This is a genomic window from Cytophaga aurantiaca DSM 3654 (assembly GCF_000379725.1).
In the GTDB taxonomy this organism is placed as follows: domain Bacteria; phylum Bacteroidota; class Bacteroidia; order Cytophagales; family Cytophagaceae; genus Cytophaga; species Cytophaga aurantiaca.
Genome location: NZ_KB903622.1, coordinates 57,672 through 115,342, shown reverse-complemented (window position 1 = coordinate 115,342; position 57,671 = coordinate 57,672). Strand labels below are relative to the sequence as shown.

50 protein-coding genes (2 of these 50 cut by a window edge) are annotated in these 57,671 nt (G+C 37.6%); 31 read left to right on the top strand and 19 right to left on the bottom strand.

The window, feature by feature from the left end; genetic code table 11:
- The 6 genes from htpG to A3EE_RS0103210 form a co-directional block, all read left to right on the top strand.
- On the top strand, positions 1-855 hold the end of the coding sequence (gene htpG, locus A3EE_RS0103235) for a molecular chaperone HtpG (RefSeq protein ID WP_018341995.1). 960 nt of this gene lie to the left of the window's left edge; the window shows 855 of its 1,815 coding nt (coding positions 961-1,815); its start codon lies beyond the left edge, outside the window; it ends in the stop codon at positions 853-855.
- Between the two features lie 302 nt (positions 856-1,157).
- Positions 1,158-2,096: a toxin-antitoxin system YwqK family antitoxin gene (locus A3EE_RS0103230; RefSeq protein WP_018341994.1), complete on the top strand. Its 939-nt coding sequence runs from the start codon at positions 1,158-1,160 to the stop codon at positions 2,094-2,096.
- Between the two features lie 129 nt (positions 2,097-2,225).
- Complete coding sequence (gene pgi, locus A3EE_RS0103225; protein WP_018341993.1) at positions 2,226-3,866, top strand: glucose-6-phosphate isomerase; 1,641 nt, start codon at positions 2,226-2,228, stop codon at positions 3,864-3,866.
- 75 nt (positions 3,867-3,941) lie between these two features.
- Positions 3,942-4,937 carry a hypothetical protein gene (locus A3EE_RS0103220; RefSeq protein WP_018341992.1) on the top strand — a complete coding sequence of 332 codons (996 nt, stop codon included), beginning with the start codon at positions 3,942-3,944 and terminating at the stop codon, positions 4,935-4,937.
- A 10-nt stretch (positions 4,938-4,947) separates the two neighbouring features.
- The gene (locus A3EE_RS0103215; protein WP_018341991.1) at positions 4,948-6,126 is read left to right on the top strand and encodes a glycoside hydrolase family 3 protein; all 1,179 of its coding nucleotides are present in this window, start codon (positions 4,948-4,950) and stop codon (positions 6,124-6,126) included.
- Positions 6,127-6,245: 119 nt separating this feature from the next.
- Positions 6,246-7,271, top strand: a complete 1,026-nt coding sequence (locus A3EE_RS0103210; protein ID WP_018341990.1) for a sterol desaturase family protein — start codon at positions 6,246-6,248, stop codon at positions 7,269-7,271.
- Between the two features lie 283 nt (positions 7,272-7,554).
- Here the strand turns inward: A3EE_RS0103210 and A3EE_RS0103205 are convergent, their stop codons facing one another.
- From A3EE_RS0103205 to A3EE_RS0103195, 3 genes are all read right to left on the bottom strand, one after another.
- Positions 7,555-8,775, bottom strand: a complete 1,221-nt coding sequence (locus A3EE_RS0103205) for a hypothetical protein (RefSeq protein WP_018341989.1) — start codon at positions 8,773-8,775, stop codon at positions 7,555-7,557.
- Between the two features lie 158 nt (positions 8,776-8,933).
- On the bottom strand, positions 8,934-9,377 hold the full coding sequence (locus A3EE_RS0103200) for a QcrA and Rieske domain-containing protein (RefSeq protein WP_018341988.1): 444 nt from the start codon (positions 9,375-9,377) through the stop codon (positions 8,934-8,936).
- An 11-nt stretch (positions 9,378-9,388) separates the two neighbouring features.
- The gene (locus A3EE_RS0103195) at positions 9,389-10,639 is read right to left on the bottom strand and encodes a di-heme oxidoredictase family protein (protein WP_245553796.1); all 1,251 of its coding nucleotides are present in this window, start codon (positions 10,637-10,639) and stop codon (positions 9,389-9,391) included.
- A 96-nt stretch (positions 10,640-10,735) separates the two neighbouring features.
- Here A3EE_RS0103195 and A3EE_RS0103190 point away from each other — a divergent pair, with 96 nt between their 5' ends.
- Together A3EE_RS0103190 and A3EE_RS0103185 are read left to right on the top strand one after the other, a co-directional pair.
- A complete protein-coding gene (locus A3EE_RS0103190; RefSeq protein WP_018341986.1) occupies positions 10,736-11,389 on the top strand; it encodes a metal-dependent transcriptional regulator in 654 nt (217 codons plus the stop codon).
- Positions 11,390-11,533: 144 nt separating this feature from the next.
- Complete coding sequence (locus A3EE_RS0103185) at positions 11,534-12,031, top strand: pyridoxamine 5'-phosphate oxidase family protein (RefSeq protein ID WP_018341985.1); 498 nt, start codon at positions 11,534-11,536, stop codon at positions 12,029-12,031.
- Positions 12,032-12,126: 95 nt separating this feature from the next.
- Here A3EE_RS0103185 and A3EE_RS0103180 read toward each other — a convergent pair whose 3' ends face one another.
- The 3 genes from A3EE_RS0103180 to A3EE_RS0103170 form a co-directional block, all read right to left on the bottom strand.
- Positions 12,127-13,140, bottom strand: a complete 1,014-nt coding sequence (locus A3EE_RS0103180; protein ID WP_018341984.1) for a PDDEXK nuclease domain-containing protein — start codon at positions 13,138-13,140, stop codon at positions 12,127-12,129.
- A gap of 179 nt (positions 13,141-13,319) precedes the next feature.
- On the bottom strand, positions 13,320-14,303 hold the full coding sequence (locus A3EE_RS0103175) for a type I phosphomannose isomerase catalytic subunit (RefSeq protein WP_018341983.1): 984 nt from the start codon (positions 14,301-14,303) through the stop codon (positions 13,320-13,322).
- A gap of 101 nt (positions 14,304-14,404) precedes the next feature.
- Positions 14,405-14,743, bottom strand: coding sequence for a YraN family protein (locus tag A3EE_RS0103170; RefSeq protein ID WP_018341982.1), 339 nt, complete (start codon positions 14,741-14,743; stop codon positions 14,405-14,407).
- A gap of 35 nt (positions 14,744-14,778) precedes the next feature.
- Here A3EE_RS0103170 and lipB point away from each other — a divergent pair, with 35 nt between their 5' ends.
- From lipB to A3EE_RS0103140, 6 genes are all read left to right on the top strand, one after another.
- Positions 14,779-15,519 carry a lipoyl(octanoyl) transferase LipB gene (lipB, locus tag A3EE_RS0103165; protein WP_018341981.1) on the top strand — a complete coding sequence of 247 codons (741 nt, stop codon included), beginning with the start codon at positions 14,779-14,781 and terminating at the stop codon, positions 15,517-15,519.
- Between the two features lie 44 nt (positions 15,520-15,563).
- Positions 15,564-15,962, top strand: a complete 399-nt coding sequence (locus A3EE_RS0103160; RefSeq protein ID WP_018341980.1) for a hypothetical protein — start codon at positions 15,564-15,566, stop codon at positions 15,960-15,962.
- A 143-nt stretch (positions 15,963-16,105) separates the two neighbouring features.
- Positions 16,106-17,935, top strand: a complete 1,830-nt coding sequence (locus tag A3EE_RS0103155; protein WP_018341979.1) for an ABC transporter ATP-binding protein — start codon at positions 16,106-16,108, stop codon at positions 17,933-17,935.
- Positions 17,936-17,943: 8 nt separating this feature from the next.
- Complete coding sequence (gene rnr, locus A3EE_RS0103150; protein WP_018341978.1) at positions 17,944-20,235, top strand: ribonuclease R; 2,292 nt, start codon at positions 17,944-17,946, stop codon at positions 20,233-20,235.
- Between the two features lie 77 nt (positions 20,236-20,312).
- Complete coding sequence (locus tag A3EE_RS0103145; protein WP_018341977.1) at positions 20,313-21,290, top strand: polyprenyl synthetase family protein; 978 nt, start codon at positions 20,313-20,315, stop codon at positions 21,288-21,290.
- Between the two features lie 30 nt (positions 21,291-21,320).
- A complete protein-coding gene (locus A3EE_RS0103140) occupies positions 21,321-21,935 on the top strand; it encodes a rhomboid family intramembrane serine protease (RefSeq protein WP_018341976.1) in 615 nt (204 codons plus the stop codon).
- Between the two features lie 39 nt (positions 21,936-21,974).
- On the opposite strand, the gene A3EE_RS0103135 is transcribed toward A3EE_RS0103140, so the two are convergent.
- Entirely contained in the window at positions 21,975-23,657 is a 1,683-nt protein-coding gene (locus tag A3EE_RS0103135) for a T9SS type B sorting domain-containing protein (RefSeq protein ID WP_051081596.1), read from the bottom strand.
- A 140-nt stretch (positions 23,658-23,797) separates the two neighbouring features.
- Here A3EE_RS0103135 and A3EE_RS0103130 point away from each other — a divergent pair, with 140 nt between their 5' ends.
- Entirely contained in the window at positions 23,798-24,670 is an 873-nt protein-coding gene (locus A3EE_RS0103130; RefSeq protein ID WP_018341974.1) for a diacylglycerol/lipid kinase family protein, read from the top strand.
- Entirely contained in the window at positions 24,667-25,605 is a 939-nt protein-coding gene (locus A3EE_RS0103125) for a phosphatidate phosphatase App1 family protein (protein WP_018341973.1), read from the top strand. The genes A3EE_RS0103130 and A3EE_RS0103125 overlap by 4 nt, the downstream gene beginning before the upstream one ends.
- A 59-nt stretch (positions 25,606-25,664) precedes the next feature.
- Here the strand turns inward: A3EE_RS0103125 and A3EE_RS0103120 are convergent, their stop codons facing one another.
- From A3EE_RS0103120 to rplU, 5 genes are all read right to left on the bottom strand, one after another.
- Positions 25,665-28,544: a GEVED domain-containing protein gene (locus A3EE_RS0103120; RefSeq protein ID WP_018341972.1), complete on the bottom strand. Its 2,880-nt coding sequence runs from the start codon at positions 28,542-28,544 to the stop codon at positions 25,665-25,667.
- 118 nt (positions 28,545-28,662) lie between these two features.
- Positions 28,663-30,285 carry a right-handed parallel beta-helix repeat-containing protein gene (locus A3EE_RS0103115; protein ID WP_018341971.1) on the bottom strand — a complete coding sequence of 541 codons (1,623 nt, stop codon included), beginning with the start codon at positions 30,283-30,285 and terminating at the stop codon, positions 28,663-28,665.
- A gap of 100 nt (positions 30,286-30,385) precedes the next feature.
- Positions 30,386-30,787 carry a hypothetical protein gene (locus A3EE_RS0103110; RefSeq protein ID WP_018341970.1) on the bottom strand — a complete coding sequence of 134 codons (402 nt, stop codon included), beginning with the start codon at positions 30,785-30,787 and terminating at the stop codon, positions 30,386-30,388.
- 317 nt (positions 30,788-31,104) lie between these two features.
- Positions 31,105-31,374 (bottom strand): 50S ribosomal protein L27, encoded by a 270-nt coding sequence (gene rpmA, locus A3EE_RS0103100; RefSeq protein WP_018341968.1) that lies wholly within the window; start codon positions 31,372-31,374, stop codon positions 31,105-31,107.
- A 25-nt stretch (positions 31,375-31,399) separates the two neighbouring features.
- Positions 31,400-31,708: a 50S ribosomal protein L21 gene (gene rplU / locus A3EE_RS0103095; protein WP_018341967.1), complete on the bottom strand. Its 309-nt coding sequence runs from the start codon at positions 31,706-31,708 to the stop codon at positions 31,400-31,402.
- A gap of 512 nt (positions 31,709-32,220) precedes the next feature.
- On the opposite strand from rplU, the gene A3EE_RS0103090 reads away from it, so the two are divergent.
- From A3EE_RS0103090 to A3EE_RS0103070, 5 genes are all read left to right on the top strand, one after another.
- Positions 32,221-33,195: a ribonucleoside-diphosphate reductase small subunit gene (locus A3EE_RS0103090; RefSeq protein ID WP_018341966.1), complete on the top strand. Its 975-nt coding sequence runs from the start codon at positions 32,221-32,223 to the stop codon at positions 33,193-33,195.
- A gap of 60 nt (positions 33,196-33,255) precedes the next feature.
- A complete protein-coding gene (locus tag A3EE_RS0103085) occupies positions 33,256-35,634 on the top strand; it encodes a ribonucleoside-diphosphate reductase subunit alpha (RefSeq protein WP_018341965.1) in 2,379 nt (792 codons plus the stop codon).
- Positions 35,635-35,758: 124 nt separating this feature from the next.
- Positions 35,759-36,553, top strand: coding sequence for a DUF2971 domain-containing protein (locus A3EE_RS0103080; RefSeq protein WP_018341964.1), 795 nt, complete (start codon positions 35,759-35,761; stop codon positions 36,551-36,553).
- 55 nt (positions 36,554-36,608) lie between these two features.
- Positions 36,609-37,298 (top strand): hypothetical protein, encoded by a 690-nt coding sequence (locus A3EE_RS0103075; RefSeq protein ID WP_018341963.1) that lies wholly within the window; start codon positions 36,609-36,611, stop codon positions 37,296-37,298.
- A gap of 1,274 nt (positions 37,299-38,572) precedes the next feature.
- Entirely contained in the window at positions 38,573-39,187 is a 615-nt protein-coding gene (locus tag A3EE_RS0103070; RefSeq protein WP_018341962.1) for a YdeI/OmpD-associated family protein, read from the top strand.
- Between the two features lie 183 nt (positions 39,188-39,370).
- On the opposite strand, the gene A3EE_RS0103065 is transcribed toward A3EE_RS0103070, so the two are convergent.
- Positions 39,371-40,669 carry a DASH family cryptochrome gene (locus A3EE_RS0103065; RefSeq protein WP_018341961.1) on the bottom strand — a complete coding sequence of 433 codons (1,299 nt, stop codon included), beginning with the start codon at positions 40,667-40,669 and terminating at the stop codon, positions 39,371-39,373.
- A gap of 864 nt (positions 40,670-41,533) precedes the next feature.
- Here A3EE_RS0103065 and A3EE_RS0103060 point away from each other — a divergent pair.
- From A3EE_RS0103060 to A3EE_RS0103030, 7 genes are all read left to right on the top strand, one after another.
- Positions 41,534-42,013 (top strand): hypothetical protein, encoded by a 480-nt coding sequence (locus A3EE_RS0103060; RefSeq protein ID WP_018341960.1) that lies wholly within the window; start codon positions 41,534-41,536, stop codon positions 42,011-42,013.
- Between the two features lie 56 nt (positions 42,014-42,069).
- Positions 42,070-42,315, top strand: a complete 246-nt coding sequence (locus A3EE_RS0103055) for a hypothetical protein (protein ID WP_018341959.1) — start codon at positions 42,070-42,072, stop codon at positions 42,313-42,315.
- Positions 42,316-42,546: 231 nt separating this feature from the next.
- The gene (locus A3EE_RS0103050) at positions 42,547-43,584 is read left to right on the top strand and encodes a hypothetical protein (RefSeq protein ID WP_018341958.1); all 1,038 of its coding nucleotides are present in this window, start codon (positions 42,547-42,549) and stop codon (positions 43,582-43,584) included.
- A 192-nt stretch (positions 43,585-43,776) separates the two neighbouring features.
- Positions 43,777-44,262: an energy transducer TonB gene (locus A3EE_RS19950; protein ID WP_018341957.1), complete on the top strand. Its 486-nt coding sequence runs from the start codon at positions 43,777-43,779 to the stop codon at positions 44,260-44,262.
- A gap of 29 nt (positions 44,263-44,291) precedes the next feature.
- The gene (locus tag A3EE_RS0103040) at positions 44,292-44,837 is read left to right on the top strand and encodes a hypothetical protein (RefSeq protein WP_018341956.1); all 546 of its coding nucleotides are present in this window, start codon (positions 44,292-44,294) and stop codon (positions 44,835-44,837) included.
- Between the two features lie 20 nt (positions 44,838-44,857).
- Entirely contained in the window at positions 44,858-45,064 is a 207-nt protein-coding gene (locus A3EE_RS22050) for a hypothetical protein (RefSeq protein WP_018341955.1), read from the top strand.
- A gap of 22 nt (positions 45,065-45,086) precedes the next feature.
- A complete protein-coding gene (locus tag A3EE_RS0103030) occupies positions 45,087-49,253 on the top strand; it encodes a DUF7619 domain-containing protein (RefSeq protein WP_018341954.1) in 4,167 nt (1,388 codons plus the stop codon).
- 186 nt (positions 49,254-49,439) lie between these two features.
- Here A3EE_RS0103030 and A3EE_RS21035 read toward each other — a convergent pair whose 3' ends face one another.
- The 3 genes from A3EE_RS21035 to A3EE_RS21155 all read right to left on the bottom strand — a co-directional run bounded on the left by A3EE_RS21035 (position 49,440) and on the right by A3EE_RS21155 (position 51,638).
- Entirely contained in the window at positions 49,440-49,826 is a 387-nt protein-coding gene (locus tag A3EE_RS21035; protein WP_018341953.1) for a transposase, read from the bottom strand.
- 20 nt (positions 49,827-49,846) lie between these two features.
- A complete protein-coding gene (locus A3EE_RS21755; RefSeq protein WP_157446861.1) occupies positions 49,847-49,993 on the bottom strand; it encodes a hypothetical protein in 147 nt (48 codons plus the stop codon).
- Positions 49,994-50,285: 292 nt separating this feature from the next.
- Positions 50,286-51,638 (bottom strand): sensor histidine kinase, encoded by a 1,353-nt coding sequence (locus tag A3EE_RS21155; RefSeq protein WP_018341952.1) that lies wholly within the window; start codon positions 51,636-51,638, stop codon positions 50,286-50,288.
- Positions 51,639-51,900: 262 nt separating this feature from the next.
- Here A3EE_RS21155 and A3EE_RS0103015 point away from each other — a divergent pair, with 262 nt between their 5' ends.
- Entirely contained in the window at positions 51,901-52,605 is a 705-nt protein-coding gene (locus A3EE_RS0103015) for an SRPBCC family protein (RefSeq protein WP_157446860.1), read from the top strand.
- Between the two features lie 16 nt (positions 52,606-52,621).
- The gene (locus A3EE_RS21750) at positions 52,622-52,786 is read left to right on the top strand and encodes a hypothetical protein (protein ID WP_157446859.1); all 165 of its coding nucleotides are present in this window, start codon (positions 52,622-52,624) and stop codon (positions 52,784-52,786) included.
- 113 nt (positions 52,787-52,899) lie between these two features.
- On the opposite strand, the gene A3EE_RS0103005 is transcribed toward A3EE_RS21750, so the two are convergent.
- Positions 52,900-54,069, bottom strand: a complete 1,170-nt coding sequence (locus tag A3EE_RS0103005; RefSeq protein ID WP_018341949.1) for a T9SS type A sorting domain-containing protein — start codon at positions 54,067-54,069, stop codon at positions 52,900-52,902.
- A 92-nt stretch (positions 54,070-54,161) separates the two neighbouring features.
- Entirely contained in the window at positions 54,162-54,740 is a 579-nt protein-coding gene (locus A3EE_RS0103000) for an NUDIX domain-containing protein (protein ID WP_018341948.1), read from the bottom strand.
- Between the two features lie 101 nt (positions 54,741-54,841).
- Between A3EE_RS0103000 and A3EE_RS0102995 the strand changes: the two genes are divergently transcribed.
- The gene (locus A3EE_RS0102995) at positions 54,842-55,273 is read left to right on the top strand and encodes an RDD family protein (RefSeq protein WP_157446858.1); all 432 of its coding nucleotides are present in this window, start codon (positions 54,842-54,844) and stop codon (positions 55,271-55,273) included.
- Between the two features lie 169 nt (positions 55,274-55,442).
- Here the strand turns inward: A3EE_RS0102995 and A3EE_RS0102990 are convergent, their stop codons facing one another.
- On the bottom strand, positions 55,443-57,671 hold the 3' portion of the coding sequence (locus tag A3EE_RS0102990; RefSeq protein WP_018341946.1) for a T9SS type A sorting domain-containing protein. The gene runs 1,053 nt beyond the window's last position; 2,229 of the gene's 3,282 nt are visible here — the last part of the coding sequence; its start codon lies off the right edge, out of view — the gene reads right to left on this strand; its stop codon occupies positions 55,443-55,445.

The window sequence follows — 57,671 nt, the reverse complement described above, 5'->3', positions numbered from 1 at the left end:
GCAGACGGAAATGTTAAAAAGATCAACAGCCACATCACGAAAAAAGTAGCGGATAAACTGAACGAATTGTTTAACAACGACCGTGCTGGCTTTGAAGCAAAATGGGATGATATCGGCATGTTTGTGAAATATGGTATGATCAGCGAAGAGAAGTTTTACGATAAAGCGAAAAACTTCTGTCTCTTGAAAAATACAGACAACGCATTGTCTACAATCGAAGAATACGAACAAAAGATCAAACCTGTACAAACAGATAAGAACAACAAACTTGTTTATCTATACAGCAACAATGCTGTGGCGCAGGACATCTTCATTCAGGCAGCGAAGAAAAAACAATATGATGTATTGTTGTTTGATTCTGTAATCGATTCACATTTTTTAGGTCAGTTAGAAGGCAAATTAGAGAACGTACAATTCAAACGTATTGACTCTGAAAGTGTAGATAAACTGATTGAAAAAGACGAGCCGAAATTAAGTCTGCTAACCAAAGAGCAGGAAACACAAGCAGAAGAGCTTTTCAAAAAAGTAATCAATAATGGCAAAGTGATCATCAAGCTTGAACATCTTGCAGTAGATGACATGCCTGTTACGATTGTGATTTCAGAATTCATGCGTCGTATGAAAGACATGGCTGCAACATCCGGACAATCTATGTTTGGAGGCTTTGAACTGACGCACGAAGTGGTAGTAAATACTAACCATCCGCTGATCGCAAAAGCAATCGCAAGTCCGGAAGCAGAAGGCGAACAATTGATCAAACAAACATATCAATTAGGATTGCTTTCTCAAGGTCTGTTACAAGGTGCGGAATTGAGCGCGTTTATTGAACGCAATGTGAATGCGTTGGCGAAATAAAACCAACTTAAAAAATAAATAGAAGCCCGGGTAGATTTATACCTGGGCTTTTTGTTGGCATCCGTCACATAAATGTGACGGCCCAGATAGCTATCGGGAAAGCGCGGCAATTCTATGAATTAAGAAAGGCTCAGCTTTCATTGCCGTTGGCTTTAGTCAACGGAATAAGTCAATGTTTTTCCTTAATCCTCAAATCCTGATTCAGATAAATTGCCTAGCTTTTACTTTCTGACCACTGTTCACTGACAACTTCTTTCCAATTCTTAACACAATAATTGATACTTTTAGTAGTTTTGTAATCAATGAAACACCTTTTTAGCAGCCTTTTATTTCTTTTTTCAGCAATTGTATTGCCGATGTGTTCTTTTGCCCAAACGGATAAAAAAGACACCACTTTGCTTCTATCGGGCAAGAAGCCTAGATATTATGTTGTTGAAACGGACACCGTGCCCGAGCTGATCTTCAAACCGGACACGATTCCCACACGTAAAAAAAGAAAACCACCTAAGCCTAAAAAGAAAGTTTTTTACAACCTGAAATGTAAAAAAGGATTTGTACGTACCATTTCCGGAACTAGCGGTAATGTGACGTTGGAGAGGTTCTATTATTTAAAAGAATGGAAAGATCCGAATCCCTACATTCCGGATCTTTATGTATGGGATCTGACCAAAAACCAGATCATAAAAGTATCCCGGATCGAGGCAGATAAAAAAGCCAACTACCGCGTGCTTCATGGTCCGTATGTAAAAGAATACAACGGTGTCATTATTGAAACAGGTGCATTTTACATAGGTACAAAACACGCACGCTGGGAGTCATTCGATAAAAATTACATCTTAGTCGGCAAAACAAAATTCTACAAAGGCTGGCCTAAAGAAGCCAAAATCACCTACTTCGATGCGGAACGCAGAAAAGTAAAAGAAGTAATGCCTTATGAATATGGAAAGCTGCAAGGGGATTATTACCTGTTTGGAGATAAAGGCGATGTGCTCTTAAAGGGCAGATATCAGAATGGTGTAAAAGTGGGTGTATGGATCGATTACTTTCCCAATTCCATCAACCGCAAACGGGAAACAAAATATCCTGACGATCCAGACGACACTACAACACAGCCTCTTATCTTAAAAGAATGGAACGAGAAAGGAAAACTCATCATTATTGACGGCAAAGAAATTCCCGCAGGATCCAAACAGGCAGATCAGGAAGATGCGATCAAAAAACGTTTGAAACGTAAACGCTAACTGAATCCGAAAGCTTGATTATAGAAAGAAACGTATGAATAAATCCTGAACCCGGACTTTATTCATACGTTTCTTTTTTTTGTATATTTGAACAACGAAACTCCTTTTAAAATACCCTAAATAACTCATATGACCCCAACATCTGAATTCACATCCTGGAAGAAATTAAACGAACATTATTCAAAAACTTCCGGTTTGCACATGCGTGATCTATTTGCTGCAGACAAAGATCGTTTTTCGAAATACTCTGTTCAGTTCAAGGATATTTTAGTTGATTACTCAAAAAATAGAATTACAGATGAGACTATGTCTTTATTGATTGCTTTGGCTGAAGAAGCTGGATTGAAACAAGCAATCGATGATATGTTCTCGGGTAAAAAAATAAATAATACTGAAAAACGTTCGGTATTACATGTTGCATTGCGCAACCGTTCCAATACACCGATCTTATCGGATGGCAAAGATGTGATGCCGGAAGTGAATGCTGTGTTGGAAAAGATGAAGGGCTTCTGTGAAAAAGTACGTAGTGGTGCATGGAAAGGCTACACAGGAAAATCCATTACCGATGTTGTAAACATTGGTATCGGCGGGTCAGACTTAGGTCCGGTGATGGTTACCGAAGCATTGAAGCCTTACGGTTCATCCACATTGAATGTACACTTCGTTTCAAATGTTGACGGTACACACATTGTAGAAGTCACGAAGAAATTAAATCCGGAAACGACGTTATTTATTATTGCTTCTAAAACGTTTACTACACAGGAAACCATTACCAATGCAGAGTCTGCAAAAGCATGGTTCTTAAAAACAGCGAAAGACGAAACAGCAGTTGCAAAACATTTCGTAGCACTTTCTACAAATGCAAAATCAGTAGCAGCATTTGGTATTGATACAAACAACATGTTTGAATTCTGGGACTGGGTTGGCGGCCGTTATTCTTTATGGTCTGCAATTGGTTTGTCTATTGCTTTATACATCGGTTATGATAACTACATTGAGTTGTTAAGCGGTGCACATGCAATGGATAACCATTTTAAAGAAACACCTTTCTCTAAAAACATTCCGGTTATCCTTGCCTTACTTGGTGTATGGTATAACAATTTCTATAAAGCAGAATCGCAAGCGATCCTTCCATACGATCAGTACATGCATCGCTTTGCTGCGTATTTCCAGCAGGGAGATATGGAAAGCAACGGCAAGCGTGTAACGAAAGATGGTACAGCAGTGACGTATTCTACCGGACCAATTATCTGGGGAGAACCTGGCACAAATGGTCAGCACGCATTCTACCAATTGATTCACCAGGGAACAAAATTGATTCCATGTGATTTCTTAGCGCCTGTTGTGAGTCAGAATCCAATTGGCGATCACCACCCGAAATTACTTGCTAACTTCTTCGCACAGACTGAAGCGTTGATGAAAGGCAAGACGGGTGCAGAAGCAAAAGCCGAGTTAGAGAAAGCAGGTTTATCTGCTGAAGATGTAGCGGCTTTAGTTAACCATAAAATATTTGAAGGAAACAGACCAACCAATTCTATTTTCTTTAAAAAATCAACACCGTTCACATTAGGCGCATTGGTTGCGATGTATGAGCATAAGATCTACACACAAAGCGTGATCTGGCAGATCAATGCCTTCGATCAATGGGGTGTTGAATTGGGTAAGCAATTAGCAAACGCAATTCTTCCTGAATTAAAAGATAACGATGAAGTAACAAACCACGATAGTTCTACAAATGGTTTGATCAACTTCTACAAAAAGAATAAATAATTATAAAGATAAAACGTACAGGTTCTTCCACCGAGCTTGTACGTTTTTTTTCTTAAATATCTTTTTACTCCCGCCATGAAGCAGCTTGTTTTATTTCTTATACTCACATTTGTATTAGCAAGCTGTACTGATAAAGATGGAGTTACTGGCTCTACTGATTCTACAGACTCTGCAAGTATTGCAAACCCTATTGATTCAACTTCACCCACATCTACTTTGATAGATGATGATTCCGGAGATCCTTATATCTATTCTGACATAATAAATAAAGCTGGTTCAATCACATTGACAACACAGCCAACTCAGGTTTACTTTGACTCCTTATTACAAATTCCATTGGACCAACTTTCCATCGAAGAACATATAAGAATAGAAAGTTATTGTGGTACAACAACCAAAAACAATTGGATTGAACCTGTTTACAAAATTTCGTATCAATCACAAGAAGGAACTAAATCTGGATACGTATCTCAATCCTACATTGCCTGCAGAGTTGACACACTTAAAAGCCAACAGCTCGTTACGCTAACGTTGAGTTATAATAAATTAAAAGAAAAGTTTATCGGAAAAATTTGTCTCTTAAATAGAGGCTGGAATATTATAGGAACTTCTTATGTTGAATTGGATATTCTTACAGAAGGAGATGCTCCTTATTCGTATTCATATTATTTTTCTTTTGAAGAAATTGAATCTACGGGCTTAGATGGCATCACAGAAAGCTTTTCGATACACACCGGCTTTGATGCCTGCGGTTATCCAAGTTTTGACTACATGTTTTTATGGAATGGACAAAAACTAATTGCTTTTCCGGAAACATATGCAATTGCTGAAGCAGGACAATTTCATCAATATAGTTATTGGATTTTCCCTGCTGATTCATTAGGAAAAAAAGGAAGTATATTAAAAATTATTGAAGGCGATCAATACGAAGATGCGCCTGGGGATACCCAGATAATAAACAAAGATTCTACCGTCATCGAATATAAATGGAACAAGAATTCATTTTTATCCGCAACAGGAGATACGATACTAAAAAAATCACGCACATATTCTGTTGAGGCAGATTATTAAAATACATTATATGTACATAAAATCATTTATAACACTCTTAGTACTTTCTATCTCTTTATCATTCGTTGGTTGCACCAAACAACCATCAAGCAACGCTTCACAGCCAGCAGATAAAACAGAAGAAGCCACTGTAAAACAAACGGAAGCAAAACGTCCAATCTACGAAAACGTTTCGCTGGATGAAAAGATCGGACAGATGATCATGATCGGTATCAACGATCGTAAAAGTTTAGCAGCTGACGATTCGCTTATTGCAGAGATCAAAAGCGGTAAGATGGGTGGCATTATTCTTTTTGAAAAAAATATTTCGAATACAGAATCTGCTGCAACGCTCAAAAAACTTATTGCTGATATGCAGCGCTACGCGTCTACCCCGCTCTTCATGAGTATCGACGAAGAAGGTGGTAAAGTACATCGCTTAAAAGAAAAATATGGATTTGTATCCATGCCTTCTGCTGGATATTTAGGTAACCTGAACAACCTCGATTCTACAAGATACTACACAACACGTTTGGCTGCTGAGTTAAAAGAATTGGGTTTCAATTTAAACTACGCTCCTTGTTTAGATCTTGCAACCAATCCAAACAATCCCATCATTGCAAAAGTGGGAAGAAGTTATTCTGCAGATCCTGCAATCGTTGCAATCCATGCAGGTGCAAGCATTAATGCACACCACACACAAGGTGTTAAAACCATTGTAAAACATTTTCCGGGTCACGGCAGCTCTTCGTCCGATTCGCATTTGGGAATTGTAGATGTGACCAATCAGTGGAACGTCATTGAACTCTTACCTTACAAATCACTGATCGACTCCGGTTATATCGATGCCGTAATGACGGCACACATCATCAACGAACATTTGGATGCATCCAAACTTCCGGGTACACTTTCAAAAGTAATGGTAACAGATATTTTGAGAACGATGCTCGGTTATAAAGGTGTTGTATTTTCAGATGACATGCAGATGTATGCCATCAGTAAAAATTACGGACTGGAAAATGCCATCAAATTATCCATTCTTGCCGGTGTAGATGTATTGGTTTTTGGAAACAACGTTTCTGTTAGCGATCGGATCAAAGCTTCTGAAATTCATGCTATCATAAAAAAATTAGTTTTATCTGGTGAAATTCCCGAAAGTCGCATTAATGAGGCTTATGCACGCATTATGCAATTGAAAAATAAAAAATAGAGTAAAGATCATCTTGAAATAATCCCATACGGATAAAATCATGAAAGTCCTCGATAATTATCATAGACTTTTTACCTCATTTTTAGTAAATTGCAATAAATTAAAAACGTATAAATACCATGTTTCAATCAATTGTAGATACCATCCGTCAACTTCAAGGAGAGTATAGATTTGATGACCCTATTGCAGCTTATGGGGTTATAGCTTTTGTATTACTTATTGGTGTTGAGATTGTACTCAGCTTAAAATACGATCCGGAACTATATCAGTGGAAAGATTTTGGAGCCAGCGTATCTATGGGTGCAGGTTCTGTAATTGTAGCAATTTTTGCAAAGATTCTTTCGTTTGCCATGTTTATTGGTGTATATAAATTATTTAATACACCAGTTAATCCTGGCGAGGCATATAATTTCTTCACACCAAACAGTGTAAATATTTTCGGCTGGGCTTCCTTTGGAATGGCTTGGTACATATTCCTTATCTGCCAGGTTTGTGATGACTTTAACTACTATTGGTATCACCGCTTAAGCCACACAATCAGATGCCTATGGGCTGCGCATATTGTACACCACTCTTCTGATAACTTCAACTTAGGTTCAGGTATCCGTAACGGATGGGTAACATTAATCTACAAACCAATCTTCTGGTTGTGGTTGCCTGCAATCGGTTTCAGTCCGGTTATGGTTATGATCTGTCTTTCTATTCAATCGTTGTGGCAGTTTCAATTACACACGAAGTTTATGCCTTACTTAGGTTTCTTCGAAAAATTCATGAATACACACAAACAACATCAGGTACACCACGCTCAGAACATCGAGTATATGGATAAAAACCACGGTGGTTATTTAAATATCTTCGATAAAATTTTCGGAACGCACGAAATTCTGGATGACGAAGGAATTGAAATTAAATTCGGTGTTGTACACCCGCCTAAATCATACAATCCACTTATTATTTTAGGACACGAATACAGAGATATCTGGAATGATGTAAAAAGTACTTCAAACTGGGGGCATAAATTTATGTACATCTTCGGCCCTCCGGGCTGGATGCCGGGCGACTTCTCTCAAACTGCGAAAGCATTGCAAAGAGAAATCAAAAAACAAAAAGAAGCACAGAGAGCGCAACAACAATCGGCTGCATAATCATAGTAAAAAAACTCCCGCTCAATAACGGGAGTTTTTTTATTCCTAAGAATAAGATACGAAACCTATGAGGTTTTCTCCCCACCAGCTCTACTCATCCGAATCTCCAACTCTCTTCGTTACAAAACCTCATAGGTTTGGAATAACCACACTCTACGGATTTAGCATGAAATAGAGTCTTTGACTCGTATAATTATTTTATCTGACTTTAAGGTCGAGTCGAAGACTCTTGGTTATTAAACATCCGTAGAGCGCTTCGCTAACTCTACGGATAGAGCCGTTTTTAAAAATACGTCGAAAACCCAAACTGAAACGCTGCTGTTTTTGAAGGCGGATTATTTAAGAGATCACTTGTCCACGAGTATCTGTAATTGGCACGTAGAACAGTCTGAGGAAAAGGCCGGAAGCTGATCGCCGGAACAACTGCATACATATGATCTCCGATGTCCCCTCCTGTTTCATTAAACGTCCCAACATTATAATCTGCGTATTCAAGTCGCACACAGGCATTCAATACAGCCTTTTCAAAACCAAGCATGGTACGCCTTAACACCGGTTGCACAATATCAATAAAACCGCCCCGCTGCTTCTCTCCATATTGCTGTGAATACGTAGAAGGCACATCCACAAAAGCCCACACCCATTCACCGCGTATAGCAGTCTTTATGGGCAATGTTGTTTTAAAATCGATTGCCAGAAGATCCACTCTTCGTCTGGAATCCAATACCAAACCGTCTTCTTCAAATTTATTGTACACTCCTCCCATCCAGGAAATACCGATCTCTCCAAGCACTCTATGTCCAAGTGCTGTTTTCAATGTAGTTAAGGGAACACCATTAAAACTTTCTTCAAAGCGATCCGGATTCAATTTTGTCGCGGGCAAATTTGTACGATTTAAATTGTTATCAATGATGCGATCATCGAAACCATTGGACAGATAAGCTTCATAGGCAAAAGCCCATTTGTTCTTCGAATATTTCCCCCATAATCCAAAACCAACATTGCTCCAGGTAGAAGGAATGATTGTAGTTGACGCAATCGGACGGTCAATGAATTCCCACTTCGGACCATCGTGATTCTGATTGAATGAACCGATGGGATTCATAATAATTCCACCTCGCAAATTAAACATGGGATGAAATTCAAAATCAACGGCTGCAAATTCAATGTTGATTTCTTTTGTTCCATCTTCAAATTCGATCTCTGATAAAAAACGAACACGCTTACCGATTGCAGAAGATAAGAACAACGTCATTCTTCTCATCTGAAAAGACAAGCCTTCTGAAACGCCATCCGTTACTGCATAATTTGTGTTTGCTTCAATGTAGCCCCCCACAGCCACCGGAGATTTTCCGACAGAAAGAAACGGACGGTTATACGTAGCGTCTACATTCAATTGTATGGAAGTATCTTGTACGGCAACGCGTTTGAACAAAGAAGAATCTACCTGTGCGTAAGTTGTAAATTGAATGATGCAGGCAAGCAGCAGAATTATTTTTTTCATTGATTTAAATTAAAATCTGAAAAGAGGGATGAATTTATTTTACAGTCTCGACTTTATTAATCAAGTGATCAGACGAACAAAAAAGTCGTCAGACCACAGTTGTTTACAACATTCTTGGACCACAAAAAAGTGGTCTGACGAATTGTTTATTTTATATTTTATGACAATTGAATTTTAATGATGCCGTCTTCAACCAGCGTTTTAAATTTTCTCAAATTGCTTTGTGCCGGGCCTTGTACCACATGACCAAACTTATCAAATTCGCTGCCATGCGCCGGACAAGATAGTTGTTCACCATGGGCAGACAATTCAGCTCCCTGATGCGTACACTCCATCCACACTGCTGAGTACTCCTGTGCATTTACTTTGTATAAATAAATCGGAAAGTTTAATTTTTCAGAGCGCACCAATACATATCTGCGATCTACAGCAAGACCATTTTTGTCTACCGTGAATTCTGTTTCCCGTACAGTTAAATAATTGCCCGAAATTTCACTGCTTGCAAAATACTGACTGGTCGCACAACTTTGCAGCAGTGCCGCAATACCAACGCCTCCAGCGCAGATCATTCCACAACTTTTTATAAAATCTTTTCTATCCATAATTCTGATCGTTATAAGCTTTCAAGAAATTTGATTAGTTTCAGTTTATCTGTTTGAGAAAGATTCACAAACAGATTTTTTGCAGCGAGTGCTTCGCCTCCATGCAATTCAATGGCTTGCTGTATCGATGTAGCTCTTCCATCGTGCATCAGAAAGTATGAACCGCCCTGCGAATTCATTGACAAGCCCAGCCCCCATAATGGCGGTGTGCGCCACTCGGGTGTTAAGGCAGTACCTTCAGTATATCCATCATCCAGACCCGAACCCATGTCATGCAGCAGCAGATCGGTGTATGGATAAAATGTTTTATTTGACAGTGCAGCGATCGTTGATTGCTGAGTTGTCCATTCAGGAATATGACAGCTTCCACAATTGATGTCCAGAAATAATTGTTTACCTGCGATCACCTCTGCATCCGATGAATTGCGTTGTACAGGTGCCTTCAATGTTCTCAGATAAAAAACTACGTTATCAATCGTTGACAACTGTACTTCCGGTCCGGGAAAGGGATCAAAATACGGATTGCTCAAGCCATTCATTACAGGCTCGTTCGGCAGGTAATCAGAAGTAATGCCCATGTCCTGATTGTATGCATTTACCGTCTGATGCAACAGGTCAATTGCTGCCGCCTTTTTGCCAAAACGGCCGATAAATTTTCCATTGTGAGGTTGATGATGCGCCAACGGAGCGAAAAAATCAGGAGCAGTTACATAATTCACCCTACCTGAAATACCATCTGCATTTGCATCTTCTACATCTACATTTGCCAGGATCTGCGAATCCGTCAGTGCTTCAAGAAAACCTAAACCTGTATTTGCAGGAGGCATAAATTTTGAAAAGCTGGCTCCTGCCGGTAACTGTTCCGGAGTAAAACCAGGCAAAGCCCTGTTTTGTAATTGAGGTGCGCCAAGATGTAAATAAGTATTGCCAAGTGTATCAGATTGTCCAAAGCGCGTCAGTGTGGTAAATGGATGTCCTTTCCCATCTCCCGCATGACAGCTTCCGCAGGAAGAAGTTACAAAGTATGGCCCGAGCCCATTGCCTGAAAAAAACAGCTCTCCGTTAAAAGCTGCATCTCCAGCCAAGAACTGGCGTTTTTCAAGTTCAGAAAGTCCTTCTATAGGACCATCTAACAACTGATCTTCGTCAGGAGACTTAGGAGCTATATGTTCTGTCAATTTGCTACATGCCGCTGCAATAAAACAGAGTGTAACAACAAACAAAACAATCTTATTTTTGGTCATACTATTTTTGGTGGTCATACTATTTTTGGTCTGTAATTTCGGAATCAAATTTACGTCCATTTATTTGGTATAACAAATTAAATATTTAGCTTAACCTAAAATTATTAAGGTAAAATGAGTTCACATATAGAAGAAAACTATCTAAAAGCTATTTACAAGCAGACTGAACGCAATAAAGACGGGGCTTACACCAATGATATTGCCAATGAACTGAATGTAAAGGCTGCTACCGTAACAGAAGCATTCAAAAAACTGGGGGATAAAGGATTAATCTTTTATGAAAAATATAAAGCAGTTACGTTAACCGACCAAGGCAGAGCGGTTGCCGTTAAAACCATCCGTAAACACCGTCTTTGGGAAGTTTTCCTGGTTGAAAAGCTCGGCTTTAAATGGGATGAAATACACCCGATGGCCGAGGAACTTGAGCATGTTAATTTTGAAGAGTTGACCGAACGCCTGGCAAAATTTTTAGGTAATCCCGAGTTTGATCCACACGGCGATCCGATCCCGGATAAAAACGGAAAGTTTGCGCAAAACAAATCGGTTAAACTTACTGCCATCAACATAGGAAAAACGGTAGCAATGACGGGCATTGAGAACCATACACCTTCGTTCTTACAACACCTAGATAAATTAGGACTTAAGTTGGGCGCAGAGATTACGATCAAAGATGTGGTTGAATTTGACCAATCGATTTTGGTATCTGTAAATAATAAAAAGGAATTTTATTTAAGTCAGGAGATTGCGAATAATATATTGTGTAAATAAAAATTTTAGAAACTTCTGCTTTACCCCTAAATCCCCTAAAGGGGACTTAGGATACGTTCACAACATGCAACAATTAATAAAAATCATGTAAAGATTTTCAAGTTTACAAATTGAATATTTGTATGAACATTAATTCATACAACTATGAAAGAAGAACTAAACCAAGACGTAAGCAAATTAGTAGAGCTTGTTAAAGATGTAAAAACATGCATGCTGATTACGATCGAAAAATATACAGAAAACTTATCGGGCAGACCGATGGGTATATCTCATGTTGAAGAAGACGGAACCATGTGGTTTTTTACAAAAATGTCTTCTCCTAAAGTAGATGAGATCGAACAAAACGCACAGATATCTTTAGCAATTATAAGCGAAAGTAAAAACGTTTATTTGATGATCAATGGCAATGCACGTTTGTCTTATGATTATTCGAAAATGAAAGAGTTCTGGAGTCCAATCATGAAGGCTTGGTTCCCGATGGGCATTGACGACCCGGAATTGATTCTGATAAAAGTAATTCCTACCGAAGCGAGCTATTGGGACAGCAGTTCAAACAAAATGGTTGTAGCATTTAATATGGTAAAAGCACTTGTTACCGGAAAAGAATACAACGAAGGAAAACACGGAAAAATAAATCTTTAAATTTCATCTGATATAAATAAAAAAAGTCCAGTGCTAATTCCTATAAGAATAGTTACTGGACTTTTTTATTTACAGAAAAGTAATCTTTGAGGTTGCTATTCTTGATTTTTATCTTCTTCAAAGTTTGCCAACTCTTTTTTCATTTCTTCTAGCAGCTGTTTCTCTGTTGGTAAGTATAAATTATATTGACTCGCGATAATATTCTTATTGTTTTCGGGAAGAGAAAACTTGACTACACCATCGTTTTTAGTGGCACAAAGTAAGATTCCAATTGTGGAATTTTCATTATCGTTTTTCTCTATACGATCGTAATAGTTAACATACATTTGCAACTGACCTATATCTTGATGATTTAGTTTTTCAGTTTTTATTTCAATGATTACAAAACATTGCAATAAACGGTTATAAAAAACTAAATCTACAAAGAAATCATCTCCTTCAATATGAATACGCTTTTGCCTTGCAATAAATGCAAAACCATTTCCTAACTCTAATAGAAAATCTTGCAAGTGGGTAATAATTGCGCTTTCTAAATCTCTTTCGTAATAAGAAGCTTCTTGTTTTAAATCCAAAAACTCTAAAAACATCGGGTCTTTTATAATCTGTCTTGCATCCGACGGCATTTTTTCCTTTCTCGCCACAGCCAAAACATCTTCTCTATCACTACTCATCAAAAGTCGCTCGTACAAACTACTATTAATTTGACGCTCTAACTGTCTTGACGTCCAATTATTCTTTACGGTTTCAGCAACATAAAAATCTCTTTTATCTTGATTATCAACAGAAAGCAATAGTTTATATTGAGTCCAGCTCAATTGCGTCCGCAGTGCGGACGCAATTGGGTAAATACGGTAAAACTGTCGATATCGCTCTAGTTGTCTTATCGAAAAACCACTTCCATATTCGGGTTGCAATTGATCCGCCAGGAATTTAATTAAATATGTCCCATAATCCGCACGGTCTTTCCCTTGTTGTTCTTCTTCAAAGATACGTTTGCCAATTGTCCAATACATTATTGTCCGCTCGTTATCAACTGCTTTAATGGCTTTGTCTCGAGCATTGGTAATAATTGCTTTTATATCTGGGATTAAGGAGTGGTTTTGAAGCATAATAAATTAAGGTAATGTTTTAGCTGAGATAAAATATATTAGTAAAAAATATTAACTAAAAGATTCTAAAATATGTGTACTGAAACACAAAAAAAGGTTGTAAGATTATTATCCTTATTCTACAAACGAAAAATACATACCAATTCCACCTGAAAAAGGTTTCTTTTAAAAATTCTCATTTACGGAATATAAACCTCCAGTATCTTCACTTCACCCAACGGTGAAAACAAAACCTCTTTCACAGACGCAGGCACCAACACCACATCACCAAAGGTCAGCAGATCGGATTTGTTTTGTTCGGTTGTCATCATCACATCTCCTTCAACGATCACAAAAATGCGGAACATGTCTGTTTCAGAATAATCCAGTTCAATTTCATCTGTTAATACAAATAAATCTGTTGTGAAATATTTTGAGTCAACTAAGTTTACAGGAATATTTTCTTCGGCTTCGTACTTTGTTTTATAGTCTTCCACATGACTGAAGTCAATTGCATCCAAGGCTAGCTCTGTATGCAGTTCACGTTTATTGCCTTTCGCGTCTTTGCGATCAAAATCATAGATGCGATACGTAATATCCGATGTCTGCTGAATTTCAGCCAATAAAATTCCTCTACCTATATAATGAATTCTTCCTGCCGGCAAATAAAATACGTCTCCTGCAGCTACCGTTTCATAATGTAGTAAGTCTAATATTTTACCTTTATTTAAATAATCAAGATACTCATCTTTGTTCGTCTGCTTATTAAAACCAACATTCAAACGTGCCGCTTCATCTGCCGCTAAGATGTACCACATCTCTGTTTTACCTGCACAGTTGTGGCGCTCATTTGCAAGAGTATCATCCGGATGTACCTGAATACTCAGATCTGCATTCGCATCAATAAATTTTATTAAAAGAGGAAACTCGTTTCCAAAACGTTCAAGGTTTTTCTTGCCCATCAGTTCCGCACCATGGGTCTTAACAAGTGCGTTTAGGTCCTGGCCCGCAAACACTCCATTATCAATTACAGAAGGCTCTTCCGCAACTGCTGATAATTCCCAGGTCTCTCCACAGTTTGGCAACGGATCGTAATCTTTTCCCAAAACAGTTTTGATCTTAGAACCTCCCCAGATCTTATCTTTAAAAATCGTTTTAAAACGTAATGGATATAGTGTACTCATTTTAATCTCAAAATATGACACGCAAGATAGAGAAACAATATCTAAACCCAAACCCTGAATTAAATTCAATTTGTATCATTTCAATGTCTTAAAATTCGTGCCTATGTAACATCTTCAATATGCATAGGTGTTTCATTTCCGGTAATGGCAATCACATCAAAACGAATACGTCCATGCCAATTGTGTTGCAAAACATATGCTTCAGCCGTCTGCATGATCTTATTCATTTTCTTTTCGGTTACAAAATTTTCAGGGAAACCAAACTTGTTGTGCTTCCTGTATTTAACCTCGATAAAACACAAGCAATCTGCTGCTTGCGCAACGATATCAATTTCGCCTTTCCCTGCTCTGTAATTCCGCTGGAAAATTTTATACCCTTTCTGTTCCAGATACATGCAAGCCTTGTCTTCCCCTGCAATACCTTTCTGTATATGCTCCATAAAAATCGTATATTTGCTGTATTGATTGAATTCGAATGTATAAACATACAAACAAAAGCGTATTAATTGAAGACTTAGGTTTAGTTGATTACCAGCAAACATGGGATTATCAAACAAAACTGTTTAATTCAATTATTGAAAAAAAACTGGTGCTGCGTGATCTTCCTGAAGAAGATCAACAGGCTCCTGCCGGTTATTTGCTTTTGTGTGAACATCCGCATGTCTATACCTTAGGCAAAAGCGGCAAACGGGAGAATTTACTGATCAATGAATCTCAGCTGCGGGATGCACATGCTACCTATCATGAGATCAATAGAGGCGGTGATATAACCTATCATGGTCCGGGTCAATTGGTAGGTTACCCGATATTTGATCTGGACAGCTACTTTACAGACATTCATAAATACCTGCGTTTTCTGGAAGAGGCAATTATACGTACGCTGGCCGATCTTGGAATTACAGCGGGACGGATCGATGGACTTACCGGTGTTTGGATTGAAACTGAAAATCCGGTTAAGGCCCGAAAAATATGTGCCATGGGTGTAAAAGCAAGCAGATGGGTAACCATGCACGGTTTTGCGCTCAATGTACAACCCGATCTGAGTTATTTTAAAAACATCATCCCTTGCGGCATTGACGACAAGGCGGTTACGTCTATTTCGGAAGAATTGGGTGCAGATGTTTCCATGGATAAGGTGAAGAACATTTTAATCAATCATATCGTAGATCTGTTTGAAATAACAATAGATCGTTCAAGTAAAATTAATGTGATGTGATACCGTATAGCTGCGGTATTAAGTATAAAGTCTAGTAATATTAAATGAAAAAAGATATTCCTTTCCCTAGCGTAGAAGGCGTATATATTGCCGTTGCTCAGGAAATTAATGATGCCGTATCCTGGAATGTGTACATCATTAACAGCAATGAATTCCCAATCGATAATGTTTTTGTACGCTCACGGGGGTACGGTATCAAAGACGGTTTTCCGCAGGAAACCTCTGTTTTGCGTCACGTCTTCCCGGTTGTTGAAGCAAATAATTTCACAAAGATCGAACTGATCGACCCATCCGTTTTCCATTTGAATAATGAATACTGGATCAGTTACTTTATCGGCAAGCAGATCTATGATAAGAAATTCATCTTTGTACCCGAAACCATAATTGAACAAAACTTAGTCGCGATTCCTCAATTAGGGCTTAAAGGCATACTTCATAGGTAAATACCATTATGGCATTATTCGATTATTTTATTGAAACCTTTTAATATAATTTTCGTTTAAAGAAGCATACACAAATTCAATAATTTGCATTGTGCTTATTTTGGAATAAATTACAATAAAATCGTTTTTGAAGAGAAGCAACAATGCAGGACGAGGTTGATAAAACAGAACAGGATTTCCTACTTAAAGTAAGCAATCTCAGCACGCACTTCCGTACCGAAAGAGGAATTGTGAAAGCTGTTGACGATGTGAGCTTTACGCTTAAACGTGGCGAAACCATCGGTATTGTTGGTGAATCCGGTTCAGGAAAATCCGTTACAGCCCTGTCTCTTATGCAGCTCATTCCCAATCCTCCTGGGAAAATAGCAAACGGAACAATCGAATTTAACCATCCTGAAAAAGGTATTATTGACCTCATTACTCTTGATAAAAAAGAGATGCAGGACGAACGCGGGAATTCTATTTCCATGATCTTTCAGGAACCAATGACTTCCCTAAACCCGGTTTTTACGTGTGGAAATCAGGTAATGGAAGCGATACAACTTCATCAAAAAGTTTCCAGCCAGGAAGCAAAGAAAAGGACCATTGAGCTTTTTGAAAAAGTAGAATTACCAAGACCGGAGGCGATATTCAATTCCTATCCCCATCAGATCTCCGGCGGACAAAAGCAACGGGTTATGATTGCGATGGCAATGTCCTGCAATCCATCTATCCTAATTGCCGATGAACCAACTACTGCCCTTGACGTTACGGTGCAGGCCCGCATCCTCGAATTGATGCAGCAACTTCGCGACGAAAACAATATGGGAATCCTCTTCATCACCCATGATCTGGGCGTTGTAGCAGAGATTGCAGATAAAGTGATCGTTATGTATCAGGGTAAAATTGTTGAACAGGGAACCGTATTTGAGATCTTCTCAAACCCTAAACACCCCTATACAAAAGGCCTTCTGGCTTGCCGTCCGAAATTGGATATCCGTTTGAAAGTTTTGCCGATCGTTTCCGATTTCATGGAAGTGAATGCGCAAGGGAAGTTTCTTGAAAAAGAGCGTAAATTCTCTTCTATTGGGGAAGCCATCTTATTCAATTACGTTTCAGACGAAGATTTGGCAGACCGCAATACAGCACTGGGAAAATTAGAACCTATTTTAAAGATCAAAAATCTTAAAACATGGTTCCCGATAAAAAAAGGCTTGTTCAATAAAACCATAGATCATGTTAAGGCTGTTGATGATGTGAGCTTTGATGTATATCCGGGTGAAACCATCGGTCTGGTAGGCGAATCCGGCTGCGGCAAAACAACCTTAGGAAGAAGTATCCTTCGTTTGATCGATCCAACAAGTGGTTCTATTGAATTTGAAGGCATTGACATTCTTGCATTAAAATCAAAACAATTACGCGAATTGCGTAAAGACATACAGATCATCTTTCAGGATCCGTATTCATCGTTAAACCCAAGAATGACCATTGGTGAAGCCATTATTGAACCAATGCGCGTAAACAACATTCTGGACACAGATTATGCACGAAGAAAACGTGCGATTGAATTACTTGAACGTGTAAATTTAAGCAGCAAACAATTCAATCGTTATCCGCACGAATTTTCAGGCGGTCAGCGCCAGCGTATTTGTATAGCAAGGGCTTTGGCTCTAAATCCGAAATTCATCATTTGCGATGAATCCGTATCTGCACTTGATGTATCCGTTCAGGCACAGGTGTTAAATTTATTGAACGAATTAAAAGAAGAATTCAATTTTACTTATATCTTTATATCACATGATTTATCGGTCGTAAAATTTATGTCAGACCGCATCATTGTAATGAATAAAGGTAAAATTGAAGAAATGGGTTACGCAGAAGACATCTACAAAAACCCTCAAACCGAATATACCAAACGACTTATTCATTCAATACCAAAAGGGAACCTCGAAGACATTATTCGAGCCCAATCCAAACGAAAGAAAAAAGTCTAATCTTTTTCATGAGAAAAAATACAACAGAACAAAGCGATACTAAAGGCGGAGAAAGCCTTAAATCAAAAATTATCAAATTTTTTAATAACAGCAGAAAGAATCCTTTCAGCTATAAAGAGTTAATCAAAAAACTTCACCTCGTTCGCGACAAAGACAAGAAAGCTCTTAAAGACTTGCTTGAAGAACTTGTGCTTGAAAGCGCAATTGCGAAAGATAAATCAGGCTTATATAGCTATGCCGGCAGTAGCGGCGGAGAAAATCTAATAACAGGTCGTTTGGATTTTGTAAATCCACGCTTCGGTTATGTGATTCCGATTACAGAAGGTGGTGAAAAAGCAGAACATGATATCTGGATCAGTGGCAATAAGATAGGCGGCGCCTTAGATGGAGACATTGTACGCGTAGCTTTATACAAGCGCAGCGGCGGCGGCAACAAAGGCACGAAGAGTGCAGAAGGCGAAATCGTCGAAGTTGTAGAACGCAAACGTACTTCTTTTGTTGGACGTATTGAAGTATCCGCACGACATGCATTCGTTATACCCGATGGCCGCAAAATGCACGTTGACATTTTTGTACCGAAAGAATTTATCAATGGTGCAAAGACAGGTGAAAAAGTTTTAGTTGACATTACAAACTGGCCAACACGCGAGGAAAAAAGTCCAACGGGTAAAGTAACCGAAGTGCTTGGTATGGCTGGTGAAAATGAAACGGAGATGCATGCGATCCTTGCAGAGTTTGGACTTCCATATGAATTTCCGGAGACGGTATTAAAAGCTGCGGAAGCAATCAAAGCAGAAACATCCGAAGCAGAAATTAAAAAGCGCAGAGACATGCGCGATACATTAACATTCACAATTGACCCCGAAGATGCTAAAGATTTTGATGATGCATTATCATTTAAATATTTAGACAATGGCAATTGGGAAATAGGTATACACATTGCAGATGTATCACACTACATTGAACCGGGCGACATCTTAGATAAAGAGGCGTATCGCCGTGCAACATCTGTCTACCTTGTAGACCGCTGTGTACCGATGCTACCGGAGCGTCTTTCAAATGAATTGTGTTCGCTAAGACCAAACGAAGATAAATTAACCTTCTCTGCTATTTTTGAAATTGATGCAGATTCTAAGATCCATACAGAATGGTTTGGAAGAACCATCATTCATTCAAACCGCAGATTCTCTTACGAACAGGCGCAGGAAGTATTAGAAACACTGCAAGGCGACTTGCCAAAAGAATTGACTATACTGAATACGCTTGCGAAAAAAATGCGCGACCAACGCTTCAAAGAAGGTGCTATCAGTTTTGAAACCGTTGAAGTAAAATTCAGACTAGACTCAACAGGAAAACCGTTGGAAGTTGTTCCGAAGGTTCGTAAAGATGCACACAAACTGATCGAAGAATTCATGCTGCTTGCAAACAAACGTGTAGCAGAGTTTGTTTTCAATCTAAAAAAAGGTGGAAAAGAATCCAATACCATGGTGTACCGTACCCACGATGCACCGAATCCTGAAAAACTTGCAGCCTTATCAACGTTTGCAAAACGTTTCGGTCACAAAGTTGAACTGGACGATGAACATACGATTGCGAAAAACTTAAATAAGTTAAGCGATGAAGTAGAAGGCAAGCCGGAACAAAACGTGTTGCAGAGTTTAGCAATACGTACCATGTCGAAAGCGATTTACAGCATCGAACCCGATATGCACTTCGGGTTGGCATTCAAACATTACTCGCACTTCACCTCTCCTATCCGCCGTTATCCGGATGTAATGGCGCATCGTTTATTGCAGCATTATTTAGACGGAGGAAAATCTGCAGACAAAGATTATTACATCGATGCCTGCGAACATTCTTCTGCACAGGAAAAATTAGCAGCCGAAGCAGAACGCAGTTCTATTAAATTCAAACAGGTGGAGTTTATGCAGAGCAGTATCGGCAAAGAGTTTGCAGGTATTGTATCAGGTGTTACAGAATTTGGAATGTTTGTGGAACTGGTTGAAACAAAATGCGAAGGTATGGTTCGTCTGGCCGATCTGGAAGATGATTTCTATGAAGTTGATATGGACAATTACAGAATCGTTGGCAAGAAAAATAAACGCATGATCACCTTAGGTGATTCTGTTCAGGTTATAGTGAAATCTACCAATCTTGAACGCAGAACAATTGATTTAGAGTTAGTGAACAACAGCGACACAAACAAAGGTGTAAACAGAGACAGAGACCTAGACAGGGACGTAAATAGAGACGCGTTGGATTTCAGTGATGTACGTCCATCGCCAAAAAGAAAACGATAAATCAATAGATCTGACTGTTGCTACACGAGATGATTTATATACAAATCCATTTTAGAATACAGCATTAATTAAAATATATGTTACTTACTCCAGAGCGTTTAACCAAAGACATTTCAAAGGCGATCACAAAAGCTGAATTTGGGAAAGAGCCGACTGAATTATACGAACCGATCCGATACATTATGGATCTGGGCGGTAAGCGTATGCGACCGCTCTTAACGTTGTTATCAAATTATATTTTTGAAGAAGACTGTACCAAGGTGATGCATGCTGCGGTTGCTGTGGAGGTTTTTCACAACTTCACGTTGATGCACGACGACATCATGGACAAGGCTCCGCTTCGCAGAGGCAAGTCGACGGTACACGAAAAATGGAACACCAACATTGCGATCCTTTCAGGCGATGTAATGCTTGTTGAAGCTTACAAACAATTTATGTCTGTTGATGAAAAACATCTGAAGCGTGTATTGGATCGTTTCAATGAAACAGCAGCAGGTGTTTGTGAAGGTCAGCAGTTTGATATGAACTTTGAAACACTTGAAACCATCAGCGTGGATGATTATATCAATATGATCCGTTTGAAGACTGCTGTATTGTTAGGCTTCAGCATGGAGCTTGGCGGTATCTTAGGGGACGCAGACGATAAGAGCTGCGAACACCTTCGTACTGTAGGCATCTCTGCTGGTATTGGTTTTCAATTGAAAGACGATCTACTGGATGTATATGGTGATGCAGCAACCTTCGGAAAAAAAGTAGGCGGCGATATTGTTGCAAACAAAAAAACTTTCTTATTGATCCGTGCACTTGAAAAAGCAGAAGGAAAAACGAAAAAAGAATTAGAAAAACTATTGTCCGATAAAACCATTTCAGACAAAGCGAAAGTTGAAGGCGTAACAAAAATTTACGACCAATTAGAAATTAAAGAAGAAACCGAAGCATTGATTCAGCAGTACTTCGATCAGGCGGTTGAATCGTTAGGTAAAGTAAAAGGTTCGATCTTTCGTAAGCATTACATCAAAGATTACCTGCTTGCATTGATCGGCCGCGAACAATAAGCTGCGATCTTACTTCCCTACTATACTATTATGCAGGCGCTCTCTACCACCGTTATTATAATCATCATTAATTGCATTGTCAGCTATCTGGCATTAAACAATCCGCAATTAATGAACCGCTTTCTTCTTACGCCTTATTGGATTGAGCGCAAAAAAGAATACTATCGATTTGTTACATCCGGCTTTATTCATGCAAATTATCCGCACCTGATCTTCAATATGATCTCGCTTTATTTCTTCGGATATATCGCTGAAGCATGGTTGGGTACAGGTTTGTATATTGTGTTCTATTTATCTGCGATCGTAGTTTCTGATATTCCAACCTATTTAAAAAATAAACACAATTCGAATTATGCATCCCTTGGCGCATCCGGTGCGGTGTCTGCAGTAATCTTTGCGTCAATCATATTGAAGCCTTTCAGCACTCTTTTGATCTACTTCATACCCATGCCCGCAATTGTGTTTGGTATTTTATACCTGGCATATTCTTATTACATGGATAAGAAAAGCAGAGATAATGTCAATCATTCCGCACACTTATATGGTGCAATTTATGGCTTGGTATTTATGAGCATTTATGATTATCGTGCTGTGCTGGCAATGATCCAGACTGTGGCATCTGCGGTGCAAAATATTATTGGCTAAAATAAAAAACCCAATAGAATAAAACAGTACAGATCTACTTTACCGTATGATCTGTATCCATCCTTTCTTTACAGGACAGCTTTTTAGTGTAAAGGAATAATAATAAATACCATCCTGTAGCTCTTCACCATTCCAATCGTTGTTATAGTTTTCTGCACGGTACACTTCTGCTCCCCAGGAATTATAAACCTGCAATAATCCCTTATCGCCATCCAATCCTTTAACTTCAAATGTTTCGTTATGCCCATCTTTATTGGGAGTAAATAAATTAGGCAGCGTTAATGTATAGTCACTTAGATGAATAGTCTCTGTTGTAGAACCACAGGTATTTGTTGCGGTTACCGTATATGTGCCTGCTGTTGTCACTTTATATACCTGAGCGTTTAAGCCATCTTGCCAGAGATACGATTCAAATCCTTTTCCTGCATCAAGTGTAATACCATCGTCCGAACACATGCTGTGATCGTTTCCAAAATCAATGTGCTGCAGCTTATCTACCGTTACCATTTTAGTGATCACCGTTGCCGGATTCGTAGCATAACTGATTAGTTTTACATTGAACGTACCTGAATGAGAAAATAAATGTTTGGGGCTTTGCAGCGTTGATGTATTATTTACACCTGTAGCCGGATCATCAAAGTTCCACATAAAAACATGGCAACTGGCATTAATCAGATTAAAACGTGTGGAATCACCTGCACACACGCGTGTATGCGTAAAATTTACTGCTGAACAAAACGGAGAATTTAAAGGCATGTTCGTCGTAAGATTTGGCGGTAGGTTTGGACGGCATACATAATCTGTTATTAGCATCGTTAAGCTATTAGGCAATACAGGAAGGCAAGTAATTACATTTCGATCGCATTCCAGAAAATTCAATTTGTTTGGTAAAGAAGGCAAATTAACAAGCTGAGCCTCTACACAGGATAAGCTAAGAAGTGAAGAAGGCAAAGGAGGTAATACTCCTAAATTATTAAAACCGCAGTATAAGGTGAAAAGTGATGCAGGTAAATTGGGTAATGCGGTCAATTGATTCCCAACACAACCTAAATTTATTAATGATGCAGGCAACGCAGGTAAAGCTGTAAGCAAATTCTTATCACATGATAAAGTAAGAAGAGGTGAAGGTAATGGAGGTAAATTAATGATTTCATTTTCTGAACAATCCAGATATTGAAGCAGTCCAGGCAGAACTGGCAAGGTTTGTAATTGATTAATCTCACAACTTAATTCTATTAAAGGATCAGGCAAGACTGGCAAGGTCTTCAACTGATTCATTCCACAATCTAACCAAAACAGCGGAACAGGTAAGATAGGTAAAGATGTAAGTAAATTCTCAGAACAATCTAAATACACCAATATATTAGGCAAAGAGGGTAATGATGTAAGAATATTTTTATAACATTTTAAAAATTTTAACGTGATTGGCAAGGGCGGCAAAAAAGCAATGTAATTTTCATGACAATCCAGCTCCTGAAGATGATCGAAATACTGTATTCCTGTAAGATCTAAAATATTTTTTGAATGCACATCTATAGTTGTTGCATTTGTGATGCCTGTACAGGTTGTGTCCATCATGCCGCCTTGCATGCAGGTGGGAAATGTAGATTCTAAATATGCTCTAAAATTTGCATCCGGAATAAAGATGTATTGCGCCTTGGTCTTTAACGACACAGATATAAAGACACAGATATAAAAAAAGAATACTAAATAGTTCCGCATAATAAGCAGCTGATCCGAATAAATAAAAATACAGACTAAATATACAATGGTCTTTTATATTTTATCTTCTGAATTTGGATTATTTTTTCTAGCTAAACTGTCTGAATATTTTTATATTCATAATACCAGCTATTCCATTCATGAAAATATTATTTGTCATCAATCCCAATTCCGGAGTAAGTAGCAATAATGCAACTATTGCCCGTATTCAGGAAACCGCTGCATTGAAAAATGCATCCATCAATATTCTTTATACCACCGGTAAACGGGATGATGAAATGATACGCGAAGAGATCAACTTATACAAACCAGACAGAGTTGTTGCCGGCGGCGGCGATGGAACCATTCAGCTTGTAGCACGAAATCTTATAGGCACAGACATTCCCATTGTTTTATTGCCGCTTGGTTCAGCCAACGGACTTGCTACATCATTGAATATACCTTCTGAAGAAAATGCATTGATCGAATATCTTTTTGCTTCGATGCCCGCTATGCCATTGGACCTGTTACGCATAAATGATATCCATATCTGTGTGCATCTTGCAGATATCGGCATCAATGGCATGATGGTTAAAGAATACGAAGAAGCGGGCAACAGCGGTATGATCGGGTATGCACGCCATGTCATTCATGCTGTAAAAGAAACTCCGTTATTGCATTATACAATCAAAACGGAAAAAGAAACGTTAGCGCAGGAAGGTTATATGCTAGCTTTCGCGAATGCAAATATGTACGGAACAGGAATTAAAATTACCGAAGGCTCTGTACACGACGGTATGTTTGAGATCCGGAATATACCCAAAATAAGCTGGACGGATTTTATCAAAGCTGGGCTTACCAAATTCAATATTTTCATTGACAAGCATATGTTTACAGATGTGATCAGCTGCACGTTTGCGGAAGTTTTTATTGATCAGAAAGTAGATTTTCAAATTGATGGAGAATATATAGGGGAAGTAAATTATTTAAAAATAGAAATGCTGCCTTCAGCAATATCCATTTTAATACCATGACGCCGAAGCAACCCATACTGCTGAGTTTTTATGCTTTATCTAATGGAGAAAAGCTGATGGTATTTGGCTACCTGACACATTCACTTATAAAAGATCTAAGCTTCACCGGATTCAGCTCCACAAAAACTTTTTTCACATTACTATCTTTATACCGAACAAGCTTTGTTTCAGAACAGCAAATCGAAATTATATTTAATACAGGTAAGGCCACTACTAGTACAGATAAGAAAGGTTCTTTTTATTTAACAGCAGATTTAGTTACAGGTCAGAAATTCGTTTTAGATATTCAGATCAATGGTGTATCCGTAACCTTTATGAAAGAATTGTATGATCTGGAGATTCATGAAATCAAAACAGATAACATCCTTATTTCAGATATTGATGACACCGTAATTCATTCGTATATCTCAAATAAATTCATGAAATTTTTAACGCTGATGTTTACATCTGTAGAACGAAGAAGAGCTGTAGAACCAACCATGAAATTGATTCGTGATCAGTATGCTTTAGGGGTTGAACCGTTTTATTTATCAAACAGCGAACAGAATTTATATCCGCTTATTTATCGTTTTTTAAAACACAACAATTTCCCAAAAGGTCCAATCTTTTTAAAAGAAATGCGCAAACTTCGTGATGTATTTCGTGGTAAAAAATTCCCGGAACAGAGTTTACACAAACTCACAACCTTGAATTTACTGCTGCGTTTTTTTACCAATAAGAAATTTATTTTTGTTGGCGACAATACACAACAGGATCTGGATATTTATTTAAGCATGGCAGAAAAATTTCCGGAGAGTATAAAATATATTATCATCCTTAAAGTTGTTAACCGTCCTGCAGATGATGAAGTTGTAGCCTATTCAACACAGCTGCTTCAACAAAAAGGGATCGTATTATATTATGGAGATAAATTCCCTTCAATAGAAGAACTGTGATTTATAAATTACTTTATAAATCACAGTTCTAAAAAAAACTTTAACTATAGCTTCAACGCTTATTGTTTAATAATTTTCAATACCTGAGTTTGATTTTCATTTTGAATGTGTAAAAAATACACGCCTGATGCAAGACCATTCATATCCCAATATCCCGACTCTGAAATAAATTCACTTCTTATCGCTTGTCCAACACTATTAAACAACGAAGCAACACCATTTGCTTTTATAGTTAATATACCCGACACTGGATTCGGATATACATAAGCAACATTTTTAGTTATTTCTTCATCAGCTATTGCAGTTGTTAGAGATAATGTTTGAGTCCAAAGTTTTTTTGTAGCTGAAGTTGTTGCTCCCGCAGATATAATTTGAATAAAATATTTACTGTTTGCTACTAATCCAGCAAATGTATACGAGGTTTGGCTTGTAGATAAATTAACGGGAATTGAATAAACTATACCATCTGTAGAAATTTGAATTTTATATCCTAAAGGTAGTGGAGATGCTGCTGAAGCCCAAGATACAGATATACTATTCTGTGTAACATTTGTAATCACAGGATTAATAACCGGCACTTCTGTTCCGCCGCTTATGATTACTTTATAATCCTCTGTTTCTCCATATGCAGACGAACCACACGCACCGTCAATACTATTCGCATATGATCGAATTCGCAATTTGGTTGCCCCATTTAATGAAGAAGCCGGAACTGTGAATGTACCATTCTTATACGCCCAGGTTGTTCCTGAAGCAATATTGTTTACTAATCTCTCTGAGGTTTCGAAAGTGCCATTTTGATTTATATCTAAATACAAATCAAAAAAATTAACACCACCAAAATAATTATTTTTCACAGTAAAGCTATAATTCTGACCAGCAGACAAAGCGATTGTTTTATTCGGGTATTCATTCGAATATCCACCTCCTGAAAAACCGCAATTGTCTGTTGAGTTATTTACAAAACTGATTGATGGAATCGCAAATTCATCAATACCGGTACCACCAGTACCGCTGCAACCATTAGAAGATAGTGGTGTGCAATATTTTAGTGGATAATCATTTGAAAACACGTCTGCTATTGGACTATATAAAGCTCCGCCAACATGTTTAACACGGTATGCATATTGAGTATTCGGTGCGACATCCGTATCAATAAATGTTGATGGCAATGAACTTGTTGTAGTTTTAATAGCCGTAAAGTTTATTCCATCACTGCTTCGTTCAATAACATAATTATAATTGTTTATTAGATCTGTCCATGCTAATGCAACCGTTTGATTTGAAGTATTAAATTGAGCTGTCAATGCGCTTATTGATGGACTGTCAGCAATGACATTAAGTATGTAATCTTCTGTTTCACCATAAGCATACATTGCATATGGATTCGGGTTCGCATACTGAGAAAAAGAACGAATGCGTAAACGTTTATATCCAGTAGTTGCTTGTGAAGAAATCGACACAGGAATAGTTAAGGTCAATGGGTAAGCAGATTGAGTTTCTTGATATTTCACTTCTCCAATATCATCAAAGTCACCATCACCATTTTCATCTAAATACACAAACATATATGTAGCACCTACACCAATATTTCCCCCGCCATGATCAATTGTTTTTATCTTCAAATTGAGATTAAAACTTCCTCCAATGAAAAAATTCGGAACAGGACTATACGCATGAATTGTGTAATCTTCCTGAATATTCGTTTGATTATCCAGATTCGTATTTGTGATTGAAACCCCTCCGATTGAATAAAAATCAGTTGGTTTACTTACTACTACTATTGGAATAAATGGGTGCGAAATGGTTGGTGTATATGTGATGTTAGCTGAATACGTAATACTATTTAAATGTCGGGCTCTAAATAAATATGTTTTTCCTACAAAAATATTTGATAGAACCGTCTTTGTAGAAGTCGAATTAACACCATTCATAACGGACCAGCTTGTTCCGCCATCTGTTGAATATTCAACAATCGTACCTATAGAACCGGAGTTGTTCGTCCACGCTATTTCACTATAGCCAACATTCGATACTATATTAAGTGCTGAGGGTGCTCCTGCAATTCCTGCTCCCTGCATTTCAGTATAAGCTGAATGATAAATAGGAATACTGGCAACCATGCGGTCATATTGCTGAGGTGTAAATTTTAATCCACACTCATTGTCGTAGTAAGACATAAAATTGTCAAATGGAGGAGTATAAACTTCATTGTTCAAATCCCTTGTATTAGATGTTACGGTGCAATTTTTATATGTTACTACATTTCCAATTATTTGAGAGGTAGTTAACCCGTATGGATCAGCATGTGTATCACAAAGTCCATCTCCTGCAGTTGCGCAATTGCCTCCGGTACGTGCCACTTTCTCAACTCCATTTACAGTATCAAATGTATGCATTAGCGTAAAAAAATGTCCGAATTCATGGATCACTGTTCTTTCACTCAGACCTGCCAATTGAACACCGCCTGGTCCAGCCTTACCATCAGCTTGTGAGTCAGACCAACCATCAAGAATCCATACATTAGCTGTATTTGCATTTTTATAATTGGTTATTAATTGTTGATTCACTGCACCATCTAGTGTAGGAAGCAAGTACGCATCGTTATCTATATAGTCTATGTTTTTATTCACATAAAACTGAATGTGTACTTCTGAAAATACTCTATTCAGACTTATCAAACTATGATAAAATGGTTCAAGAGAATTATTCTTTGAAAAGGTACCATTTGTATGTCTAACTTGATGGATTGTGATTGGTATATAAAGAATCCCATTCACAGGTGATATACTTGTCGTTCTTAAATTCGTATTGTACTGTTTTAATACTTCATGAAATTCATCACCTACTCCGCAGTTTTGAGCGATTGATGATCTTGAAATAAGTAAAAACAGCAACACAACTTGCAGTTTGGCAAAAATCAATAATGTTGATTTCATCTTAAAATATAGTTAATAAATAAAGCTACAAGGTATGAATTTGGAATTAAACAAATCTGAAAAAAGTAAAAATCACTAGAACTAGCTAGGCATTAAAAGCCAATTCAACTAAATGGATTTAATTGGAATGGATGATTTTATATACTTGAAACATATCGCCGGAATAAACACGTATTATATATATGCCTGAATGTGGTACACATACCTTGGATAGTGCATCGGTTTGTACAGTAAAAATTTGAATGATTGTTCCTGTTACATCTATAATTTCTAAGCGTTCAACCTGTCTATTGAATTTTACATAAAACTCTCCATTGCTGCTTGGATTTGGATATACTTGAATCAACTGAATGTCGAGTGAATTAGAAGTAGTGTGTCTAATTGCTAAGGGAATACTATTCGATTCATACGCACCTATATCTACGGTACCTTCAGCGGGTCTTGCATAATTGTCAAAATCAAATGCGGGGGCAGTTGTGTTTGTACCTTGATTGATCACAGGACTGGATAAGGTTACATTCAAATTATCGTCTGCATTGCCACTGATATTATCTGCTCCATTTTCATCCAAAAATAATGGATCTGCTTCAATCACATTTGTACCCTTCACTTCATTTGTTCCGCTCCGTCCTCTATATCCATAAATAAGATTTTTATTAATAGATACACTGGCGACACCAGATCCATCAGAAATCTGCATCGCATCATTCTGTGAAACGATGTTGTTAAAAATTGAAATATTTTCGACATTACTTGAATAAATAATAATTCCGCCACCCCAATACGGCAAAGCATCAGTAAAGCCATTATTGTAAATCGTATTGTTCATGATCAAAATATTTTTCTTCGGACCATCCGTACCAAAATGCGAAACAATAATTCCAAATCCATCATTGCTGTATGTGAGATTATTATAAACATGTACATCCGTTGATGTGCCTCCATTTTCAGAAGAGATCGCAATACCATCACTACACTTATATACACGGTTGTTATAAATATCAATATGCTGCAAGGTCTTATCCCAGCTGTCTGCATAGATCCCTAAGCGAATCAGATCATGTACAAGATTATTATATACCTTCCCGTATGAACAGTTTTCTTTTGTATCGATCCCTTCACCTCCGTTAGTAGACCCTCCACTTTCAGATACTTCGTTGTGATGAATTTCAAAATTAGAAACACCTGAAAACGTAATGCATTCCTGCGAACCTGTTGAAAGGCTTTGATAGCAGGCCTTCCGAACAACATTATGTGCAGCGTATACATAAGAAGAATGCCATACACTGATGCCGGATGCGCCGGTATTATACGTTGAATTATTTTCCAGATAAATGTGATCGCTTGCTTCTACGTAAATACCGAACCAATACGAATTCTGAACAGTGAAATTCTGAATACAGATATAGCTTTTGGTATTGATGTTAAAAGTGCCAGACCATACGGTTGTATTTGCAGGTTCTTCCACGATCACAGAACCGACACCAATAAATGTAATAGGTGCGTCAATAATTCCTGAATTAGTAAATGTTACTTTCTCGGCATAAGTACCCGTGCTTACATATACCGTATCTCCTGCTTGTGCATTAGATGCAGCCTGTTGAATTGTTGCCCAGGGAGCATTAATTAAACCTGTATTACCGTTTGAACCTCCGTTGTTCGGGTCTACATAGAAAATGGAAGCCTGTACGGATGTTGTCAGGATAAACGATAAGACTGAGAACAGCAATACATTTTTCATATTTCTGTTAAACGTAATTGGATTGGCATAGGATTCATTAATTGTCTGAATCAGGATTTACCGAATTAAAAGATTTTCAGGATTCAGACACACACATTTTTTATAGCGAATCGTTTGCATTACGAATTGAATCCAGATAATAAATAGAGTCCGCATCCATTTCTAATTGTTCATACTCCTTTATCATCATTTCTGTTTCTAACTCGTCCAGTTCGCTAAACACATATTCGTCAACAAAAATCTCCGTAAGCATTGGGGCAGTTGGTAAAAGCCAAATTACCGTGAGTGTTATGTAAAGCCACAGTCTAGTACTTTTTACAACAAGAGCACATACCGTTAAAATCGTACTCAATAAAAATAACCCGGTAAGTGTAAAAACTAAAAAAGCAATCCACGTATGGCAGCCATCATTAACGGCCACGCGAATCCCAATAATCAGACATATCACTTGCACTGCAATCAGTATTATAGCAAACCAATTGTTATCAAGTATCTTTTTCATCTATATATTTCTTAACGTAATTTGAAATGAGGCGGATGCAACACTCAAGAATCTTTCTACTACCTCATCCCCAACCCTTCTCCTTAAAGGAGAAGGGAGCGTTTCTCTTCATAAGATACTGCTAACATCCTGCTCCGAAGAATCCTGTCTTCCTGTAATCTTATCATCGTGCCGTAATCCTGTCCTTCCTGCAATCCTATAATCGTGTCATAATCCTGTTCATCCTGCAATCCCATAATCTTGTAACGAAAAGAACTCCAATCCACAAATTGTGGACAGGAGTTCTTTTACTTATACGTTTTAGTAAGAATTCTTACTTAAGCAGTAGCTTCTTTTTTAGGAAGAACAGAAACGAATGAACGATCCTGACGACCTTTTTTGAACGTTACAATACCATCTGTTAAAGCGAATAATGTATGATCTTTACCGATACCTACATTTTCACCTGGATGATGCTGCGTGCCGCGTTGTCTTATAATGATGTTACCAGCGATAGCTGCTTGTCCACCATACAATTTTACACCTAGACGTTTGCTATGTGATTCACGACCGTTTCTTGAACTACCGACCCCTTTCTTATGTGCCATGGTATTTTAAATATTAAGCTTAAAATTAATTAAGCGATGTGATCAAAACTTTTGTTAATGACTGACGGAAACCTACAGTCTTTCTGAAACCTTTTCTACGTTTCTTTTTGAAAGCCGTAACTTTATCGTCTTTCAAATGTTCAAGGATTTTTCCAGATACTTTAGCACCTGCTACGTTTGGTGCACCTACCTGATACTGGCTATTGTCGGCGAGTAAAAGAACGTTATCAAACGTTACAGCAGAGCCTTCAGCTCCTTCAAGTCTGTAAACATAGATAAAGTGATCTTTAACTACTTTGTACTGCTTGCCTCCAATTTCTACAATTGCGTACATGATCTTATTGGTTTACTTTTAATAAATAGGACTGCAAATGTAACACTTCCCGACCAAAGAACCAACCATTCCCCCGAATAAATTCAATGTTGCGTTCTGTGGAAAAGTTTCGAAGTCTTAAAAACCTCCCAAATAAGCTGGAAAAGGCCTGCCATTTATTCACTATTTTGTATACTGCTGTCTAACAGTCAATATTGAATTTTAGGTTTTTTATTACAGGCTTAAATGTGGAAAACAGTATTAGAATGCACTTTGGTTTTGACTTCCGTTTTTATCATTTTTGTAAAGTGCTGATTGAGCTTAGTCAAGTAATTCTTTTTTGATCTGTTTGCCTTACAACATGTAATTGAATGCGAGTAAACACGCGGTGTTCCTGCTTCTCTATACCTTTGTAAGTTCTGATCCAAATACAAGTTACCATAATCATATACAGCGTTATAAAGGCTGTTTAAAAACTTTATTTGCTTACTATTTGTTGTACTGTTTGGTACAGCATTAAACGTGCACCATATATGAGTCTACTGGAAGAGCCATTATTAAAAGAAAATAAGAACAGATTCGTTCTGTTCCCTATTAAGCATGACGACATCTGGGCGATGTATAAGCAGGAAGAAGCCAGCTTCTGGACCGCTGAGGAAATTGACCTTTCTCAGGATCTGATCGACTGGGCCAACCTGAACGATGGTGAGCGCCACTTTATCTCGCACGTGTTGGCATTCTTTGCTGCAAGTGATGGGATTGTGAACGAAAATTTAGCGGTTAACTTCCTTGAAAAGGTACAAATCCCTGAGGCTAAGTGCTTTTACGGATTCCAGATCATGATGGAAAACATCCATTCTGAGACCTATTCGTTGTTGATCGATACATATATTAAAGATCCGAAAGAAAAAGACCGTCTGTTCAATGCGATCGATACGGTTCCTTGCGTGAAGAAAAAGGCCGATTGGGCGCTTCGCTTCATCGACAACGGTTCTTTCATTGAAAATATCATTGCATTTGCAGCCGTAGAAGGTATTTTCTTCTCCGGTTCATTCTGTTCGGTATTCTGGTTGAAAAAACGCGGTTTGATGCCAGGCTTGAGCTTCTCAAACGAGTTGATCTCAAGAGACGAAGGATTGCACTGCGATTTCGCTTGTTTGTTATATACAAAGTATATCAACAATAAGCTTCCGGTTGAACGTGTACTTCAGATCATTCTGGAAGCCGTTGAGATCGAAAAAGAATTCGTTACGGATTCATTGCCGGTAGATCTTATTGGTATGAACGCACGCTTGATGCAGCAATACATTGAATTTGTTGCAGACCGCTTGCTTGTTGCTTTAGGTGTTCCGAAACACTTCAATGCAACCAACCCATTTGACTTTATGGAGATGATCTCTTTAGAAGGAAAAACGAACTTCTTCGAAAAAAGAGTATCTGAATACCAAAAGGCAGGTGTCATGTCTGAAAAAGATTCTCAAAAATTTAGTCTTGATGAAGACTTTTAATATCGAAATTCATTATATTTAATTATAGGATAACATTTAATACCCTTTTGCTTTTTGCTTATGTTAGTACTTAAACGAGACGGCAGACGAGAGTCTGTAAAATTTGACAAAATCACATCCCGTATCGAGCGCCTTTGCTACGGTTTGGACATGAACTACGTGGACCCTACATCCGTTGCGAAACGTGTGATTGATGGGTTATATGATGGTGTGACTACGGAAGTATTGGATCACTTAGCTGCAGAGACTGCTGCTTCGATGACAACCAAGCACCCGGATTACGCTACACTTGCTGCCCGTATTGCGGTTTCAAACCTACATAAGAAAACAAGTAAGTCGTTTGCAAACACGATGAAGCGTTTGTATACCTACGTAGATGCTAAGACGGGTGAGAACGCGTCTATGATCTCAAACGAGGTATATGAATTTATTCGTAAGAATGCATCGATCCTGGATTCAGCGATCATTTACGATCGTGATTACGGATACGATTATTTCGGTTTCAAAACACTTGAAAAATCATACTTATTAAAAGTAGACGGTAAGATCGTTGAGCGTCCGCAGCACATGCTGATGCGCGTATCTTGCGGTATCCACGCAGGCGACCTGGATGCAGCGATCGAGACATACAACTTAATGTCTGAACGTTGGTTCACACACGCTACTCCTACCTTATTCAACGCAGGTACTCCGAAACCTCAATTGTCTTCTTGTTTCCTACTAACAACTCAGGATGATTCTATTGACGGTATCTACGAAACATTAAAACAATGTGCAAAGATCTCTCAGTCTGCGGGCGGTATTGGTCTTAGCATTCACAATATCCGTGCAACAGGTTCTTACATTAAAGGTACCAACGGCACTTCTAACGGTATCATCCCAATGTTGCGTGTATTCAACGATACAGCACGTTATGTAGATCAAGGCGGCGGAAAACGTAAAGGTGCGTTTGCTATCTACCTTGAACCTTGGCATGCAGATGTATTTGAATTCCTTGACTTGAGAAAGAACCACGGTAAAGAAGAAATGCGTGCGCGTGATTTGTTCTATGCAATGTGGATCTCAGATCTATTCATGAGACGTGTAGAAGATAATGGCGACTGGTCATTGTTCTGCCCGAAAGAAGCACCGGGTCTTGCAGAAGTTTACGGCAAAGACTTCGACGCTTTGTATGAGAAATACGAAAAAGAAGGTCGTGCACGTAAAACAATCAAAGCGCAGGAACTTTGGTTCGCGATCTTAGAAGCACAAGTTGAAACAGGTACTCCGTACATGTTGTTCAAAGATGCAGCAAACCGTAAATCAAATCAGAAAAATTTAGGTACAATCAAGTCTTCAAACTTGTGTACAGAGATTTTAGAATATACAGCACCGGACGAAGTAGCGGTTTGTAACCTTGCTTCTATTGCCTTGCCTAAATATGTGATCAACGGTAAGTTTGATCACCAGAAGTTATATGATGTTACGTATGTAGCAACATTAAACCTGAACAAGATCATTGATGTAAACTACTATCCGGTTCCGGAAGCAGAAAAATCAAACAAACGTCACCGTCCGATTGGCTTGGGTGTACAAGGTTTAGCGGATGCATTCATTATGATGCGTATGCCGTTTGAATCGGAAGAAGCACGTCAGTTGAACATTGATATTCACGAGACGATCTATTACGCTGCAATGACTGCATCTAAAGATCTTGCTGCGAAACTTGGACCATACGAAACGTTTAAAGGTTCTCCGGTATCTAAAGGAATCTTCCAGTTTGATATGTGGGGTGTTACGCCTTCTTCCGGTCGTTATGACTGGGAAGCGTTGAAACGCGAAGTGAAGAAACACGGTGTACGTAACTCTCTTTTAGTTGCGCCAATGCCTACTGCTTCTACTTCTCAGATTCTTGGTAACAACGAATGTTTCGAACCATATACTTCAAACATCTACACACGCCGTGTGTTATCAGGTGAATTTGTGGTTGTAAACAAACACTTATTAAAAGACTTAATTAAGTTAAACTTGTGGAATGACAAGATGAAAAACAGATTGATCGAAATGAACGGATCTGTACAAAACATCAACGACATTCCTCAGAACTTAAAAGACCTATACAAAACAGCATGGGAGATCAAAGGTAAAACCCTGATTGAAATGTCTGCTGACCGTGGCGCGTATATCTGCCAAAGCCAAAGCTTAAACATCTTCATGACAGATGTAAACTTCGGTAAACTTACTTCTATGCACTTCTATGCTTGGAACAAAGGTTTGAAAACAGGTATGTACTACTTAAGAACGAAATCTGCTGCAAACGCGATCCAGTTCACAGTAGAGAAACAAGCGGAAGTACATGGTACGCCAGACGCTGCTTCTATTGCAGAAGCAGAGAAGAAAGCGGCAGACATGGCTTGTTCATTAGACAATCCGGAAGGCTGCGAGAGCTGCAGCGGATAGTCTCTTAGGAACAACGTATGAACTAATTAATATGAACCCTGGCTTGAAAGAGCCGGGGTTTGTTTTTGAGGATTAACATAAATTTCTTTAATGTTTTAGATTTTAAAATCATTTCCATCATTGAATGAATATTCCAAAAGTAGGCCCGATAAAAAACACTCCACAAATTTTATATAAATATAGAAATTGGTACGATGTTCATCATAAATCTTTACTAACAGACAAAGAACTTTATTTTGTTTCTGCTAAAGAATTTAATGACCCATTTGATATAAATATTAAGCTTGATTATGCAGCTCTTTCTATAGATGAGTTTGAACAATATTGTATTAATCTTTTGAAAACCGATGATCTAACTACAGATGAACTAAGAAAACAATTGAGAAATCACCCTGACTTTTATACTCCTGAAGGCTTAGAATTACAAGCCAAACTTCAAATAGAAGAGCTAAGGAAAACTTTAGGAATATATTGTTTATCGGCTATTTGGGATAGTATACCAATGTGGGGATATTATGGAGATAGTCACAAAGGTTATTGTATTGGATTAAAGACCGACAATATATATGAAAAATGTAGCACATTGTCTGAAGTAAGTTATCAAAACGAATACCCAGTCTTAATACCACGCGTCGACTTAAATAATTTTGACAATTTTGCTAGGCAATTTAGCTATAAGAGTATTTCATGGGAACATGAAAAAGAATATCGGTTCATAAAACTCCATTTCGTCAATCAAATTATTAAATATAATAGTAAAGATGTTGCTGAAATAATTTTGGGATTTTGCATGAAGCCCGAATATAAAGTGGAAATTTTAGACATTTGTAAAACTAATTTCCCAGATATACCTATTTATGAAACAGAACTTAATCCGAGACAATTTAAACTAGAAAGAAAACTTATAACCAACTATTAATTTTATTATAATAATATAAAACACCATTATTAAATTTATTTTAACTAAGTTAAATATGTTTGATGCTATTTCCCACGTAACAAAAATTTTTACTGACAAGGCTGTTAAATGGACGACAAAGATGTTCACTTTTATTCTTATATGCTTTTCTCTTTGGATTGCAAATGACACTTTTGACTTCATAAATTCCTATAGAACCTCAACAAAACTAGAACATCTTGAGAAAATAACTTTTCTTCTATCTGATTCTACCTTAACAGACAATCAAAAGGATCACCTTTTGAAAGAAAGAGATTATACATTGAGTCATCGAACCAAATTGGATTACTTATCATCCATGTGTGATTCATTTCCTGAAAAATTTTCATTTATGAATACAGAAAAAAATACTTCTATAGAAATTAAAACCAAACCAGAAGTAAAAATTAAAAAGGAAGAAATTATTGCGACTCCGATAATAGCTAAAAGTTATACATGGCATTATATATCTAGCAATCTTTTCTTAATTATGGGATTTGCTGCTGTTCCATTTTTAATCTTTCAGAAATCTAAGCACAAATTTGGTATACTATTAGTGTCTGCAATATTAGTATGTGGAATATTATTTGGGTTTTCAATTTTTTTCGCTTGGATATTAAATTTCATTCCTATTATTTTCAATAAACCTTGGATAAATTATACTATAGATTTTATAATTCAATTTATATTATGGACAATTGTATTGATTAGCAGTTCAAAAAATTAGATTTACTTATGTTGGCAGTCACATTACAAATTATTTACATCCACATTGCCCTAACATTGGTTCATAAACAATGTCTTCAGAAGATTTCATGGAGTTATGTTTGACTACTTTTCCGCCCTTGTCGGAGTTCCCAAGACAAACTAAAATACAAATAGTATACAAATAATAATCGTCTTGGGTCTCCGACAAGCATTGAATGTCGCGACTCAACCCTCCCGCCCAAAAGCGGCACAGGGCTTGTTGCGCCAGCGGCCAACAAGCAGTCAATTGTCTGAACCGCTGATTCACCTGATTCAAATGATTAATCTGATAGAGTGAATTATTATAATAAGCATTTCAGATCTTCCACATCATTTTTTATCAAATGAATCAACTTAATCAGTGGTTCAGACAAAAGAGAATGTAATGAAGTATTGCAAAAACGTCGCTCCTGGGCGGAGCTCCGTGCGTGTATGTTGTCAGGTGATGTAGTTTCTACAGATATGTTACCCCGCTGGGGTAATGACTTTCTGGTGGGCAGTTATCGGAATTTGTCTGAACTATGATTCTTATGATTAAAATGATTGATATGATAACATGCAGTAAATTATTATAAGAGTCATTTCAGATATTCAACTTCATGTTCATCATATTAATCACATGAATCATAGTTCAGACAAAAGAGAATGTAATTGATCATCTCATTCAACAAATAAAACACGTCGCTCCTGGACGGAGCTCCGTGCGTAAACATTATCAGGTGATGTATCTTCTACAGATATGTTACCCCGCTGGGGTAATTACTTTCTGGTTGGCAGTTATCGGAATTTGTCTGAACTATGATTCTTATGATTAAAATGATTGATATGATAACATGCAGTAAATTATTATAAGAGTCATTTCAGATATTCAACTTCATGTTCATCATATTAATCACATGAATCATAGTTCAGACAAAAGAGAATGTAATTGATCATCTCATTCAACAAATAAAACACGTCGCTCCTGGACGGAGCTCCGTGCGTATATATTGTCAGGTGATGTAGTTTCTACAGATATGTTACCCCGCTGGGGTAATGACTTTCTGGTGGGCAGTTATCGTTTAGAATAACATCTGGCATGCATATCTACCGCACAACCATAACCACGTCTCATCTCGCCTTGGTTGTGATTTTTCAGCCTCTGCCGCAGTAGATAATCTGTGTAGTATGATGCTAAAAAATCACAATTTTTCTTAACTTAAACATTCAAAAAATTTAACGTTATAAATTGTAACATAAATTATTCTTATTGATATGGTAAATCACAATACAGAAGTAGATGAGTACATCGCAAAAATGGCTGACTTTGCGAAACCTATCCTTACACATTTGAGAGAAATTATACATAGTACCTGTCCGGATGTGGAAGAAAATATAAAATGGGGAATACCTCATTATTCATACAAAGGCGACCATTTAGTTATGATGGCGGGCTTCAAACAGCATTGTTCCTTTAATTTATATAAAGCCGAACTAATGAAAGATAAAGCCATTCAGGAAAGTGTGCTTGCAGGAAAGAAATTTGGCTTTATGGACAAGATCAAGGATGTATCTGAATTGCCTGCTAAGAAAATTCTGGTTGCTTATATTAAAGAAGCAATGGAATTAAATGCAAGCGGAACTGCAAAACCAAAACCGGTTAAAGAGAAATCTACCGTAGAAGCTGTTGCTCCTAAAGAATTTACTGACGCGCTAAAAAAAGACAAAAAGGCACTTGCGATATTTGAAAGCAAATCGCCATCGTTTCGCAAAAGCTATATCGTTTGGCTTGCCGAAGCAAAAACAGATGCAACCAGACAAAAAAGAATTGAACAATCGTTGGAATGGATCGCAGAAGGAAAAGATAGATTCTGGCAATCAAAAAAATAACCAACCAGGCAATTGTCTGAACCGCTGATTCCACCTGATGTAAATGATTGATATGATAACAAGCAGTAAATTATTATAAGAATCATTTCAGATATTCAAGATCATTCTCATCCTATCAATCAGCTTAATCGGTGGTTCAGACATTGGGACTTCGCCCATCAATCCGCTTCCGGTAAAGAACATTTACTCATGCAGCCATAAATTTCTATAGGCACTTTTGGAATCATACTCCTTCGCTTGCTTTTCTATATTGAAATAACGGTCTGGTCTGGGATCATTGCCAACGCCCGCGAGATATGCCCAGTTCCCCCAATTGCTGCATACATCATAATCGATCAGCTGCTGTTCAAAATAGGCAGCACCATAGCGCCAATCCAATTTCAGATCGTTGCATAAATAGCTTGCAACAATTTGTCGACCGCGATTGCTCATAAAACCGGTTCGTTTTAATTCAATCATATTGGCATCTACAAGATCTACGCCGCAAGTCCCGTTAATCCAGGCATAAAATAAATCCGGATTGTGTTTATTGATGTAGTTGGAATTATTTTTAATCCCTGTCTGCATAAAAAACCGGTTGTGATATTTTTTCATCATAAATCTGAAATAATCTCTCCAGAATAATTCAAACACAAGCCAACTGGTGGATTCATTAGCAGAATATGCATTTTCATATTCCTTCAATTCTTTATAAACAGAGCGCGGCGAAATACAACCAAGAGCAAGCCAGGGTGAAAATTTTGTAGAATAGTCTGCACCAATCAATCCGTTTCGTGTTTGTTTATACGTATCAATAGCTCTTGTTTCGTAAAAATAAGTATGCAGACGCTTGCATGCTTCCTCCTCTCCTCCTTTAAATGCCATAGCTCTCCTACTATCGATCGTGATCTGTTGAAGACCTAATTCTTTCATGGAAGGGAATTTCGCCTTAGGTATGTTAGGAGATACAATTTTTTCCGGAGCATCAAATGCTTTTCGTATCGGTGTTTCTTTTTCTGTTTTCTTTTTAAAAATTGTAAATGTATCCGGAATGTCTTTTATAGAAAACGGAAGATCTTCCGCATGATACAATGTACTTGTACTGCATTTTGTATAGATACAATTCAGTTTCCATATTTCCCGTTCAACATCTGTTTCCTTTTGGATCTCTTCATAAGCAACTTCTTTTTTTGCATAAACTTTTTTGACGTTGTATTCTTTAATTACATTGAGCAGTTCTTTTTCCGGCCTTCCTCTTAAGACCAGCAGTCCCGATCCTTTTTTACGCAGCGCCTGATCAAGTGCTATTACAGACTCCAACAGAAACTGTGCTCTGAAATTTCCAGTCTTTTGAAATCCAAATTCCGTTTTATTAAAATGATCCGGATCAAAACAATAGACAGGAATGATCTCATCGCTTTCGGCTATAGCACGCAAGAGCGTTTCGTTATCCGTTAAACGGAGATCTGTTTTAAACCATACAATGGATATTTTTTTTGACATATATACAACGAGAGAAATTAGATTTTATAATCCAATGGAATATCTTTAAGTTCTTCAAAAGGTTTTGCGCCTAAAGTTAGGTTTCTTCGAAAATACGATTGACTTTTTATCTCTTTTCCAAAGCCAATACATCAGGTAATGTGTAATGTGCTTTTGCTTCTGCTTTCATTCTGTTCTTTCTTCACACTATTTTATAAACAATTGATATGGCTGTTTGTTTATCGTACAGGACATAAAATTATGTTTTGCAAAACAGGGAGGCATTCTCCACCCTTGTTGGAGTTCCCAAGATCAATCGAAAATTGTCTGAACCGCTGATTCACCTGATGTAAATGATTAATATGATAACAAGCCGTAAATTATTATCATAAACATTTCAGATCTTCAATTATCATTTCTTATCAGTCCAATCAGCTTAATCAGTGGTTCAGACAAAAGGAATGTAACGCCAAGAAATAACAAACAAACGTTTCTCCTGGACGGAGCTCCATGCGTGTATATTGTTAGGTAATGTGTTTTCTGATCAATAAAAAGTCTTTCGTTTGCCGTGATTTATCACATCCGACCACACCGATACCAAGTTAGATCTGTTTTCAGCAATACCGTGAGAAAAGGCCTTTTCACCGTCCCGCTATTCGTCCGTATTGGGGGCGCAAAGAAACGATATCCGCTGCTTTGAAAACTCCAACAAGCATGAGAAAACCCACTTTGAACACCTTTAAGAGAACAAATCAAAAAAAACAGGACCCGTTACTATAGTATTTATACTAAAAAAATCGAATATTGCAGGTATAAATAATTAACTCCAATACGCTGAACTTCCCAAGGTCTCAGCGATACCCCAAAACATCAATATCTAAACCGATGTTAAAATCTTATTATTGCTTAAGCTACCACTTTAAAACAAAAGACGATGGCAGAGTTATCCATTTGAGACTTTTGCTTTATACAGAAAATGGCAACGTTCATAAATGCAATTCCAAACTCATTATTGCAATAAGTGAAGCGTATGATTTCATTGAATACACCATGGATTATCTTAGCCCTTCACATCTTGACAAATGCGGTGCGGAAGATAAAATCACCCGATATGGATATAAGTATCAAATCAACAGCAATCCGATACAGATCGACTTCCATCATTATTCCATCGACAGCAGAACAGATCATCCGTATTTTAGTTTCATAGAAAATACGTTCAACACATTAGAAGAACATGAGATTCTTTCTATTAACGCTGCGCCTAAAATTGAATCTATTAAAGCGATTGAAGTTATTAGTCAATATAACAATGCAACAAGGTCGGACTACCCGCCTATCCGTTTACACAATTTAATTGAGTAGTCATACGTCTATTCATTTTAATCTATGTTCTTATCCTCCTGGCACACCTATATAATATGACCGATAACAACAACTGGCAACACGCTCGCACAATCACAGACGGCGAACGGTTTGAAGTCGGCGGTCTGAATATCTGGGACAGCAACTGGAAGAATACAGGAGAGACAATACAAATCAAAGATCCGTTATACGGACAGGATTTTATCTTTACGGTTTATGAAATAACGAATGAACAAACAGCAGTTACATTTGCGGCAGGCGAATTTTCTAATTGCGTTTGGGGAATCTATTTGAAAAAATAAATCTGAACCGCTGATTCTGCCTGATGTAAATGATTGAGATGACAACATGCAGTAAATTAGTATAAGAGTCACTTCAGATATTCTATTTCATGTTCATCATATAAATCAGCTTCATGAGCTGTTCAGACAAAAGGAAATAAAAATAAAAATTTATATTTTTACCTAAGATTGGCGATTTCCCCAGCTCACACTTTTCTTTATCTTTGCACTACATATTTTACTCCTACTTCAATGTACATTCGAATTCTGATTCTTTCGTTTCTTCTTTGTTGTTCTACTTCTTCTTTTGCTCAAAAATTATGGCGGTTTGCAAAGGATAGCTGTATACCTGCAGATCTAGCTAAACGCACGCTGTATTTCCCGGTCTCAGAAAATGATAAACTTCCCTATAATTATGAAAAAGCGAAGAAGATCTTCAAAAGGTATTATCCGTACAACTATGTATTCATTTCGGAAGACAGCCTGGAAGCCTTGAGTATGGATAGTTTAAATAATGGTTATGCACTGCGTAAAGAACAAGTATCAAGAAGGATGACGACATCAAGTCCCACCTATGGTTACAGCAATGGCGGATTTGGCAATACCGGATACTCCTACTCTTCTTCCACATACCAAACATATATATACAACTTCACGAAGGCTTCTTCCAGCGAGTCGGATTACAAACCACTGAAAATTTATTCTTCTGTACGTCATAAAACATTGCAGATGCTTATCCGGAACATTTATTATGACATACCAGCAAACAGACCTAAACATTGTTTTAAAATAAATCTGGGAGTGCCTTTCACGCAGTACCCACGAATAGGCGCGTCTTATGAATTTCTCATTCAGCGCAAGACATCGTTGGGTCTATACATGGAAGCCGGATCCTGGACCTATGGAGCCGACAGCTATAGCTATCAAACCAGTTCTACCTTTGTTCTGTTTCAACCTCAATTGATCCGTTATATGGCTTTATTCAAAAACCATGCGTATGACGGATTGTTTGTGGGTATTTCTCCATTTATATTTTATAACAAAGATCGTGTAAATCCTTCCAATCCGTATGCGTCAGTATACCCCGATCATGCTACCGGATACGGTGTAAAAGGAATGCTTGGAATTCAGTTCCTGATTGCCAGAAGAGTGATCTTAGGTGGCTGGGCAGGTCCTCAATTCCGCTTTGGTAGTGCCGATAGTTTTCAGGGCCAAAATAGCTTTTTATCATCCGTCTATCCGCAACTATTTCCCACCGCACAAGTGTATGCTGGGTTTGTGTTAAGGTAAGAATCGTCTGAACCACTGATTTCACCTGATGTAACTGATTGCTATGATAATATGCAGCAAATTATTATAAGAATCATTTATGATATTCAATTTCATGTTTATCATACTAATCACATGAATCATAGTTCAGACAAAAAGAAATGATTGATCTAAAATAAATACGATCTTTATTCAACCATCACAAAAAATAGTATGCGTTTTTACCTACTCCTTATAGTTGCAATTGGAATCTTATTTCAATCGCAAGCACAAACAGAGAAAACGGTTGACGGACAAGATGCGTCTGCAAAAAAACCAGACCAATTGGGCACACTTGAGGAAATGGGAGGTACAGACAATACTCCCGACAGTCTACGTGTAGTATATTATAGTGAGGTAATGCCTGTATTTCCGGGAGGTGGTGATTCAGCCTTTTATGCATTTGTCCGAAAAAATTTAATTTATCCTGAAGACGCGAAAAGCAAAGGTATTATGGGAACTGTATTCATACAGTTTATTGTAGAGAAAGATGGTTCCCTTTCATCTATACATGTTATTCCTGGCAGAGGCATTTCGCCATCATGCGATCAGGCTGCGATAGATGTTGTATCTAAATCTCCCAAATGGACTCCGGGCAAAATGCATGATAAACCTGTTCGGGTGCAGTGTACAAAACGGATTAAATTCGATATGCAGTAATCATACGAATCACCGTTCAGGCAGAGTATATGACACACATTAACTACATACGAGCAGAAGCACAGGACGACGTAGATTCTTTTATGTCCTTGAATACTGTTCAAAATGAATTCCTTTCTCAAAAAGGATTAACACATATTGAGGAATTAAATTTAAATAATTTTATTGGTGTTGTGATCACGCATACCTTTGATGATACACAGCTTCCAATGGATTTTGATTGTATGTTTCTGGATGATTTTGAAAGTGTACCTGTTATCACGAAAGCAACACTAAGGGGTTGTTTAAATTATCGTACAAAATTCCATACAATGCTATGGAAAGGTCACAGTCATTTTGCAATTTTCGAATTTGATCACGAGGTTCCAAAAATAGTACATTCATTAAAACATCATGAACAAAGAAAACGATGGGATCCCAACCTGATCATTTGTTCAAGATCAGATGCAGACACTTGCAGAGATTATTTGAAGACAGAGAAACAAGATTTTGAACGCTTCATGAAAGAAAAGAATCCGCATATCTATGAAGCAAACAAAAGAGAAGAAGAAGAATTTAAAAGAAATTTAAAATAGACATTCTATTATATGCCATTATGAATGCGAAAAAGATCTGGGCGAAAAAAGTTGAAAGCGCATGCGGTCAAATTATTTCAAAACCGGAAGCATTCAGAGCAGGATATTATGGTTTTGTTTTTTTCAGATCCGGATGGTCACAAGTTTCATGTCTTTTATATGCAAGGGGTTTCAAACAGGAATATAAACTTTACTGGCCTATTTTCTTTATCTTTATACATATTTAACTATTAGCTAAACGTTCTACGCATGTTACGTTCTTTCAACTTTTATCTTATTGCATTCTTCTTTATTTCATTTTCAAATTCAATTCATGCTCAGGTAGGTGCATTACAAAAAGATTTTGGCAATGCTGGTTATGTCGATATCAATTTACTTGATACAGTACATGCCGGAAATTTATATCCGTTTATAATTAAAAAAGACATTTTAGAAAACACCTACATTGCTGGTGTCTACGATAGCAGAATACTCGCTGTTGAAAAAATAGCACCCGATGGCAAACCCGATTTGTTATTTGGCAATAAAGGACGCTTAGAAATTATCACTGGACTGAAAGATGAAAATTTTCAATATGTCCTTCTTATGCAAATTGATTCGGAAGAAAATATTTATTTGATTACGAATAGTACCAATAATACTTTTTTTACTATTTCAAAATACAATCGATTTGGAAAAATTGATTTATCCTTTGGAACGAAAGGTAAATTAATTTTAAACGGAAACTATGCTTCTGATTTCATAAAAGATGATACTTATTTTTATGTATCTACTACTACTAATGTCATTAAGTTTGATAAAAATGGTGCATTTGATACTTCATTTGGCGCTAATGGAATAGCTTCTCCACCATTTAATCAGCTATATGTTAATAATGTAATTTCTAACATCCAGCTTAACTCAGAAGGGTATATCTACCTATCTGTACAATATGCAAATTATGCCTCACTTATGAAGCTGGATCCCTCCGGGGCTTTGGTAACTACATTCGGTACAAATGGAGTTGTAACGCTACCTGACTTATGGACATCAAAACACATGGTTTTAGATAATCAGGAAAGAGTACTTGTACATCACGACAATGCTACTTCAACTGTCAATGGAATAACAATAAATACACTATACCGCTATCTTCCTTCAGGCCTTCCGGATCTTACTTATGGCACAAATGGCGTTTTCAATATTTCCATTCCGTCTTATAGCAGCACCACACTGAATGATATGAAAATAGATGCAAGCAACAACATCTATCTTTCAGGAAATGGCCGAACAAGCAGTACTTATTACGAATCTTTAATTATTAAGATCAATGCTGCAGGTACAGGTTATGATGCTTCGTTCAACTCAGATGGAATTATGAACTTTATCTATGAAGGTTTAAACAGCACAGATTATTTATTTATCAATAAAAACGGAACGCTTTCTTCCGGAGGATTTATAGATCAGGGTGCCGGAAAAATGCTTGCTAAAACTGTATCAATAAATTCTTCGGGAACTATTACAAATTCCTTTTCAACTGCATTCAATAACATCAATTCATCGGATAACGCTTCGCATGGAATACTCGATCAGCAAGGGAACCTATTTGTATTGGGTTATTTAACGAATAGCTATCCTGTATTAACTTCTATGTCTACCGAAGGAAATCTCAGACCAGCATTCGGAGATAATGGTAAAAAAATATACACTCCTGAAACGTTTAGTCTAAATAGAATTTTAATGGAAAAAAATGGAAACATTTATTCTGCAGGTGGTTCATTTAATTCAACAGATCAGTCATTAAACAGAAATGCGGTTACGAAAACAGATAAACATGGCAATCTAATTACAAGCTTCGGTGTCAACGGAATCCTTACGTATCAATCCGATGTAACTTTTACCAATGTATTTGAATTACTCTTCGATCAGGATTCATCGTTATTGGTATTCTCAAATTCCATAAACAGTACTTCAATACTTATAACTAAAATTACTCGTAGCGGAAACATAGATTTGTCTTATGGCAATCAAGGCTCATTGGTCATTTCAACAAGTACTTCTATTTATGGAAATAAAGCAATTATAGACAATGCCGGCATAATCTACATTTCAGGAAAAGCATCCACAACAGATTTTTTTGTTACCAAAATTTCTAATCAGATTATTGATCCGCTTTTTGGTATCAATGGTTTTGTGATTCGTTCTTTACCAAATCTCTATCCAACGTATCCGACTTGTTCGGCTATGGATTTTGATTCTAATGGTAACATTGTGGTTAGTGGTTGGTATGGAAGCGGCCTTAATCCTGGCCCTCAAGCACTATTATTTAAACTTAGTCACACAACGGGTGAAGCCATTCCTGAATTTGGGTCAAGTGGATTTATAACATTACCAACCATTAATTTTGCTGTTTATGATCTTATATTAGATGAAAACGACAACATATTTTTATTTGGAAATACTTCTCCATATGGCAATACATTCGCTGTTGCTAAAACAAATGCCTTAGGCCAGATTGACGCATCTTACGGAAACAATGGACTTGCAATTGTTGCTGCAGGATGGTACGATGGTGTGGTATATGATAAAAAAAGAGGCGTTGCATATTTATATGGTGCTATAAATAGTGATGTTCGTATCGTATCTATTCAAATTGAAAAACCAAACTTCAACACAATCACCGGAACTGTTTTCAAAGATGCAGATGCATCGTGTGACAAAGGACAATCAGAATCGGGTATCAATAATATGAACATCGTTGCTCAACCGGGGTATAATTACAGCATCACGGATGCCAGCGGTTCATATGTGTTGAAAGTAGATACCGGTACGTATCAGTATACGGTTAAGCAAATACTGAATCCCATTCAACAACAGCTCTATTTAAACACATGTACAGACAGCTATAATGTACCACTTACAGGTTCAGAAAAAACTATTTCGAATATTGATTTTTCAGATAAATTAAATCCGCAAACGTGTCCACTCTTGTACATTGATATTCAGAACACAGTAAGAAGAAGATGTTACAATGGTATTACTAAAATTAAATATGCCAATTATGGCACAGCAAGTGAGTCGAATGTAATTATTAAAATAACATATCCCGATCAGATAAAGATCAAACAAAGTACTCCTGCATGGCAAAGCATGTCTGCGAATGTATTAACGTATAACATTGGTTTACTAAATGCCGGACAAGAAGGATATATTACGATAGCCGATTCTGTATTGTGCTTAAGCGAGTCTGTTATTGGATTGACACAATGTGTTAAAGCTGAAATATCTCCTGTTCGAAATTGTGTTGTACCGCCAATATGGGATCGCTCAGAAATAAAAATTTCACAAATATGCCGCTCCGATTCATCTGTATTTTTTATACAGAATATTGGAACGGGTGATATGAATGCACCAAGAAATTTTAACGTGTTTGTGAACGATACAATTATTTATTCGTCTACGTTTTTATTAGAATCAAACGCGGCGTTATCTGTTTCGTATCCTGCAAACGGAAAGTCGATCAGAGTAGATGCAGAGCAACATCCAGACTTCCCTTTCCCTAGCAACCCAAGTCTAACAACACAGAGCTGCAATGCAACTACAATTGCAAATCCTGTTCGCACTCCACTTACAAATTTACCATTGGACGACCGTTCGTTCTATACTGCATATTCATGTTTGCCTATTATCGGAAGTTTTGATCCAAATCATAAATCTGTAACACCGTCGGGTTATGGAACCGAACATTATATCAACAAAAAAGATAAGCTTACTTATATGATACAATTCCAAAACGTTGGTACAGACACCGCTTTCAAAGTAGTTGTTATTGACACATTGGATAACGATTTGAATATTGAAACGTTATTGGTCGAATCTTCCAGTCATGCCTATACGTATACTCTATCCGGCAGAGGAACCCCTGTACTCAAATTCTCTTTTGATCCAATCGTATTAACCGATTCGACATCAAATCTTATAAAGAGCCAAGGATTTATATCTTATTCGATTTATCCTAAAGAAGATGTTTCAGAAGGAACAATCCTTTCAAATAAAGCATACATCTTCTTTGACTACAATAATCCGATCCTTACCAATGAAACTATTTTGACAATTAAGAATGATTATCTTCAGGATCTTTCAAAAGGCAGTGCAGTAGCTGTACGTACAGGATTGGTCACAGCAAACAAAAATCCTGTGGCTAAAAATATTTTGGTTTATCCAAACCCTGCAAAAGATCAGCTTCATATAAAAAGTACGAGTTTAAATTTAAAAAGCATTCAATTTATCAGCATTACCGGATCAATAGTTTTAACTGAAAAATTATCGGGCAATGATTTCAGCATAAAAATAAACACTCTTACACCGGGTATTTATTTTTATACCATTCTGGATGAATCAGAAAATAGTTTGCAAGGAAAAATAATTGTTGAGTAAATTTTTTATTCAGAGAGATCTTTCTGGCGCCAGTCTTTAGCGTAGCGAGACTGGCGCCGGCTATTTGGCAGTCTTTGACTGCCTTTTAAATAATACATATTGCAGCAGTCAAAGACTGATAAAAGCCCCACCTTTGTGACGCGTCGCTTAACATTAATGACAGGTTAGCGTCCTTTCTAATTCATTTTACAAAAACGTTACATTCATCATACAATCAATACCTCCTGCATAATTACGCGCGCTGCTGTATTTATATTCTTCTGCTGATAATACAAAGCCCCCACGTACCGGATTGTTATGAATGTAATCTAAACGTTGCTCTACCAAAGCTACACTGCTAAGTTCGATCGGATAATAGCCATTCTGCCATAATTGACAACGTTCATTACTCGTATTTTTACTTCCTGTCCGTTCAAACATCCAAAGCATCCATTGTTTTTTACTTTCAAACGGAGTATGTCTAATCGTATCTAGCAATTTATATGAAGTATACTTTTTTATATCTCGTACTACAAAAGCGAGATTTATATCTGCATCTTTTGCACTTATAATTAAATGTACATGATTAGTCATAATACAATATGCATGTACATTTAATCTTTATGGTTTATACAATAGTTTAAGCTGTCAATAATAATCATTCTATATTCATCTCTTGTAAATACATCGATCCAATTGACATCAGTAAACGTAACGAAATGCGCATACTGCCCATCTCTTATTTTATATTTGGAACTCATAGCTGTGAGTTTGAAAAAATATTTTTTTTAAATGTAAGGATAAAATAAATGTAGGATTGACAACAAAAGATAAATAATACAAAAAAGTCGACGACTGTTGAATAATGAATACCTGGCGCGAGTCTTTAGCGCAGCGGGACTCGTGTCGGGCATTTTAGCAGTCTTTGACTGCATATAAAATTCAATATATAATGCAGTCAAAGACTGCTAAATAATGGACACGAGTCCCGCTGCGCTAAAGACTCGCGCCAGAAAGAAATTTCTACCACCAACTCCAGATAAATTACAAAAGCTATCCTTTCACCGGCAACGTAAAATAAAACGTAGTTCCTTTATCCACCTCCGATTCAAATCCGATTGTACCGCCATGGCGTTCGATAATATTTTTTGCTAAGGCAAGTCCCACACCTGTACCTTCAAATTCAGATGCACTATGCAAGCGTTGAAACACACCAAAAATTTTATCGCTGTATGCCATATCGAAACCCGCCCCATTATCTGTCACACTATACGTGATCCTCTTCTCTTCTTTTTTACAACTCACAGTAATTTTTGTTATATCTTTTTTGCGGGAATATTTTACTGCATTCGAAAGGAGATTGATCCACACCTGACGAATCAGACTAACATCTCCATAAGCGGGTTCAAGAGGTGATACAACCAGTTCAAATGTTCTTGAAGTTTCCTGAGAAGTAAGTTCGTGCAATATGCCTCGAACCATTTTTTCCATTATGATTGAAGACTTAGAAAGTTCCTGACGCTGGAATTTTGAAAACGCCAACAAGTCGTCGATCAGTTTTTCCATCGAAGACACATTCGATTCAATTCGATCGGCAAGACGTTTTGCTTCATTATCATCCAGTGCTGCTATATGATTTTGCTGCAGCATGCGTGAGAATCCTGCAACTCTTCTGAGCGGAGCTTTTAGATCGTGCGACACCGAATAACTGAATGCTTCGAGCTGTCGATTTGCTTCCTTTAATTGTTTTGTCCGCTCCTGTACAATAAATTCGAGTTTTTCATTTATTTTCCTTAACTGATTCTGTGCCATCTTGATCCCTGTAACATCGATCAGCACAAACATGATTGCAAAGATATCACCCCGTCCATCTCGTAAGGGCACAACTTTCATTAATGAAAAATAACCTGAAATCGTTTGCCGTTCTGTTAAAATTGTTTCGCCCGCAAATGCTTGCTGAATAACGTCTTTATAATATCCATCATAATTCTCAGGAGTAATGATCTCTGAGATTTTCTTGCCCGGCATGGTTTCTTTTGTATAACCCATGGTTGTTAAAAAATCACCCTCTGCAAGTAAGTACCGTTCTTCACGATCCAGAATTGTAATAGCAGTTCCGGGAATATTTGCAGCAAGAATGCGGTAGATGCGATCGATATCTCCTGTATTGTTTGCGTCACGCTGAATGCGCACATCTGAAAGCATGCTTTTTAAAGTATAATTTTCTTCTTCCAGCTCTTGCAAACGACTTAATAAATTTTCTGTGCCTCCATAACGTGCCTTCCATTTATAAAGCGTATCCAGACTTATATCATACTTCCGACAAAGATCATGTGCATCCGTACCATCTTCAAGTAACTTCAAAATGGGTCGTATCCGATCGTTTAAAAATTCTTCATTTGCCATGCCGTAAAAATTAAAAGAGAAAGATTTATTCCATTGATACAATCTCTAAATTTTTTAAAGAAAAATAAAGAAATAAACCCAAAATTACTGCTTTAACGTTTAAAATACGTTCGATTAATCCGCATTAACACGATAGCTAGCTAAGCAGCAGCTTACATCATTTTCACGAATGCTTACATGTTCTCCATAGAAGTTTGGCTTGTATTTTCAGAAGTACTACATTAATTCTGAAATCAATTATTCACTCATAATTTCTACAGCTATGGAAAGAGAATCAAACATTAATGTTTCAAATACCGAACGCATTATTTCAGTATTAGCCGGCTCATACTTTATCTACCGTGCATTGGCACGCGATCCTAAGCAATACGGAATACTTGCTCCAGCTGCACTTCTTGTATACAGAGGTGTAACAGGACATTGTCCGGCTTATGCCGCTATCGGAAAAAGCAGGTTGCCTGATACGGCACACAATATAAACATCGAAACATCTGTCACTGTTAACAAGCCGACAGATACGGTGTATGCATTCTGGAGAAGATTAGAAAATCTTCCTTTGTTCATGACACATCTAAAATCTGTTACTCAGCTGGAAAATGGAAGGTCTGAATGGCAAGCTTATATTCCCGGAGGCCTTGGCACCAGTATTAGTTGGGAAGCAGAGATCGTAAAAGAGGAACCCGGCAAACAACTTTCCTGGAACTCTATTGAAGGTTCTACAATCAACAATGCAGGTAAAGTTATCTTCGAACATGCGGGAGAGCAAGCAACCACGATACATGTAGTAATTAGCTATCAGGCACCTCTTGGGGCAGCAGGTGAAAAAGCACTGTCATTATTTACATCTACATTCGAGAAAATGATACAGGATGATATTCTAAATTTCAAAGAATATATTGAAACAGGAAAACTTCCTGCAGATAAAAAACTGAAGCATAAAAATAATCAGCCACATATTTATAATTAATAATACTATGGGGAAAATGAAAAATGCTAAGACCATTCAAAAAGTGAAGAAGTCAACAGGTGCGGATGATTACGATCAACCACCTAAAAAATCAACTCATGTTGGTCCAAATGAGTTTGAAGAAACAAGAAGCGACAAGATTCGTATGAAGCCGCAGCCTTTTAAAGGAGATAATAAATAAGAAGAATATTTTTATCCAAACTAATATTAACCTAAAATCCGATAGATCATTTTATTGATCTATCGGATTTTAGGTTAATATACTTCTTGTTTTATCAGCTCAAGACGTTCGCTTTATTCCTTAATAAACTTAATTTGCTCCACGCCTTTATTCATTCGTACAGAGATCACATATATACCTGGTTGCAATTCGTTTCCAATCGTACATGCATCGTTTGCTTTGCCCGTGACTACTACATTTCCGGATACGGAATAAACTGAATAGGTAAATTCCCCTGCAGCTTCAAGTGTTATATTTTCTTTTGAAGGGTTGGGATATGATTTTACATACGAAACTGCAGATGATTTTTGTATCGCTGTTGTAATGCAAGGATATGTATAGGGTTGTGTCGGATCGATCTCACGTATACTTACCATTTTATATTCTGCCTGATCTCCATCGGTACGCAGCAACAATGTTCCATGCCCTTGAAGAATGATCATTTTCTGATCGGTATAACTGCAGCCTGTTATTGCAGATGCAGCAGCTGGCCAGTTGCCCGCATCGATCACCTCTCCTACTTTTTTCCACTCGCCTCCATTAACCGGATTTCCGTTTGAAGTAGAGTCAATGTATACTTCCAGTTTTACTTTCGTATTATTCTCGATGTTGGTTATGATGTACTTCATTCCGATCCATCTGTTTTCAGGCAATCTTCTGCCACCCGACCACAATGGATCCTGTGTATGAAATCCGGATCCCGACCAGTAATCGCTTGTTGGATGTTTCAATTCTTTTTCGAAGTCCCACTTCCCATCGTGCCGGAATCGTGAATAGTACGTTGAAGCATCGCAATCATTTCCTCCGGAGGATGCGTGCCCTAAGGGTGCGCTTCTGGCTCCTACGATCATCCCGCCGTAGTCAGCACCTGTTGTGCCAATCCTGCGGTAGTATGCAGTGAATTCAATATTCAGAAAGAATTGTGCGGAACCTTTTGTGGTACGTGTGGAATTAATATGAAACCGCGGACTGCCGCCTGACATATTCATAACACCTGCGCCATCAATATAAAATCCATTGGTACTTCCGCTGTGATCCTCTGTCCAATCGGTAGGATCATAGGTATCGGAAGCATACTTCACAGTACGTGCAATCCCGTTGTTCCAATGAGCGGAATTCCATTCTCGTGTGGAAGTAAGTGTTGGATAAAATTTTGCAACGCCAAAAACATCTGTAGGACATTGACTGAAACTTATCTGCACAGATGCAAACATCAATAGTAGTGTAGAGATTTTTTTAATCATGCAACATTCATTTAATTGAATCGATCTTTTAAAAAATACGGTTGCAATAATTACGTACCTCATATTAAAAAGTTTTATCTACTGCAACTCAATTACATCAATCCCTGAATCCGCAGATGATATAACAATACGATCGTTTTTGCATCGCGGATCTCGCCCCGTGCAATCAGCTGCAATGCTTCTTCAAAAGGTATTTCTTCAATTTCAATGTATTCCTGTTCTTCTACCAGTCCGCCTCCACTACTTGTCCTCATGTCTGCTGTATAGGGTGCGGTAAACAAATAAATTCGTTCCGTACAGCCTGCCGGTGAAACATAGATCTCTCCCGCTGCTGCAACGGCATCGATCTTATATCCTGTCTCTTCCATGATCTCTCTGCGAACGCATGTTTCAGGTGTATCTCCATCCAGCATACCGGCGCATACTTCTTTTAACATCCCACCCGGATTTCCGTTTAAAAATGTCGGCAAACGAAACTGGTTTATTAAAATAACTTTACCTGTTTGCTGATTGTACAGCGCAGCAGATGCGGCATCGCCACGTTCATACACTTCGCGTTTGGTCGAATGAATCTCTCCATCCAAACCGGTATAGTTTACTGTTACTTCTTTTAACAAAAAGCGATTGTTTGATAAAACTTTGGTATCAATAATGTTTGCTGAACGATTCATATTCGTTGTTTAAATTTCAGAATAAGGTACTGAAAAAATACTGTTATACGGAGGAAATTCTTAAATTCGGCAGTAATAGAAATGTTAAAAATAATTCAGGTATGGAAGAAGCAATTCAGAATAAAGAAATTAATCCGGACGTTAACATCATTCAATATCCTTCACTTACCGATCGTATTAAGTCTTCCATGATTGATGTTATATTTATTTTATTTCTGATGTCGTGCATAGCAGTTGCAATGGACAATTTCATTGATGTACCTGATGGACTCCGAGCCGGTCTGTTTATCTTTTTGTTTTTTGTATATGAACCCTTAGCTCATACTTTTGGTTTTACATTGGGAAATTATCTGATGGGAATCCGTGTACGAAAATTATCTGCACCACAGGAAAAAATTAACATTGCCCAGGCGTATCTTCGTTTTAGTGTAAAAACATTATTAGGGTGGGTATCTTTCTTTACCATCAACAGCAATAAAAAACGCAGAGCCATACACGATATCGTTTCAGGTACAGTTACGATATATGCATAAATTGCATACCACATTTTAAGATTAAGAGGCCTTCAGGATTTAAAACCTTGAAGGCTTTTTATTTACAGTTCCAAATTCATACTAGAAGATCATTATATAAAAAATCCCGGTTGCTTTATGCAACCGGGATCAATATTAAAACTGTAAATCTTTTCAGAACAACAGATAACTACTCTTTAATGATCTTCTGGAAGTATGTTCCTTTAGTTGTTTTAATTGTAAGGATGTACATACCTGTACGCAAGTCAATACCTATAGTAAGTTCTTTTATTGTTTGTACTTTTTGACCTGCCAAATTCGTTACTTCAACTTCTACCAGCGTTTCATTTTCTGGTAACTGAATTCTAAAATCCGAAGACGAAGGGTTTGGTGAAACAGTAACTGTTGATACTGCAGCAAGATCTGTATTATCTGTTTCACGCATATATGGCTGTGTAAATAAATCAGAACAAATTGACAGCAAATATACGGCTCCGGGATAATCATATGTACCCGAAGCCAATCCGTCTGCATCATATGCAGCTGTCACTGCCAGTTCAGGTATATTATCATTATTTAAATCACCAACAGCAGAAATAGCCATACCTAGATTAATCGTATTCGGATCAAGGCTCAAACCTAAATATCCATTACCGATTTTATAATGGCCAAGAATTGTATTACCTACACCAACATTAACCAGATATACAATTTCACCATATCCAAATAAAACGGTTGTAATGCCGGGTCCAGAGCCATCAATATCACCTAGCGTTGCAAGTCCGTGGTGATAATTTGTGTACTGTATACCACCCAATGCCGGCAATGAGAGATTGAACGATGTATGGCTCAAATAATTTCCTGTATTGTCAATGGTTACTAAATAAATATCGCGGGAAGCAGTAACAGCCAGTGTAAGCGCACCGGGGCCTGAACCATCCAAATCACCTAAATTTTGAATATCCATTCCAAAACGGAAGATATCTTTTAGTGGAGCAATGTCTGAATTTATTACTGTGTTGTACAACACTTTTCCATCAATACCAAGATAAAGAATAAACACAGCGCCATTATTACTGTATCTGTAATTTGGACCTGTGTTATATACTGTACCTTCAGAACCATCTGCACCAACAGCAATGGCTGCTACAGAAGGACCCGTACCATCAAGGTCACCTAAATATTCTATCGACTCTCCGAATGAGTCACCATCAATACCATACATGTACGCTCCGTTACCTGAAACAGATCCGTGAATTACTCCTGTGAAATTACCCTGCGTTGAAGATATTTTCTGTGACTTCATAACCGTTCCGTTTGCGTTCAGAAAGACAACATACACAGCACCAAAAGCAACATTATAATAATTCTGACTTCCGTCATCATCCTTTGGAACACCTACTACCATTGCTCCAGCAGATCCACCCGGACCATCAATATCTCCCAACCAGGTTGTAGCTGCACCAAAACTGAATGGATGAAAATTATATTCTGTATGTGGTTTCGAATCTACAAACCCATTTAACCCTTCTGTAATATTAACCTGACTCTTAACACTACCATTTGTGTTCAGTAAAAGAATGTGTACACTTCCTTGTGCAAAGCCACCATAATTATAGGCAGCACTTACAAGAATATCTTCAATTCCATCTCCATCAAAATCACCAATAGGTGTTACATCGCGACCAATGTAATTAACGCCTCCGGAATATGTGAAATTGCTTGTATTTAAATTTCCTTGCGTAGCAGAAATTTTAGAATAGCGTGATATAGGCGAACTCTGACAACCGGAACAAGATGCCGGTGTAATCGTTACCGATTTTGTAGCAGAACAAGCACCAGCCAAACCTGTAACTGTATAGGTAGTAGGAGTTGTTGGTGTTGCTGTAACTGTAGCTCCCGTTGTAGTGTTTAAGCTTGCTGCAGGTGACCATGTGTATGTTGAAGCTCCACTTGCAGTAAGTGTAGCAGATGCTCCCGTGCAAATAGATGTTGCAGAAGGAGTGATTGTAATTACCGGTGCACCAACTGTAACTGTCACACTTTTGGTTTGCGTACACGGCCCATTCATTCCGGTTACTGTATAGGTAGTAGTTACAGATGGATTCACCGTAATGGAATTATAATTATTTGATGAAACTACACCTGACGAATTGCTCCATGAATAATTCCATGCTCCTGATGCAGTTATTGTTTTAGGAGAGGGTGTGCATGAAGATATTGAAGTAGGTGTAACAACAAGATTTGGCGAAGAATTTGCATTTACATAATTACCTGCCCAAAAAGGACATCCTCCTGCTGTTTGTCCGGTAACTTCATAATAAGTAAATGCCTGAGGAGTAGCTGTTACAACAGCACCTGATGTACTGCTTAAACTCGCAGCCGGTTTCCATGTGTACGTAGCTCCTGGTCCGGCGCC

Coding starts and splice junctions, on each gene's coding strand:
- A3EE_RS0102995 (WP_157446858.1), top strand. CDS start 54,842: ATGGAAGAAGCAATTCAGAATAAAGAAATTAATCCGGACGTTAACATC.
- A3EE_RS21035 (WP_018341953.1), bottom strand. CDS start 49,826: ATGACTAATCATGTACATTTAATTATAAGTGCAAAAGATGCAGATATA.
- A3EE_RS0103070 (WP_018341962.1), top strand. CDS start 38,573: ATGGTAAATCACAATACAGAAGTAGATGAGTACATCGCAAAAATGGCT.
- A3EE_RS0103135 (WP_051081596.1), bottom strand. CDS start 23,657: ATGCGGAACTATTTAGTATTCTTTTTTTATATCTGTGTCTTTATATCT.
- rnr (WP_018341978.1), top strand. CDS start 17,944: ATGAGAAAAAATACAACAGAACAAAGCGATACTAAAGGCGGAGAAAGC.
- A3EE_RS0103015 (WP_157446860.1), top strand. CDS start 51,901: ATGGAAAGAGAATCAAACATTAATGTTTCAAATACCGAACGCATTATT.
- A3EE_RS0103030 (WP_018341954.1), top strand. CDS start 45,087: ATGTTACGTTCTTTCAACTTTTATCTTATTGCATTCTTCTTTATTTCA.
- A3EE_RS0103085 (WP_018341965.1), top strand. CDS start 33,256: ATGTTAGTACTTAAACGAGACGGCAGACGAGAGTCTGTAAAATTTGAC.
- rplU (WP_018341967.1), bottom strand. CDS start 31,708: ATGTACGCAATTGTAGAAATTGGAGGCAAGCAGTACAAAGTAGTTAAA.
- A3EE_RS0103050 (WP_018341958.1), top strand. CDS start 42,547: ATGTACATTCGAATTCTGATTCTTTCGTTTCTTCTTTGTTGTTCTACT.
- A3EE_RS0103060 (WP_018341960.1), top strand. CDS start 41,534: ATGTTAAAATCTTATTATTGCTTAAGCTACCACTTTAAAACAAAAGAC.
- A3EE_RS0103075 (WP_018341963.1), top strand. CDS start 36,609: ATGTTTGATGCTATTTCCCACGTAACAAAAATTTTTACTGACAAGGCT.
- A3EE_RS0103145 (WP_018341977.1), top strand. CDS start 20,313: ATGTTACTTACTCCAGAGCGTTTAACCAAAGACATTTCAAAGGCGATC.
- A3EE_RS0103180 (WP_018341984.1), bottom strand. CDS start 13,140: ATGCTTCAAAACCACTCCTTAATCCCAGATATAAAAGCAATTATTACC.
- A3EE_RS0103195 (WP_245553796.1), bottom strand. CDS start 10,639: ATGACCACCAAAAATAGTATGACCAAAAATAAGATTGTTTTGTTTGTT.
- A3EE_RS0103215 (WP_018341991.1), top strand. CDS start 4,948: ATGTACATAAAATCATTTATAACACTCTTAGTACTTTCTATCTCTTTA.
- A3EE_RS0103055 (WP_018341959.1), top strand. CDS start 42,070: ATGACCGATAACAACAACTGGCAACACGCTCGCACAATCACAGACGGC.
- A3EE_RS0103065 (WP_018341961.1), bottom strand. CDS start 40,669: ATGTCAAAAAAAATATCCATTGTATGGTTTAAAACAGATCTCCGTTTA.
- A3EE_RS0103210 (WP_018341990.1), top strand. CDS start 6,246: ATGTTTCAATCAATTGTAGATACCATCCGTCAACTTCAAGGAGAGTAT.
- rpmA (WP_018341968.1), bottom strand. CDS start 31,374: ATGGCACATAAGAAAGGGGTCGGTAGTTCAAGAAACGGTCGTGAATCA.
- A3EE_RS0103185 (WP_018341985.1), top strand. CDS start 11,534: ATGAAAGAAGAACTAAACCAAGACGTAAGCAAATTAGTAGAGCTTGTT.
- A3EE_RS0103090 (WP_018341966.1), top strand. CDS start 32,221: ATGAGTCTACTGGAAGAGCCATTATTAAAAGAAAATAAGAACAGATTC.
- A3EE_RS21755 (WP_157446861.1), bottom strand. CDS start 49,993: ATGAGTTCCAAATATAAAATAAGAGATGGGCAGTATGCGCATTTCGTT.
- A3EE_RS21155 (WP_018341952.1), bottom strand. CDS start 51,638: ATGGCAAATGAAGAATTTTTAAACGATCGGATACGACCCATTTTGAAG.
- A3EE_RS0103110 (WP_018341970.1), bottom strand. CDS start 30,787: ATGAAAAAGATACTTGATAACAATTGGTTTGCTATAATACTGATTGCA.
- A3EE_RS0103140 (WP_018341976.1), top strand. CDS start 21,321: ATGCAGGCGCTCTCTACCACCGTTATTATAATCATCATTAATTGCATT.
- A3EE_RS0103175 (WP_018341983.1), bottom strand. CDS start 14,303: ATGAGTACACTATATCCATTACGTTTTAAAACGATTTTTAAAGATAAG.
- A3EE_RS0103080 (WP_018341964.1), top strand. CDS start 35,759: ATGAATATTCCAAAAGTAGGCCCGATAAAAAACACTCCACAAATTTTA.
- A3EE_RS0103160 (WP_018341980.1), top strand. CDS start 15,564: ATGAAAAAAGATATTCCTTTCCCTAGCGTAGAAGGCGTATATATTGCC.
- A3EE_RS0103170 (WP_018341982.1), bottom strand. CDS start 14,743: ATGGAGCATATACAGAAAGGTATTGCAGGGGAAGACAAGGCTTGCATG.
- lipB (WP_018341981.1), top strand. CDS start 14,779: ATGTATAAACATACAAACAAAAGCGTATTAATTGAAGACTTAGGTTTA.
- A3EE_RS21750 (WP_157446859.1), top strand. CDS start 52,622: ATGAAAAATGCTAAGACCATTCAAAAAGTGAAGAAGTCAACAGGTGCG.
- A3EE_RS0103115 (WP_018341971.1), bottom strand. CDS start 30,285: ATGAAAAATGTATTGCTGTTCTCAGTCTTATCGTTTATCCTGACAACA.
- A3EE_RS0103005 (WP_018341949.1), bottom strand. CDS start 54,069: ATGATTAAAAAAATCTCTACACTACTATTGATGTTTGCATCTGTGCAG.
- A3EE_RS0103000 (WP_018341948.1), bottom strand. CDS start 54,740: ATGAATCGTTCAGCAAACATTATTGATACCAAAGTTTTATCAAACAAT.
- A3EE_RS19950 (WP_018341957.1), top strand. CDS start 43,777: ATGCGTTTTTACCTACTCCTTATAGTTGCAATTGGAATCTTATTTCAA.
- A3EE_RS0103230 (WP_018341994.1), top strand. CDS start 1,158: ATGAAACACCTTTTTAGCAGCCTTTTATTTCTTTTTTCAGCAATTGTA.
- A3EE_RS0103155 (WP_018341979.1), top strand. CDS start 16,106: ATGCAGGACGAGGTTGATAAAACAGAACAGGATTTCCTACTTAAAGTA.
- A3EE_RS0103220 (WP_018341992.1), top strand. CDS start 3,942: ATGAAGCAGCTTGTTTTATTTCTTATACTCACATTTGTATTAGCAAGC.
- A3EE_RS0103040 (WP_018341956.1), top strand. CDS start 44,292: ATGACACACATTAACTACATACGAGCAGAAGCACAGGACGACGTAGAT.
- pgi (WP_018341993.1), top strand. CDS start 2,226: ATGACCCCAACATCTGAATTCACATCCTGGAAGAAATTAAACGAACAT.
- A3EE_RS0103120 (WP_018341972.1), bottom strand. CDS start 28,544: ATGAAATCAACATTATTGATTTTTGCCAAACTGCAAGTTGTGTTGCTG.
- A3EE_RS22050 (WP_018341955.1), top strand. CDS start 44,858: ATGAATGCGAAAAAGATCTGGGCGAAAAAAGTTGAAAGCGCATGCGGT.
- A3EE_RS0103200 (WP_018341988.1), bottom strand. CDS start 9,377: ATGGATAGAAAAGATTTTATAAAAAGTTGTGGAATGATCTGCGCTGGA.
- A3EE_RS0103130 (WP_018341974.1), top strand. CDS start 23,798: ATGAAAATATTATTTGTCATCAATCCCAATTCCGGAGTAAGTAGCAAT.
- A3EE_RS0103205 (WP_018341989.1), bottom strand. CDS start 8,775: ATGAAAAAAATAATTCTGCTGCTTGCCTGCATCATTCAATTTACAACT.
- A3EE_RS0103190 (WP_018341986.1), top strand. CDS start 10,736: ATGAGTTCACATATAGAAGAAAACTATCTAAAAGCTATTTACAAGCAG.
- A3EE_RS0103125 (WP_018341973.1), top strand. CDS start 24,667: ATGACGCCGAAGCAACCCATACTGCTGAGTTTTTATGCTTTATCTAAT.